At 67.7% G+C, this 44,478-nt stretch carries 49 protein-coding genes and 4 pseudogenes; 35 read left to right on the forward strand and 18 right to left on the reverse strand.

The window, feature by feature from the left end:
• The first annotated feature begins 561 nt into the window (after positions 1-561).
• The 4 genes from N4G66_RS39085 (at position 562) to N4G66_RS39100 (ending at position 3,634) form a co-directional block, all read left to right on the forward strand.
• Positions 562-765, forward strand: coding sequence for a cold-shock protein (locus N4G66_RS39085; RefSeq protein WP_261709056.1), 204 nt, complete (start codon positions 562-564; stop codon positions 763-765).
• Between the two features lie 438 nt (positions 766-1,203).
• Positions 1,204-2,007 carry an alpha/beta fold hydrolase gene (locus N4G66_RS39090; protein WP_261709057.1) on the forward strand — a complete coding sequence of 268 codons (804 nt, stop codon included), beginning with the start codon at positions 1,204-1,206 and terminating at the stop codon, positions 2,005-2,007.
• Entirely contained in the window at positions 2,004-3,284 is a 1,281-nt protein-coding gene (locus N4G66_RS39095; protein WP_261709058.1) for a SpoIIE family protein phosphatase, read from the forward strand. The genes N4G66_RS39090 and N4G66_RS39095 overlap by 4 nt, the downstream gene beginning before the upstream one ends.
• The gene (locus tag N4G66_RS39100; RefSeq protein ID WP_261709059.1) at positions 3,281-3,634 is read left to right on the forward strand and encodes an STAS domain-containing protein; all 354 of its coding nucleotides are present in this window, start codon (positions 3,281-3,283) and stop codon (positions 3,632-3,634) included. Before N4G66_RS39095 ends, N4G66_RS39100 begins: the two co-directional genes overlap by 4 nt.
• Positions 3,635-4,757: 1,123 nt before the next feature.
• Here N4G66_RS39100 and N4G66_RS39105 read toward each other — a convergent pair.
• Entirely contained in the window at positions 4,758-5,162 is a 405-nt protein-coding gene (locus tag N4G66_RS39105) for a DUF1998 domain-containing protein (protein ID WP_261709060.1), read from the reverse strand.
• 706 nt (positions 5,163-5,868) lie between these two features.
• On the opposite strand from N4G66_RS39105, the pseudogene N4G66_RS39110 reads away from it, so the two are divergent.
• Positions 5,869-6,014, forward strand: a pseudogene (locus N4G66_RS39110) (transposase); the annotation flags it as partial.
• A gap of 254 nt (positions 6,015-6,268) precedes the next feature.
• Here the strand turns inward: N4G66_RS39110 and N4G66_RS39115 are convergent.
• Complete coding sequence (locus N4G66_RS39115) at positions 6,269-6,529, reverse strand: hypothetical protein (RefSeq protein ID WP_261709100.1); 261 nt, start codon at positions 6,527-6,529, stop codon at positions 6,269-6,271.
• Between the two features lie 386 nt (positions 6,530-6,915).
• Between N4G66_RS39115 and N4G66_RS39120 the strand changes: the two genes are divergently transcribed.
• The 13 genes and pseudogenes from N4G66_RS39120 to gvpK form a co-directional block, all read left to right on the forward strand.
• Positions 6,916-7,611: a PRC-barrel domain-containing protein gene (locus N4G66_RS39120; protein ID WP_261709061.1), complete on the forward strand. Its 696-nt coding sequence runs from the start codon at positions 6,916-6,918 to the stop codon at positions 7,609-7,611.
• A 171-nt stretch (positions 7,612-7,782) separates the two neighbouring features.
• Positions 7,783-8,271 carry an Asp23/Gls24 family envelope stress response protein gene (locus N4G66_RS39125; RefSeq protein WP_261709062.1) on the forward strand — a complete coding sequence of 163 codons (489 nt, stop codon included), beginning with the start codon at positions 7,783-7,785 and terminating at the stop codon, positions 8,269-8,271.
• An 82-nt stretch (positions 8,272-8,353) separates the two neighbouring features.
• On the forward strand, positions 8,354-8,524 hold the full coding sequence (locus N4G66_RS39130) for a hypothetical protein (protein ID WP_261709101.1): 171 nt from the start codon (positions 8,354-8,356) through the stop codon (positions 8,522-8,524).
• Complete coding sequence (locus N4G66_RS39135) at positions 8,521-8,937, forward strand: Asp23/Gls24 family envelope stress response protein (protein ID WP_261709063.1); 417 nt, start codon at positions 8,521-8,523, stop codon at positions 8,935-8,937. Before N4G66_RS39130 ends, N4G66_RS39135 begins: the two co-directional genes overlap by 4 nt.
• A 49-nt stretch (positions 8,938-8,986) precedes the next feature.
• Positions 8,987-9,685 carry a DUF6286 domain-containing protein gene (locus tag N4G66_RS39140; protein ID WP_261709064.1) on the forward strand — a complete coding sequence of 233 codons (699 nt, stop codon included), beginning with the start codon at positions 8,987-8,989 and terminating at the stop codon, positions 9,683-9,685.
• Positions 9,686-9,714: 29 nt separating this feature from the next.
• The gene (locus N4G66_RS39145) at positions 9,715-10,323 is read left to right on the forward strand and encodes an alkaline shock response membrane anchor protein AmaP (protein WP_261709065.1); all 609 of its coding nucleotides are present in this window, start codon (positions 9,715-9,717) and stop codon (positions 10,321-10,323) included.
• Positions 10,324-10,378: 55 nt separating this feature from the next.
• Positions 10,379-10,510 (forward strand): annotated as a pseudogene (locus N4G66_RS46300) (ribonuclease BN); the annotation flags it as partial.
• 131 nt (positions 10,511-10,641) lie between these two features.
• Positions 10,642-10,962, forward strand: coding sequence for a gas vesicle protein GvpO (locus tag N4G66_RS39155; RefSeq protein WP_261709066.1), 321 nt, complete (start codon positions 10,642-10,644; stop codon positions 10,960-10,962).
• Between the two features lie 40 nt (positions 10,963-11,002).
• A complete protein-coding gene (gvpJ, locus tag N4G66_RS39160; protein ID WP_261709067.1) occupies positions 11,003-11,473 on the forward strand; it encodes a gas vesicle protein GvpJ in 471 nt (156 codons plus the stop codon).
• Positions 11,474-11,854: 381 nt separating this feature from the next.
• On the forward strand, positions 11,855-12,109 hold the full coding sequence (locus N4G66_RS39165; protein ID WP_261709068.1) for a gas vesicle protein GvpG: 255 nt from the start codon (positions 11,855-11,857) through the stop codon (positions 12,107-12,109).
• Positions 12,110-12,116: 7 nt separating this feature from the next.
• Entirely contained in the window at positions 12,117-12,977 is an 861-nt protein-coding gene (locus N4G66_RS39170; RefSeq protein ID WP_261709069.1) for a histone protein, read from the forward strand.
• 6 nt (positions 12,978-12,983) lie between these two features.
• On the forward strand, positions 12,984-14,126 hold the full coding sequence (locus N4G66_RS39175; protein ID WP_261709070.1) for an SRPBCC family protein: 1,143 nt from the start codon (positions 12,984-12,986) through the stop codon (positions 14,124-14,126).
• Between the two features lie 279 nt (positions 14,127-14,405).
• Positions 14,406-14,525, forward strand: a pseudogene (gene gvpK / locus N4G66_RS39180) (gas vesicle protein GvpK); the annotation flags it as partial.
• Between the two features lie 138 nt (positions 14,526-14,663).
• Here gvpK and N4G66_RS39185 read toward each other — a convergent pair.
• On the reverse strand, positions 14,664-14,819 hold the full coding sequence (locus N4G66_RS39185; RefSeq protein WP_261709071.1) for a DUF6131 family protein: 156 nt from the start codon (positions 14,817-14,819) through the stop codon (positions 14,664-14,666).
• 831 nt (positions 14,820-15,650) lie between these two features.
• On the opposite strand from N4G66_RS39185, the gene N4G66_RS39190 reads away from it, so the two are divergent.
• The 4 genes from N4G66_RS39190 (at position 15,651) to N4G66_RS39205 (ending at position 19,950) form a co-directional block, all read left to right on the forward strand.
• Positions 15,651-16,148 (forward strand): SRPBCC family protein, encoded by a 498-nt coding sequence (locus N4G66_RS39190; RefSeq protein ID WP_261709072.1) that lies wholly within the window; start codon positions 15,651-15,653, stop codon positions 16,146-16,148.
• Between the two features lie 119 nt (positions 16,149-16,267).
• Entirely contained in the window at positions 16,268-16,792 is a 525-nt protein-coding gene (locus N4G66_RS39195) for a hypothetical protein (protein ID WP_261709073.1), read from the forward strand.
• Positions 16,793-16,894: 102 nt separating this feature from the next.
• Positions 16,895-18,565: a transaldolase gene (gene tal / locus N4G66_RS39200; protein ID WP_315903745.1), complete on the forward strand. Its 1,671-nt coding sequence runs from the start codon at positions 16,895-16,897 to the stop codon at positions 18,563-18,565.
• Positions 18,566-18,765: 200 nt separating this feature from the next.
• Positions 18,766-19,950, forward strand: coding sequence for a zinc-dependent alcohol dehydrogenase (locus tag N4G66_RS39205; RefSeq protein ID WP_261709074.1), 1,185 nt, complete (start codon positions 18,766-18,768; stop codon positions 19,948-19,950).
• 734 nt (positions 19,951-20,684) lie between these two features.
• On the opposite strand, the gene N4G66_RS39210 is transcribed toward N4G66_RS39205, so the two are convergent.
• From N4G66_RS39210 to N4G66_RS39225, 4 genes are all read right to left on the reverse strand, one after another.
• Positions 20,685-21,038, reverse strand: coding sequence for a PRC-barrel domain-containing protein (locus tag N4G66_RS39210; protein ID WP_261709075.1), 354 nt, complete (start codon positions 21,036-21,038; stop codon positions 20,685-20,687).
• 913 nt (positions 21,039-21,951) lie between these two features.
• Positions 21,952-22,398, reverse strand: a complete 447-nt coding sequence (locus tag N4G66_RS39215) for a DUF6192 family protein (RefSeq protein ID WP_261709076.1) — start codon at positions 22,396-22,398, stop codon at positions 21,952-21,954.
• A 219-nt stretch (positions 22,399-22,617) separates the two neighbouring features.
• The gene (locus N4G66_RS39220) at positions 22,618-22,923 is read right to left on the reverse strand and encodes an ANTAR domain-containing protein (RefSeq protein WP_261709077.1); all 306 of its coding nucleotides are present in this window, start codon (positions 22,921-22,923) and stop codon (positions 22,618-22,620) included.
• Between the two features lie 298 nt (positions 22,924-23,221).
• Positions 23,222-23,605 (reverse strand): ATP-binding protein, encoded by a 384-nt coding sequence (locus N4G66_RS39225; protein WP_261709078.1) that lies wholly within the window; start codon positions 23,603-23,605, stop codon positions 23,222-23,224.
• A gap of 280 nt (positions 23,606-23,885) precedes the next feature.
• Between N4G66_RS39225 and N4G66_RS39230 the strand changes: the two genes are divergently transcribed.
• A complete protein-coding gene (locus N4G66_RS39230) occupies positions 23,886-24,212 on the forward strand; it encodes an STAS domain-containing protein (protein WP_261709079.1) in 327 nt (108 codons plus the stop codon).
• A gap of 489 nt (positions 24,213-24,701) precedes the next feature.
• Here the strand turns inward: N4G66_RS39230 and N4G66_RS39235 are convergent.
• The 4 genes and pseudogenes from N4G66_RS39235 to N4G66_RS39250 form a co-directional block, all read right to left on the reverse strand.
• Positions 24,702-25,160: pseudogene (locus tag N4G66_RS39235) on the reverse strand (sigma-70 family RNA polymerase sigma factor); the annotation flags it as partial.
• A gap of 1,109 nt (positions 25,161-26,269) precedes the next feature.
• Positions 26,270-26,536, reverse strand: coding sequence for a DUF4235 domain-containing protein (locus N4G66_RS39240; protein WP_261709080.1), 267 nt, complete (start codon positions 26,534-26,536; stop codon positions 26,270-26,272).
• Positions 26,537-26,540: 4 nt separating this feature from the next.
• Positions 26,541-26,993: a DUF3618 domain-containing protein gene (locus N4G66_RS39245; RefSeq protein ID WP_261709081.1), complete on the reverse strand. Its 453-nt coding sequence runs from the start codon at positions 26,991-26,993 to the stop codon at positions 26,541-26,543.
• Entirely contained in the window at positions 26,990-27,361 is a 372-nt protein-coding gene (locus N4G66_RS39250; protein WP_261709098.1) for a phage holin family protein, read from the reverse strand. The genes N4G66_RS39245 and N4G66_RS39250 overlap by 4 nt, the downstream gene beginning before the upstream one ends.
• 571 nt (positions 27,362-27,932) lie before the next feature.
• Here N4G66_RS39250 and N4G66_RS39255 point away from each other — a divergent pair.
• The 9 genes from N4G66_RS39255 to N4G66_RS39295 all read left to right on the forward strand — a co-directional run bounded on the left by N4G66_RS39255 (position 27,933) and on the right by N4G66_RS39295 (position 33,668).
• Positions 27,933-28,289: a hypothetical protein gene (locus N4G66_RS39255; protein WP_261709082.1), complete on the forward strand. Its 357-nt coding sequence runs from the start codon at positions 27,933-27,935 to the stop codon at positions 28,287-28,289.
• A 368-nt stretch (positions 28,290-28,657) separates the two neighbouring features.
• Positions 28,658-29,638 (forward strand): acyl-CoA dehydrogenase family protein, encoded by a 981-nt coding sequence (locus N4G66_RS39260; RefSeq protein WP_261709083.1) that lies wholly within the window; start codon positions 28,658-28,660, stop codon positions 29,636-29,638.
• Entirely contained in the window at positions 29,635-30,408 is a 774-nt protein-coding gene (locus N4G66_RS39265) for a PIG-L deacetylase family protein (RefSeq protein WP_261709084.1), read from the forward strand. The genes N4G66_RS39260 and N4G66_RS39265 overlap by 4 nt, the downstream gene beginning before the upstream one ends.
• Positions 30,405-31,019 carry a nodulation S family protein gene (locus N4G66_RS39270; RefSeq protein WP_261709085.1) on the forward strand — a complete coding sequence of 205 codons (615 nt, stop codon included), beginning with the start codon at positions 30,405-30,407 and terminating at the stop codon, positions 31,017-31,019. The genes N4G66_RS39265 and N4G66_RS39270 overlap by 4 nt, the downstream gene beginning before the upstream one ends.
• Positions 31,016-31,204, forward strand: coding sequence for a glycosyltransferase (locus N4G66_RS39275; RefSeq protein WP_261709086.1), 189 nt, complete (start codon positions 31,016-31,018; stop codon positions 31,202-31,204). The genes N4G66_RS39270 and N4G66_RS39275 overlap by 4 nt, the downstream gene beginning before the upstream one ends.
• Positions 31,201-31,767, forward strand: coding sequence for a glycosyltransferase (locus N4G66_RS39280; protein WP_261709087.1), 567 nt, complete (start codon positions 31,201-31,203; stop codon positions 31,765-31,767). The genes N4G66_RS39275 and N4G66_RS39280 overlap by 4 nt, the downstream gene beginning before the upstream one ends.
• A gap of 246 nt (positions 31,768-32,013) precedes the next feature.
• Positions 32,014-32,574 carry a DNA starvation/stationary phase protection protein Dps gene (gene dps, locus N4G66_RS39285; protein WP_261709088.1) on the forward strand — a complete coding sequence of 187 codons (561 nt, stop codon included), beginning with the start codon at positions 32,014-32,016 and terminating at the stop codon, positions 32,572-32,574.
• Between the two features lie 210 nt (positions 32,575-32,784).
• Positions 32,785-33,351 (forward strand): DJ-1/PfpI/YhbO family deglycase/protease, encoded by a 567-nt coding sequence (locus tag N4G66_RS39290; RefSeq protein WP_261709089.1) that lies wholly within the window; start codon positions 32,785-32,787, stop codon positions 33,349-33,351.
• Between the two features lie 62 nt (positions 33,352-33,413).
• On the forward strand, positions 33,414-33,668 hold the full coding sequence (locus tag N4G66_RS39295; RefSeq protein ID WP_261709090.1) for a DUF6479 family protein: 255 nt from the start codon (positions 33,414-33,416) through the stop codon (positions 33,666-33,668).
• Here N4G66_RS39295 and N4G66_RS46100 read toward each other — a convergent pair.
• Positions 33,653-33,880, reverse strand: a complete 228-nt coding sequence (locus N4G66_RS46100; protein WP_391858964.1) for a DUF6300 family protein — start codon at positions 33,878-33,880, stop codon at positions 33,653-33,655. The genes N4G66_RS39295 and N4G66_RS46100 overlap by 16 nt on opposite strands.
• A gap of 487 nt (positions 33,881-34,367) precedes the next feature.
• On the opposite strand from N4G66_RS46100, the gene N4G66_RS39300 reads away from it, so the two are divergent.
• Positions 34,368-36,359 carry an amino acid transporter gene (locus tag N4G66_RS39300; protein ID WP_261709091.1) on the forward strand — a complete coding sequence of 664 codons (1,992 nt, stop codon included), beginning with the start codon at positions 34,368-34,370 and terminating at the stop codon, positions 36,357-36,359.
• A gap of 651 nt (positions 36,360-37,010) precedes the next feature.
• Here N4G66_RS39300 and N4G66_RS39305 read toward each other — a convergent pair.
• Positions 37,011-38,054, reverse strand: coding sequence for a YihY/virulence factor BrkB family protein (locus tag N4G66_RS39305; RefSeq protein ID WP_261709092.1), 1,044 nt, complete (start codon positions 38,052-38,054; stop codon positions 37,011-37,013).
• A gap of 1,274 nt (positions 38,055-39,328) precedes the next feature.
• On the opposite strand from N4G66_RS39305, the gene N4G66_RS46105 reads away from it, so the two are divergent.
• Both N4G66_RS46105 and N4G66_RS39315 read left to right on the forward strand, forming a co-directional pair.
• Positions 39,329-39,643 carry a sigma factor-like helix-turn-helix DNA-binding protein gene (locus N4G66_RS46105; protein WP_391858963.1) on the forward strand — a complete coding sequence of 105 codons (315 nt, stop codon included), beginning with the start codon at positions 39,329-39,331 and terminating at the stop codon, positions 39,641-39,643.
• Complete coding sequence (locus N4G66_RS39315; RefSeq protein WP_261709099.1) at positions 39,640-40,068, forward strand: ANTAR domain-containing protein; 429 nt, start codon at positions 39,640-39,642, stop codon at positions 40,066-40,068. Before N4G66_RS46105 ends, N4G66_RS39315 begins: the two co-directional genes overlap by 4 nt.
• Before the next feature lie 112 nt (positions 40,069-40,180).
• On the opposite strand, the gene N4G66_RS39320 is transcribed toward N4G66_RS39315, so the two are convergent.
• From N4G66_RS39320 to N4G66_RS39340, 5 genes are all read right to left on the reverse strand, one after another.
• Positions 40,181-40,492 carry a hypothetical protein gene (locus N4G66_RS39320; RefSeq protein ID WP_261709093.1) on the reverse strand — a complete coding sequence of 104 codons (312 nt, stop codon included), beginning with the start codon at positions 40,490-40,492 and terminating at the stop codon, positions 40,181-40,183.
• 147 nt (positions 40,493-40,639) lie between these two features.
• On the reverse strand, positions 40,640-40,837 hold the full coding sequence (locus N4G66_RS39325) for a hypothetical protein (RefSeq protein WP_261709094.1): 198 nt from the start codon (positions 40,835-40,837) through the stop codon (positions 40,640-40,642).
• A 652-nt stretch (positions 40,838-41,489) separates the two neighbouring features.
• Positions 41,490-42,203 carry a ParA family protein gene (locus N4G66_RS39330; RefSeq protein WP_261709095.1) on the reverse strand — a complete coding sequence of 238 codons (714 nt, stop codon included), beginning with the start codon at positions 42,201-42,203 and terminating at the stop codon, positions 41,490-41,492.
• A 192-nt stretch (positions 42,204-42,395) separates the two neighbouring features.
• The gene (locus tag N4G66_RS39335) at positions 42,396-42,968 is read right to left on the reverse strand and encodes a helix-turn-helix domain-containing protein (RefSeq protein ID WP_261709096.1); all 573 of its coding nucleotides are present in this window, start codon (positions 42,966-42,968) and stop codon (positions 42,396-42,398) included.
• On the reverse strand, positions 42,965-44,478 hold a 1,514-nt coding region (locus N4G66_RS39340; protein WP_261709097.1), incomplete at its 5' end, for a helix-turn-helix domain-containing protein. The genes N4G66_RS39335 and N4G66_RS39340, both read right to left, overlap by 4 nt.

Below are 44,478 nucleotides of genomic sequence, written 5' to 3' on the forward strand. Positions count from 1 at the left end.
GCCGATGGCTGCGGATCGAGTCCACCTGGCCCTGGGCCACCGCGTTCGCCACCGCCTGGATCCGCCTCTCCGATCTCCCGGCTGCCACCTGGCGGCGCCAAAATACCGCCCCGACGAAGAAAGACCAGGAAGGAGGACGACCAGCAGCGCCCCGGGCCCGTGGAACCCGGCGCACCCGCAGCGTCACGCGAAGGTCCGCCCTCGAAGGACAGAGATCATTACGGGCGCACCGTCGATCGGGCCGAGTTCACGCCACTCGTGAAGAATCGAGGTCAGCTGTGGATTAATAGCTACGACCGCGAGGTGAGGGTTTAGCGCCCCATGCCGAGAGTGTTTTTACCGCAGCGAGCAGAATGGAATTTTGTAACGCACGCCGGCCAGTATGGCATGCTACTGTCGATCTCAGTTGCAGTCTTGGTTCCCAAACTTCAAGCGCCTCCAACGGTACTTTCAGCCGGTGGAAGCGTTTTTGTATTTCCGGTCATTCCGGGAGGGTGTCATCGCGGCGACCCGGTATCCGCGCATTGCGGGTCCCGGCGCACTGCCCAAAGGAGATATGACATGGCGTCTGGCACCGTGAAGTGGTTCAACGCGGCGAAGGGTTTCGGATTCATCGAGCAGGACGGTGGGGGTGCCGACGTGTTCGCCCACTTCTCGAACATCGCCTCCCAGGGCTTCCGTGAATTGCTCGAAGGTCAGAAGGTCACCTTCGACATCGCGCCGAGCCAGAAGGGCCCGACGGCGGAGAACATCGTTCCCGTCTGACGCCGACGCGCACTCTGCAGCGGGGGCCCGCACCTCTCGGGGTGCGCGCACCCCGCTGCGGGCATTTACCGTAGTGCCCGCGTCCTTGGATAATGCCTGCGGGCGATGGGTCCCCGAAGCTGCACCCGCTTGAAGCCCTGGATTTCACGTCCGCATGACGCCACTTTTTTTCATCGCCTGCATACGTACCAGATTCACTGCAGGCCAGATTTCCTTTTGCATTCCATTCGGCTCGTTCTTGTGGTTCCCGCACTGCTCTTGCGTGGCGGGAATTCCTTGATACGTGCCTATCAAGGAAGGTTCGGAATGAACCCTGCACCTACGGATGGCCACTCCTCCCGCAGCCGGACCGGCGCCCCTGCTTTTGGCTCCGGCGCCGGTTCGGGCCGGGGCAGTCGCTTCGGCTTGCTCGCCCCGAGTAATGGGAAACTGGTGGGCATGGATATTCGTCGCAGGAACAACGTCACCGTCATCGGCCGTGCGGACGGGCCGGTGCTCCTGCTGGCGCACGGGTTCGGCTGTGACCAGAACATGTGGCGTCTGGTGGTCCCCATGCTGGCCGTGGACTTCCGGGTGGTGCTGTTCGACTACGTGGGCTCCGGCCGCTCGGACCCTTCGGCCTGGAGTGAGCAGCGCTACAGCTCGTTGGAGGGCTATGCCTCGGATGTGCTGGAGGTCTGTGAGGAGTTGAACCTGCGGGATGTGATCTTCGTGGGGCATTCGGTCAGTGCCATGGTCGGGGTGCTCGCGGCGGCGAAGGCGCCGCAGCGGTTCTCCCATCTGGTGATGGTGGCTCCCTCGCCCCGCTACATCGACGATGACGGGTATCGGGGCGGTTTCAGCGCGGACGACATCGATGAGCTGCTGGAGTCACTGGAGTCGAACTATCTGGGCTGGTCCGCTGCGATGGCCCCGGTGATCATGGGGAACGCGGACCGGCCGGAACTCGGCCAGGAGCTGACCACCTCGTTCTGCGCGACCGACCCGGACATGGCCCGGGTCTTCGCGCGCACGACGTTCCTGTCCGACAGCCGCGCCGACCTCAAGACGGTCGCGGTGCCGACGCTGGTGCTGGAGTGCAGGCAGGACGTGATCGCCCCGCGCGAGGTCGGCGCATACGTCAATGAGGCCATCCCCGGCAGCCGTCTGGTCACGCTGGAGGCGACGGGGCACTGCCCGCAGCTGAGCGCACCGCAGGCCACCGCTCAAGCGATCACCGACTTCATCGGTGCTGCCGGATGATGTGCCGCACAGGCCATGACCCGGGCGAGGAGCCGGACGTGGGTGCCACGGACGCGGTGTTCATCTCGCTGCTGGAGGACAGTGCCGAGGAGCTGTACGAGCAGGCGCCGTGCGGCTACCTGTCGACACTGATGGACGGCACCATCGCGAAGATCAACACCACGTTGCTGGACTGGCTTGGCCTGTCCCGGGCTCAGGTGGTGGGCCGGATGCGGTTCGCCGATCTGCTCACGGTGGGCGGGAAGCTCTACCACGAGACGCACTTCGCCCCGTTGTTGCAGATGAAGGGCGAGGTCAGCGGCATCGCCCTGGACATCAAAGCCGCCGGAAAACAGCGGATGCCGGTGCTGGTCACATCGAAGGTGAAGACCAGCGACGACGGCGAGCCGCTGCTGATCCGCACCACCGTCTTCGACGCCCGCGACCGCCGCGCCTACGAGACTGAGCTGCTGCGCGGCCGCCAGGCGGCGGAGGAAGCGCGTCGGCAGGCGGAGGCCGACCGCGAACGGCTCCAGGAAGCCCTCGCCGTCCTTCAGCAGAACCTGCTGCCCGCCGAACTGCCCAAGGTCCCGGGCCTGGAGGCCGCCTCCTACTACCACACCGCCTCCCCGGACCTGCTCGGCGGAGACTTCTACGACCTGTTCCCCCTCGACGCAGACCGATGGGCGTTCTTCCTTGGCGACGTCTGCGGCAAAGGCCCCCAGGCCGCCGCGGTCACCTCGCTGACCCGCTACACGCTGCGGGCCGCCGCCCTGCACGACCCGGACCCCGTCACCGTGCTGAGCACCCTGAACACCGTGCTGCACGAGCGGTACACCAGCGGCGACACCCGCTACTGCACCGCCATATTCGGCGTCCTCAACCCCGTCGACGACCACGTCAGCGTGCACTTGGCCTCCGGCGGCCATCCCTCCGCACTGATCCAGCACGCGGATGGCACCGCGGACTATCTGCCAACCCCCGGCGGTATGCTCGTCGGCGTCCTGCCCGGCGCACAGTTCGAAACCGCGCGCACCCAGCTCTTTCCCGGCGACACCCTGCTGCTCTACACCGACGGCCTGACCGAGGCCCGCACCGGGCCCGATCGCGAGCTGTACGGCGAGGACGCCCTGCGCGCCTTCACCGCCGCCCAGCCCGCTGCGGGACCTCAGGTCCTGATCACCGCCCTGACCGGGCTCCTCACCGGGTTCGGTGACGGCCTCGACGACGACACGGCGCTGCTCGCCCTCGGCGTGCCCGCCCCGCTGCCCACCCCCGTGAGTGAAGACCTGAGATGAGCCCGCTGACGATCACCTCCCGAGACGCCGCCACCGGTCCCGTACTGGAGATCACCGGTGACCTCGACTACGAGAGCGCCCCAGATCTCCGCAAGAGCCTCGACAGTCTCACCCTGACCAGCGGCCAACTGCTGGTCCTGGATCTGGCCGGCCTGGAATTCTGCGACTCCAGCGGAATCACCACTCTGTTGGCCGCCCGCAACCTGGCCACCGAACTAGGCGGCGGCATGGCCCTGGCCGCGGTCCCCGCCAACACCGCCCGCATCCTGTCCATCATCGGTCTGGACCGGGTCTTCACCATCCACCCAGACACATCAACAGCCACCAACCCCAGTTCCACAGCCCGCTGATCACCAGGACCGCGCCACCAGGGACTGAATCGCGCCCGCAAAAATGGAGCAATCCCCCTCTGCGGGGCCGTTTCGGTCCGGGGCTGCTGTCCACTACGTATCGGCCCGATCACTGCCCATTGCGGAGACCTCTCCGCGCTCCCCTGGGCACAGGCAAAGGAGCCCCATTCGCCCCGAGGGTTCCCACCGAGACGTGAACCCTCCGAGTCCGTACTGTCATTCTCGAGACAGTCTGTGGAATGCCACGGCGCGAGGACACTTCCGGACACACCGGCTCCGGCTGGCCGAGCCGCCTGTCGACTGACCGGCTGCATGACCCGCTTCCGCCGCAGCCGGAAAGGTAGCGGCTCCTCGGTGTCGATAAACCATGCCTGACCTGCTGGTTCTCGCAGGATGGGCTTCGGCGATATCTTCCCGATGGCTCATCATGTGGAGTGTGTTGCCACCCCGGCCTCCCGAGGCGGCTGCTGACTCCCGTGCCCGACCTCGGTACCCCCGGGACTGAAACCGGTGGGTGACCTGTGTCTTCAGCGGATATCCCGAAGCTGTCGGAGTGCTGACAGGACGCTAGGAAGGTATGCGGCAATGGGCTCGGGCCCAGTTGGTCGCGGTGGTCCATGAGGTGCTGGAGGAGGTCGATCGCTTTGTCACGGCGACAGACCTTTGCGTACTGCGCTGCCGGCATCCCGCAGTAGCTCAGGGAAAGCGGGTGCCATTGACCGTTCGGCGTTGGCCACGGCCTGCTCCGCCGCAGGGATGGAGGCGTCAGAGCCCGGCCCGGTCGGCGTGTACGGCGTTTTCTCCCCGGGCAGGAGCGCTGACATGAAGACTCGGGCGCCCGCTATGAGGGGCTGTCGGCGCCGAGCCGCCGCTCGGCGTCCGAGATCGACCGCGTCAGCAAGGGGAGGTGGCGGCGGACCTGCCGACCTGTGTATATGCGTAGGCGGACCCAGTTGGGAGGTGAGTGTCTCCGCGTCTCCCGGCTGGCGCCGTTCGTAGTTCGCGACGGCCCTTTCCCCAAGGGATATGGCGTCGCTGAAGTAGCGTGCGTTGCGGTAGGAGGCGGCGAGTTCCGCCCGCGCGTCCACTCCGCTTCCTGGGAGGCCAACTGCGGCTTGGATGCTTAGTCCTCAGGGTCCTGAGGGGTGCGCTTTGAGCAGATGGGGTCGGAGGAGTAGCGGGCGGCCTTGCGTAGCGCGCCGTCGACGACCCTTTGGAGGCGAGAAGGCTCGCTGAGTTGGACGAGGCCGCCGAGGGTGCCGTCGTTGTCGGAGGCGCTGGTGCAGATGAGAAGGCCGACCGACGGGGCCTGGCCCTCCGCGGCGGGCCAGGCATAGAGGCGTTCGCTGAGACTTGCCGCCGAGTAGCCGCAGGTGAGAGCGAGTTCGCGGATCAGGATGTGGGCGAAGGTGTGGACGAGCCAGTAGCGCGGGGGCTTCAGGCGGGTGTCAGGGGCGACCTGGGCGGCGGTGTCGGAGAAGCGGCGTCTGAAGTTTCTGACCTGTGCCTCGCGGTGGAACTTCCACATGTCGGTGTCCAGTACGCGTTTCTCCCACGGTGCGATTGCGTTCTCGTCGAGGCAGGAATCATCCCGCCGCGCGCCGAGGGGGCGAAGGACTGGCAGTGGGAGGCGGCGCCGAAGGACGGCTTCCACGTGCTGGCGCTCCCCAGCACTCCTCGAACTCCCCAGATTCTCCCCAGGGATGACCCTCGCTGCGGGCAGGGAGAGGTGGTACCCGGTGCGCATGAGGCACCGCTGTAGCGACAGTGCGCCACTGCTGGCCATACCAGCCAGCATGTTCTTCGTCTGCTGGTAGTACGCCATCTGAATGGCTCTGACCAGAGCAAATGTGCTGTGTGGAGAGATACGGGCAGGCGTCGGCCCGGCCATGGTCCGGGATCTTGGGAGGGGGACCCGACCGGCGGTCTCAGTTGCTCTGCTGTTCCGAGGGCGGGGCCGTGAGAGGTGCGAGATTGCGGCTGGTTCTGTGGTGGCGGTGGTGGCGAACACGGTCGGGACCGGTGTGGTATCACTGATGGCGCTTGAGCTCGGCTCCCAGGCGGCCTTTGGCGGTGCCTACGATGGTGAGGTCGCCGGTCAAGACCCGGGTTGTGCGCCGTGTCCTTCGGGCGCCGGTGTCCGCGCCTCGGCCTGCTGGATTGTGGACGGGTAGCTCGCGATCGTGCCTGAATGGCGCCGTTATCCCAGTGACCTGTCCGATGCCCGTTGAGAGTTGGTCGAGTCTGCGCCTGACGGTCCGAGTGCCGCGGCCTGGATATCGGCCGACCACCGGATCGCGATCTGCGTAGTCTGCTGGACGCGGTCCTCTACGTGAACCGGACCGGCATCCCCTGGCGTCATCTGCCGCACGACTACCCGCCACTGCAATCGCCGTGGTGTGCGGGGCGTATGCGGGAGAGGTCGGTGGGCGTGGTGCCGGCGCACGGGTGGCACGACCGGCCGACGCCGTCGCGGGCGACATCGACGCTGACCTCGCCGACCAGGCCTGCCTCGATGTGTGTGACGTCCAGCGTTTCGCTGCCGCCCCATCCTGCTGAGAACGACCAGCCTGTCCAGGGGTGTTCGCGGGTCGCCTTTCTCAGCAGGGGAGCGATGGCGCAGGGTCGCGTCTGTCAGCGTTGCTTCGCTGCGTCCGTAAAGGCAAGGACGCCCAGGGTCGCCAGGACAACCACGACGAGCAGGAACACAAGGGCCACGGATGTGGGTGTGGGGTAGATCCACAGGAAGAGGGCCAGGATCCCGGCTCCGATGACGACGCCCGTGGTCAGGGGTCTGTGCGTGTGCAGCCACTGTCCGGCGGCACCTGGCTTCAGTCCCGCCCGGGCGAGGGCGTGCCCGGCGGTTCGGGTATGTCGGGCGGCAGCTGCGCGCACGGCGGCGGCACCGCGGCAGTTGAATCGACCCCAGACGCCCGGTCTGCAGCCGTAGCGTCCAGGGTGCCGGTGGCGCCCCCAAGACATGCGTAGGCGGGTTCGGCCAGGTGCTGTCCAGGCATCGGCAGCCGACTCAGCGGGTGTGATGGCGATGCGGTCCTCTGTCCGTCTCGGCGTACCAGCGTCCCGGGCAGGGTTGCCCTACTCGGCACCGACATCAGCCGGCAGTACTCGCCTCTGCGACAGGTCTTCTGTGACGCCGTCCGAGAGGGCTGTAGCGGACCTGCGCAAACATGCCCGATAAGGGCGATTGGCCAGCATTGATAGGTTTTCGTGCCGTTCTAAGGGTTACGCGGAAGATGGCCAGAGGGAGGCAGGAGGCCAGGATGATCACCCAAGGACAGATTGCCACCGTGCTGGACCACTCGGTGTACGACGTCGACGGAAACAAGATCGGCGACACCAGGCATGTCTTCCTCGACGATGCGACCGGCGAGCCCGAGTGGGTCAGCGTCAAGACCGGACTCTTCGGCACCAGGGAGTCCTTCGTTCCCACTCGCGAGGCGACCATGGTGAAGGACTATCTCAAGGTTCCTTACACCAAAGCCACCGTCAAAGACGCCCCCAATGTCGACGTCGATGCCGGGGGCTTCCTCTCGGTGGACGAGGAACACCACCTCTACGAGCACTATGGCATCGCGTGGGACGAGGGCCAGGGCTGGCAGCAGGTCGTCGACCAGCCTGACGAGGGAGGACAAGACGCAGCTGGCTCACGGACTGTCGCCGATGCCACCGAAGGCGCCTCGCTCCCCTACGACAACACCACCGCATCGGGCCTCGCCCGCAGCGGCACAGAGAGTCCCGACACCAGCGCCCCGCAGCCCGGTTACGACAAGACCACCGCTTCGGGCATTGCTCGCAGCGGCCAGGAGAATCCCGACATCGAGTCTGCCCGCTCCGACGGTTCCGAAGGCGGTGCCGCGATGGCGCGCTCCCCGGAGCAGGGGCGTGCTGGCCCTCAAAGCCCCGCAGCAGGGCAGGCACGGCTGCGTTTGTACGCGGCTCCCGAAGAGCGGCGATAGAGACGCCCCGTGCTCCAGACGGGGTGAGTCCAGTCCGCACCTGAATTCGTCGACGAGGGCAGATTCGCGTCCTGGACCGGCTTCCTGTGCGGCTCACCGCCGGATGCAACGACATTTACAAGGTTTCGATGGGCACCACGCAGGTGTCCCACACAGATCGAGGCAATTGCGATGACAGACAACATCACCAGCGTCGGCGGGGGCAGCCGGCCCGACGCAGACGTCAGCCCGCTCAAGGGTCGCACCGGGGCCGGAGCTCCGGCCGGGACACGAGGGAAGACCACCATTGCGGACGGTGTGGTGGCCAAGATCGCGGGCACGGCCGCGCGTGAGGTACCGGGCATCCACAGCCTGGGCGCGGGGATGGCCCGCGCCTTCGGCGCTGTGCGGGAACGCGTCCCCGGCGGAGGCGGAGGCGGAGCTACGCGAGGGGTGAAGGTCGAGGTCGGCGAGCGCCAGGCCGCCATCGACCTGGACGTTGTCGTCGAGTACGGCGTTCCCATCGTCGACGTCGCAGGCGAGGTGCGCACCAACGTGATCAGTGCCGTGGAACGGATGACGGGACTGGAGGTCGTCGAGGTGAACATCGCCGTCGACGACGTCCACCTCCCCGACGACGAGGACCAAGAGGCTGAATCGGATGAAGGCCGCGTGAGGTGATCGACCGCCGTGACCCACGGCCATGCCCCGTGCATGGGCGGGTGATCACACAGGCGATCACGCTCGCAAGACGGGTGAGTGCATGATGAACGCAGCAACGACGGGCCTCGCGGCCGGCATGGCCCTGGGCTTCGCCGGCTACTTCGGCGGCTTCTGGGCATTCCTGCTGGTTCTGGTCCTGGGTACAGCGGGGCTGATCGGCGGCCTCGCCTTGCAGGGTGACCTCGACCTCCGTACGCGGAGGCAGCGGTGACTACTACCCGACCCGGATCCCTATCCCTCGGCGATGCGTCTGGTCCACCGGCACAGGTCGCCGGCCTGCCGCCCCCGGCAGTGCGGGGCGCCACCGTCATCCCGGACAGGGTGGTCGCCCGTATCGCCGCCCAGGCCGCACGCACGGCCCAGTCCCGGCGTGCCGCCATACCGCCCGACCGGAGCCGACCGGCGCCACCCAGCGCCTCCGCCGCCATCCGTGCCGGATCGGTGCGCCTGCACCTGTCCATGGACCTGCCCTACCCCACCGACCTCCCCCATGTCTGCGAACGGATCCAGGTCGACGTCGCCGAACGGGTGGCTCAGCTGACCGGCCTGGAGGTGGGAGAGGTCATCCTCACCGTCCGGCGGCTGGTGACCGTCGCCGGCGTGAACCGGGGACGGGTCCGGTGAGCCGCCATGGCCCGGGCCGCCGGGCACGTCACGCAAGAAGGAGGCCGGAATGACACCCGACCCGAGCCCTCCCGCCCACAACTCCGCGCACCGTGCCACGGCGCCGTTGACGAAGGAGCCCGAGAAACCAGGGGAGCCGGCAGAGCCCGGTCTGCCCGAACAACCCACACCTCCATCGAACCTGACGGCCGGTGAGGACGGCGGCGCGCACCGGACACACCGCCCGTGGTCAGCGCGCCGCCTTCCGGCCGCGCTGGTCGCCTCGGTCGTTCTCGTGGCGGCGGGTGCGGCGCTGGTCGACGTGGTCGCCGTACGGGCGGGACGCCCTGCGGCAGCCTGGCGACAGCGTCTGGCCGACGAACTGGCCACCCGCCCCGTGGACGACGTGTGGATGCTGACGGGAGCCGCCGTGGCCGCCGCCGTCGGTCTCTGGTTGATCGTCCTGGCCCTCACTCCCGGCCAGCGTCACTGGCTGCCCCTGCGATCTCCCGCGCCCGGACTGCGAGCCTCTCTGGACCGCGACGGCGCTGCCGCTCTGCTGCGCGACGCCGCGATGCAGGTAGCCGGAGTCGGCAAGGCTCGCATCCGGGTGCGCCGTCACCACGTCAAAGCCCGCGCGGATGTCCGCTTCCGTGACCTCCAGCAGGTCAAAGACGATCTCACCGCCGTCCTCGACGAGGAGCGCGACCGGCTCGCCCTCGCCCGCCCTCCCCGCATCGTCGTTCGGGTGCGGCGACACACCGACTGACAGAGAATCCCAGCACCGGAGCCCACACCATGACGCCGCGCCCCGCACTCAACCGCAGTCTGCTGGCCTTTGCCGGACTGGTACTGCTCGGCGGCGGTCTGCTGATCCTCTTCGCCGGGCTCGACGTCTACCGGCGACACGATCTCGTCCCGCCCGCCGGCTGGCCCCTGACCACCCCGAACGACGTCCTGCTCGGCTCCGCCGACCGGGCCCGCTGGAGCAGCCAGGGATGGTGGTGGTGGCCCGCGGTCATCGCCGTCCTCGCCCTCGTCGCCCTGCTCGCCCTGTGGTGGCTGCTCACCCAACTACGCCGAGGCCACCCAGGGACGCTGCCCGTCGGCGGCACACACCCGCAGGAAGGCGTCGAACTGCGCGACCGGGCGCTGAGCGACGCGATCACCGCCGAAGCGGGCGCCTTGCCGGGGGTTGAGGAGGCGGCCGTACGCATCACTGGCGGCCCCGCCCAGCCCCGCGCTCGCGTCATGCTCACTCTCACACCCCAGGGGGAACCCGGCGTCGTCCTCGATGCCCTCCACGCAGGCCCGCTCCGCACCGCCAGCCGGTCCACCGGCTCCCCTCCTCTACCCACCGAGGTACGCCTACAGGTCGCCCACCACAAACCGCAACGTGCCCAGTAAGAAGGCAACCGACCACACCCGTGTCCGCTCCCTTCCGCTCGGGGCCGGGCTCCGTGGCATTGCGTTGGCGGTCTGGTCGGCGTCCGGGTATATGACGGCGTTCATCCGTGCCGCGAATGCCGTTTGCGACGGGATCGAGGGCCGCCCGGCGTGGAAGATCCCGCCAGTATGCGTCGGCACCTCTGTGAGTGTGAGCCTCGCCCAGCACGGTCCTGGCCCGCCGAGCCGACGCCAGCGCAGACAACCATGATGCCGGGAACGAACGCCAGATTGGCCGCTCAAGATGCGTCGAACCGGATACGGCCCAGACTTGAACTCATGGCAGAAGAGCGTCGGCCGCGCCCCAGGAAGTCCTCGACGACCACCGCTCGACGCACATCCTCCGTGCGTGGAGCGGAACATGCCGCGCGTGCTGCCTGCGGGGCCCTGGAGGGTCTGATCGGTCATCCCACGGAGGGTGTATCCGCGGTGGGGCGTGAGGACGACGGCTGGTGTGTCGTCGTGGACGTCCTTGAACTGCCGCGCATTCCGGACACGACGAGCCTTCTGGCTTCGTACGAGGTGCGGATCGACCAGGACGGCGAACTCATGGGGTACCGCAGGGTCCGCCGTTATCGGCGGGGGTCCGCCGATGAGTGACCAGTGACTGAGGCCTGCCCGACGACCGGAAGGATCCCCCATGCCCGCGACCACCTACTCCGATGAGGTAGTGGCGTGCCCGCCGCGCGCCGGCACGTTGTACGACGTGCTCGAACTCATCCTTGACCGGGGCATGGTGATCGACGTGTTCGTCCGGGTGTCCCTGGTCGGCATCGAGATCCTCAAGATAGATGCGCGCATCGTGGTGGCGAGTGTCGACACGTACCTGCGCTTCGCGGAGGCGTGCAACCGGCTGGACCTGGAGCGTGACTCCGGCAGCACCACCGTTCCCGAGCTGATCGGCGGTGGTGCCGCCAAGTCCATCGGCAAACGCAAGGTTCGCAAGGCCGCAGAAACCGTGGGGGACACCGTTCGCAAAGCGGTCGGGGGCGGCCGTGACGACGACTCCGACGAGCACGACGAGGACGAGGAAGAGCAGCAGGAACGGTCGAGGAAGCGGCGCGCTCCGGCCCGGGGCGGCAGCAGCCGACGACGACCCGTGGAGACGTGAGTCGTGACCGGCGATGGTGTGTACGTCTACGCGATCATCCGGGCGGGAGCGCCGCTGCCGGTGCCCGGATACGAAGCCAGCCTGCGCCTGGGCGAGGCCGTCTCGGCCGCTCTGGAGAGCAGGGCCACCGAAGCCGGGCCGGCAAGTTCTCCGAGCGCTCACCCCCCAGGGCCGCGTGGTGACCTCGGGTCCCGAAGTCTAGTGATGCGTGCTCGACGCGTTGTTCCTCCTCGATCGCGGCGACAGCGACGACTTCCAAAAGGCGGCGAGCAATTCGCCCGCACGAACGGCGACTATGTGGAGCTGCGCCTTCGGGTCCGCTGCCCTGCTACAGCTTCGTCTCCGCCGAAGGCACTCCCGTCCGAACCGCTGGAGTCTGAGATGGGACTGATCACCGGACTGCTCACCCTCCCCATCGCGCCGGTCCGTGGCGTCGTCTGGGTGGCGGAGAAGCTCAATGCCGCCGCCGAGCGGGAGTTGCACGACCCAGGGGTTCTCCGTGCCCAACTGGCCCTGCTGAACCGGGAGCTTGAGGACGGAGACATCGGCCTGGAGGAGTTCGAACGAGAAGAGGAACGGCTGCTCGACCGGCTGCACGCCGCACAGACCTGTTCCACGCCGAGCGATCGAAGGTGACGAGATCATGGATGACAAGGAAAAGGTGGCTCTCGCGGCTGCGGTAGTGGGCGGCTATGCGCTGGGCCGTACCAAGAAGGGCCGACTCGCTCTGTCCATTGCGACCTATCTGGCGGGCCGACGCTTCGGCCTTGAGCCTCGCCAGCTTGCCGCCGAAGGGATGCGCAGACTGGGGGAGATCCCGCAGATCGCCGAGTTGCAGGAGCAGTTGCGAGGGGAAGTGCTGGAGGCGGGCCGCAAGGCGATGACGGCCGCCGCCGACCGGGGCATGAGCACGCTCGCGGGCAGCCTCAGCGAGCGTACGGCCCGGCTCCTGGAGAAGCCGGACGAAGGGGAGGAGGACGAGGAGGAGTACGCGCCGCAGGACGAGGACGCGGAGTACGAGGAGGAGGAAGAGCCAGAGGGCGAGTACGAAGAGGATCAGACCGAGGAGGAAGAGGAAGAGGAACAGCCGGAAGCCGAATACGAGGACGAGGGCGAGGAGGAACCCGAAGAGGGACCAGAAGAGGAAGAGGGACCAGAAGAGGAAGAAGAACCGGAAGCGAAGCCGAGGGAGGGCCGCGGTTCGCGACCCGACCGGTCCCGCAAGGCACCCGCACCTGCGGCACGCAAGAAGGCTGCTCCCTCCGGCGGAGAGAAGCCCCGGGCGGCCAAGAAGACTGCGCCGGCGAAGAAGACGGCGCCCAGCAAGAAGACCGCGGCCAGCAGGACGGCGAAGAAGTCGGCGGCGAAGAAGACAGCTCCGGCCAAGAAGTCCGAGGCGAGGAAGACCGCGGCAAAGAAGACGGCTCCGGCCAAGAAGTCCGCTGCCTCGAAGACGACGTCATCGAAGCGAGCAGCGTCCAAGCGCGCCGGTCGTGGGAGGTAGGCGGCCATGGCCGAGAAGGAAACGGACGGGTCGGCAGAGGGTACGTCGGGTGTGGACAAGCTTCGCGAAGAGCTGTCCAAGTTCGTGTCCGCGCAGGTGGAGAACCTTGCCGAGAAAGCCGGCGACAAACTGACGGACGTCGCCGGGCAGCTCAGTGATTCGGCCGAGAGTGGCTCGCTTCCCGCGATCGGGTCCCGCATCCTCCAGGGCGACTCACCGTTGAAGGCCTTCGTGTCGGAGAAGGCCAAGGGCGTCAAGGACAACGTCGTGGAGAAGGCCAAGAGCGCTTTCGGGGGCGGTAAAGGGAAGCGGAAGGCCAGCGGCGGCAAGGTCATGAACATCATCGAGGTTCTCGATGTCGGAGTGCCGCTCCGGGACACCTATGACTACTGGACGCAGTACGACAAATTCAGCAGCTTCGCCAAGGGTGTTCGCGACGTCTCCAAGGACGATGAGGGTGGGAGCGACTGGAAGGTCAAAGTCGGCCCTTCGTCGCGCAGCTTCAAGGCGACTGTCCAGGAACAGATTCCTGACGACCGCATCGTGTGGACCTCGAAGGGAGCCAAGGGGAGCACCCGAGGCGCGGTCAGCTTCCACGAGCTGGCGCCCACCCTGACCCGAGTCGTCCTCGTGGTGGAGTACTACCCGTCCGGATTTTTCGAGAAGACGGGCAACCTCTGGCGTGTGCAAGGGCGCCGCCTGCGGCTGGACTTCAAGAACTTCCAGCGATACGTGACCCTCACCAATGAAGAACCCGAGGGCTGGCGGGGTGAAATCCGCGACGGAGAAGTCGTCGTGTCCCACGATGACGCCGTCGAAGAGGAAGAGGCCGAGCAGGAGCAGTCGGAGGGCGAAGAGCCCGAGGGTGAGAGCGAAGGCGATGCCGAGGAAGGCACCGACTCCGCAGGCGACGGCGAGGGAGAAGAGGGGGCGGAGGGCGCGTACGAGGACGAAGACGAAGACGAAGACGAAGAGGGCGTATACGAAGACGAAGACGGGGCCGGCGACGGGGCCGAGGACACATACGAGGACGAGGACGAGGAGGGAACGGAGGGCGAAGAGGGGGCCGAAGACAAAGACGAGGCAGAGGCCGAGGAAGAGGAAGAAGCTCCCAAGAAGAAGCGGGGACAGAGGCGACGCCGTGAGTGACGTGGACGTCCGGCAGGGCTCGTACCCCGTCTCCGGCCCTCAGGCCACCAACCTCGCCGACCAAGCGCATTGCGCACCATGCCGAATAGGTGTGGAGGTCTACGCGCCGCCCTGCCCGCTGGACGACGCGGCGCACACGCCGATCCGGCAGGTCACGCCGGCTGAGCGCTCCCGCCGGCTGAGCGCTCCCGCCGGGCGGCTGGAGCCGCGGCCTCGCCTACCTGAACCGCAAGCGGGACGCGCAGGAGCGCCGCGAGCGGATCCAGGACGAGACCCTGAGGACGGCGGCTGATGTTGCTCGGCCAGCGGATGGCGGAACTCTGCGAGCAGCACGGAGTACGTCCGGAAGATCTCAATCTGGACCTCGGCCCGCTGGGAACCCTTTTGCCCAGGAGCTGAAGACGTTGATCCAGCACTGCCGGATCCGCAGCAACCCTGGGCCGCGCCGAAAGACTGCGAGGCATTTCGCCCGGCCGGGGTATCGGCCACGAATCATTGCCGTTGATGGTCAGGCGAATGCACAGACCAGAGCGGTCACTACCAGTAGTGCCGTCGTCCGCCGACCTCGCGTCCCATCGCTCCCAGAACCCACAGCACAATTCCGATCGCGACCAGAATGATCCCGATGGTCCAAAGGATTCCAATGCCCGCGACGAGGCCGACAACGAGCAGAATGACTCCGAGGATGATCATGGTTTCCTCCGATGACGGGACGTCGTCTGCGGGCGTCCCCATCCTTTGTCACGGGTCCCCATACGCCCGTGAGGCAAACGAGGCTTCGGGCGCTCCCCCGAGGGAACGAGTCGTCGCCGGTGTGGTCGTCATGGCCGTGTACGTCCGGCTGATCGCGGAGTGGGTCAAGGGCGGCCGGGATCGGAGACGAGGCGTCGGCTGACACGGTCTGCCTATGCAGCAGGATTCGCTCCTACAGCCTGCTCATAAGCCACGTGGTCGCCCAGCGCACCGCTCACAGTGAGGGCAGTCAAGCCGCCCAACGACCACAGCCTGCCCTTCGTCGAGTGACGGTGGAGCTGCGCGGTCGGGGATGCGGCGTAGAACGCCACCGCGGCCACGTTCGAGATCGCATGGGCCAGTCCGGCCCGGGCCTGCTCGGACGGCAGGTCCGCCCAGTCGGCCCACTCCGCGACCGCTGCCGGGGCGACCCCGGCCAAACCGACAGCCAGCAACCGATGGGTACCTGTACCAGAAGGGATGCACAGGGTGGCCCAGCGGACGGCCGCGCAGCAGTTCGCGCGCCTCACCCAGTGGGAGTGAGCGGATTCCGCGTTGGAGAACTCGGATTGCCGTATCCGCGACTGTCGACCGTGCCATGCGGTCCAGGGTTGTCAGCCACCATGTCGACGCCGTGTCCAGGGGGGAGGGATTCCTGATTTGCGTGGCGGTGTCGAAGGCGGGGGCCATGACCAGGTGCGTCCACGATCCCCAGGGACTGCTGCGCATGATGCCGGGACGGAAGGGTACTCGTCGATATCGACCTATCCATCACTATTTCAGGGGTTTGTCGTGGCAATTCGACACCAAGTGATCGAGCAGCCCCCTGACGCCGTCTGGGCGGTTCTGGAGGATCCCGAGCTCTACGCCCACTGGGTCGTGGGGACCTCCGCGTCCTGGCCACTGGACACTCGGTGGCCGCAGGTCGACGCGGCGCTGGCGTATCGCGTGGACCTGGGTCCATGGACGCTCGAGGGGCGGACGGTGGTCCGCCGGGTGGAACCGCCCCGCTGGCTGGAGCTCGAGGTCGACAGCGGGCGCCTGGGTACGGCGCGCATCGCCATTGAGGTACGTCCATGGGGCGGACAGGCCTTGGTCCTCGTGGACGAGCACCCACTGCGCGGACCGGGTGGAGCTCTGCACGCCGCACCCCTCGATCTCCTGATCCAGCTACGGCACCGGAGCATGCTGCCCCGCCTTGCCCGAACCGTGGAGCGCGTCGCCGCAGCGGCACCGGGCAGCACATCCAGGGCCACGGCTGGAGACCGGGCGACCAGTGGCCGGGCTTGAGAGGCCGAAGCCCACAACATCTCCGGCGCAGGGTCGGCCCGGCGACGGCCAGCTGAGGACACGCTCCTGCCACAAAACCGTCATCGACTTATGTATCCGGGGCGGAGGGAGAAAGCGCCATGAGCAGTCGCAGTCGTATAGCCGTGGACGACAGGTGTGTCAGCGCCCTTTGGGAGCTCAAGGGGAAGCGAGAAGTCAACACGGTGATCTGCCGGCTGAGTGACGCCCTGGATACCTGCGTCGTCGAACGCCAAGGCAATCTGACGCACGACGAGCTCCTGTCGGCCCTGCCCGCGCACGAGCCCAGACTCGTCGTCCACGACCTGGCCTTCGCAACGGCGGACGGAGCACGTCGGAACAGGATTCTGCTGATCTCCTGGCTGCCGCGAGGAATCACTCCCCAGCATGAGGCTGCGAACGGTGACGCCCATGCCGCTCTGCTCGAGAGGCTGGACGGAAGCCCGTTGCCCGTGCGGGCCACGGACTTGGCGGACCTGGACTACCGCCGCCTCGTTTCCCAGGCCCGCACAGGAGAGCTACGCCGGGGCGTCCCGGGAAGCGTGAGCGGATTCACCGTCTCCATGGGACAGACCAGTGCCCTGGCCGATGGTGCGCAGCCCGCGTCATCGAAGCGATCCGTGTGACCTATCGCCGACAGGAAGAGTCCCGCCCGCACCGCCCACTCTCAGGGTCGGCACGCCGGACGGGCGTGCCGACCGGCGTGCCCTACCTTCTGGAGGCCTGGCATGACCTTTTCCACCGTGTCCGATCCGCTCGCCGAACTGTCCGCGGCCGGAGTGTCGGTCTGGCTGGACGACCTGTCCCGTGAGCTGCTGGCCCGGGGTGAGCTGAAGGAGCTGATCGCGGACAAGCATGTCGTAGGGGTCACGACGAATCCCACGATCTTCGCCTCCGCGCTGTCCAGGGGGGACCGTTACAGCGAGCAACTGCGCCGGCTGGCACGTGTGGGAGCGGGCGTGGACGATGCCGTCCTCGCCCTGACCTCCGACGACGTACGGGCAGCCTGCCAGGCGCTCGGCCCGGTCTACCTGCAGACCGGCGGGAGCGACGGGCGGGTCTCCATCGAGGTCGACCCCCGGCTGGCGCGGGACACCGACGCCACGATCGACCAGGCACGGAAGTTGTGGGAGACCGTCGACCGGCCGAACCTTCTCGTCAAGATCCCGGCCACCAGCGAGGGCTTGGCCGCGATCACCCGCGTCATTGCCGAGGGCATCAGCGTCAACGTCACGCTGGTCTTCTCCCTGGAGCGCTATCGCGCGGTGATGGACGCCTACCTGACCGGACTGGAGCGGGCCAAGGCCGCCGGACGGGACCTGGCGGACATCCACTCCGTCGCCTCGTTCTTCGTCTCCCGCGTCGACACTGAGGTCGACCGGCGCCTCGACGCCCTCGATACCCCCGAGGCCCAGGCGCTCAAGGGCAAGGCCGCGATCGCCAACGCCCGGCTCGCGCACCAGGCGTACCAGCAGTTGACCGACGGGTCCCGCTGGCAGGCCCTCGTCGTGGCCGGCGCCCGTCGGCAGCGGCCTCTGTGGGCATCCACCGGGGTCAAGAACCCTGCCTACCCCGACACGATGTACGTCAGCGAACTCGTCATTGCGGGCACCGTGAACACCATGCCCGGCGCCACTCTGGCGGCGTTCGCCGACCACGGCGCTCTGCCCGCCCGCCGGCCAGCCGCCGATGTCTACGCCGACGCGACAGCCCATTTCGAGGCGCTGGAGCGTGTCGGCGTCGACTTCACGGATGTCACCGACACCCTCGAACGCGAAGGGCTCGCCAAGTTCGAGCACAGTTGGACCGAACTCACCATCTCGGTGGACCGAGAAATGCGCGCCGCCGCCTCTGCAACGGGCGAGCCGGGAACCTCGCAAGCGTCCCCGAAGAAGGCCTCGGGCGTCGCCGACCTTCTGGCGATCTACCTCAACGACCACCTCTCCGGCGCGATCGCCGGCCTGGAACTTTTCCGGCGGGCCGCACAGACTCAGCAATACCGGGAACAGGGCACCACGTTGGCCGAATTGGCCCATGAGGTCGAGCAGGACCGTGATTCGCTGACGCAGATCATGGCCGACCTCGCGGTGCCGACCGCCTACACGAAAGTCGCCCTCGGCTGGCTGGCCGAAAAGGCTGGCCGCGCCAAGCCCAACGGCCATCTCTTTTCCCGCTCCCCCCTCAGCGACGTCCTGGAACTGGAATCCATGCTGCTGAGTGTCCAAGGCAAGGCGGCCTGCTGGCGCAGCTTGCGAGCCCTGGCGGAGACTGACGGGCGGCTCTTCCCCGAACACCTGGACGTACTGCTGGAGCGCGCCGACCGCCAGTCCGTCGTACTGGAGCGGCTGCGTTTCGCTGCTGTCGCCTCCGCCTTCCGCTGCACCCAGCCCTCCGAGTGACGGTTGCGGTCCCTCCCGGCTCCCATGTCTCCGGGACAGGAAGGAATGCCCTACCCGTGTGCCCGTTATGCATCAATTGCGCATATGGGGTACTCGGTGGGGCGCGACTCCCGGCTTTGGTCATCGCCACACTGGCGGAGGCTCGCGCTGGATGCGGGACCGTGCTCGGTCCGAGGCGGCGCAGTGACTGAGGAGGATACGTGAAGGCATTGGCGTGGCATGGCAAGAGGGACGTACGAGTGGACACGGTCCCCGATCCCGAGATCCAGGATCCGGCCGACGTGATCATCAGAGTGACGACGACCGGGCTGTGCGGGTCCGACCTGCACCTGTACGAAGTCCTGGGACCGTTCCTCGACGCCGGTGACATCCTGGGCCACGAACCGATGGGGATCGTCGAAGAGGTCGGCTCCGAGGTCCTGAACGTGCGCAAGGGTGACCGGGTAGTGGTCCCGTTCAACATCTCTTGCGGTACGTGCTTCATGTGCAAGCAGGGCCTGCACTCGCAGTGCGAGACCTCCCAGGTCCATAGCCAGGGAAGCGGTGCATCCTTGTTCGGGTACACCAAGCTCTACGGCCAGGTCCCGGGCGGGCAGGCCGAGTACCTGCGCGTACCGTTCGGCAACACCCTGCCCATCGCCGTCCCTCCGGGACCTCCGGACGACCGGTTCGTCTATCTGTCCGATGTCCTGCCGACCGCGTGGCAGGCCGTCGACTATGCGGCCGTCCCTCCCGGTGGCAGCGTCGCGGTGCTGGGCCTGGGACCGATCGGGGACATGTCCACCCGGATCGCCGCCCATCGCGGAGCCGGGACGGTCATCGGGATCGACCTGGTACCCGAGCGGCTGGACCGGGTGAAGGCGCACGGCGTGCACATCCTGGACCTTGAGGAGCGAGGGGGCGGGATCGTGGAAGCCGTCCGTGACCTCACCGACGGACGCGGCCCCGACTCCGTCATCGACGCCGTCGGAATGGAGGCCCACGGCGCCACCGTCGCCCAAGCCGCCCAGCAGATGACCACCCTTCTGCCCAGCAAGCTGGCTGCCAAGTTGATGCAACGCGTGGGCGTGGACCGCCTGTCCGCACTGCACCTGGCCATCGAGCTCGTCCGCCGCGGCGGCACGATCTCCCTGTCCGGCGTCTACGGCGGGATGGCCGACCCCCTGCCTCTGCTGACCATGTTCGACAAACAGATCCAGCTGCGCATGGGCCAGGCCAACGTCTGGCGCTGGGTGGACGACCTCCTGCCCCTGCTCACCGACGCCGACCCTCTTGGCGTCGAATCCTTCGCCACTCACCGCCTGCCACTGGAACAGGCGCCCGACGCCTACGAGATGTTCCAGAAGAAGCAGGACGGCGCGGTGAAGATCCTCTTCAACCCCTGACCGGCTGCCCCGAGTTCACGTCCTGCAGCGGGCAACGACCGCGCACGCAGCGGCTCACGCGTGCCGCTGTGGGCCAGCCGGCCACCGCCGTGCCGCATCGGAGAGTGTGCAGCGACCAAGCAACAGGGTGCTCTGTGCTCTGGACGACCGGGTCGCCGTTGTGACGGGTGCCGCTCGGCGGCGACCATGGGAGCCTCGCCCATGATGAGCACGTGCCGAACTTCCAAGGCCGGCGTCGAGTCGTTTGTGCCGGCGATGCGTGCCGAACTGGCCCCCGCGGTACAGGCGTGAGTGTCGCCTAACTGGATTTGATGGACACCGACATGTTCCGCGACGCAGATCGGCGCGCCCTACTGCGGTCGCACATGCCTGAGCCGGCCAGATCGCGGAACTGGCTGCACCGTCGCCCGGTTGTGAGCCGCCGAGCATGATTCATCGTCATGCCATTTTGGCCTACTTGTCCCGGTAAGTGCGATTCGTCCATACCTGCTGGGTGCCCCGGCTCGTGGCGTTGAGCAACAGTCCGGGGGTGGATGGGCGGAACGTCAAGCGCACGGACCACGCCCAGGTCGTTACTGGCGGCACCGCGCGGAAGACGTTCCAGACCTGTTGGTGGAGTCCGTTGCGGACTCGGCGGGCGACACGGGCCGGGCGAGCCGTTCCGCAACAACTTACGAGAAGTGGGGCCGACCGGAGACGCTCCGGTCGGCCCCACTTGTGGGCTGGTGCTGAGGTCAGAAGCCTCGGTGGGTCTGGTAGTAGCCGCCGACCTGCTCGTGGTAACCGACGTCGCCGACGTGCTTGTCCTTGTCGAACTCGGGGGAGTCCTTGATCTGGTCCTTGGTGAGGGCGACGTAGATCTTGCGTTCGGCCTGGTCGACCGTCTTCACGGTTCCGGCCGGCAGCAGGACGTGCTTGCCGAAGATCCATACGCCGGTGTCGACGACGAGGTAGGCGGAGTTGACGTCGTCCGAGTGCTTGTCGACCTTCCCGATGCTGCCGTCGGTCGCCTCGACCTTGTACCCGGTCAGGTCGGTGCCTGCGATGTGGCCGGTGGTCGGCTGGTAGCCCCAGATGTTGTCACTCATAAAGAACGGCTCCCTTGTCGAGATTCTTTGCAGCCCCGCAGTCGAACTGCGGAGTCGTACAGACGTCATCGAATTCGGTGACGCTTTCTCAGAAAGCCGGGTGCCCTGCCTCCCGGACCCCACACATCCTCATCGGGAAGAGGAATGGATGGCTGGATTTGGCGTGCTGGAGGCATGGTTCCTGGAGGTACGGCCGTTCTCCGGGCAGCCCTCCAAGGAGGTGGATACCGCGGCAGCCGGGAGCAGGCGACCGCTCCTGGGGGCCGCAGGATCTGGTTCATACAGCGCCCCTGCATGTATGCCTGATCCTTCACCCAAGACCCGGTCATCCGCTCCGTCAAGCCCTCGTACGGGAAGAGGGCGAGGGCTCGAGCCCGGGGCGCGCGGCGGCCCTCGGACCGCGTTCATCCGAGGAGCGAAGCCGGGGCTTTGCGCATGAAGGAACGTTCGGTAATCGTGCATCCGCCCGTGAAGCATGAAGGCCGGAAGGTGGAAGTGCACGGGGTGCTGGTGGGTAGAGGGCGCGTCTGCGGGATGTCATTGAGGTGCTGCGGGGTGTGCGCGTTGGGAAGGGCGGGGATGAGGGCGACGCGGCCGGCTTGTCGGCGATCGAGTGGCGTGGCGGCAGCCTTGAAGTGTGGTCAACGTGTGGCTGATCTCCGGCCCAGGGGCGCCCTGCAGGAGGGCCGACGGGGGCTGGGTGAGGGTGCGCCCGCCGGGATTATGCACCGGTTTGCGGGCTGCGCGAGCTGCTGGACCAGTTCCATGCGGATGTCGCGCACAGTGTTCCGGTGCGCGACATTCGATCCTTCTGGGCCACTCTGGCGGTGGCCTGCGGATGCTTGAGGGGTGGTGGTCGTTGCCGCAGCGACGCTGGACCGAAGGCCGGTGGATGGATCGCGGTGTTCTTCTCTTACGGGGGGACGGGGGTCTCCGCCCGGAAATCGCTCCGGCGCCTGGCGTCGTCCAGGGTCCAGTGGGTCTTGCCGTCAGGGAGATTGTCGATCGAGGCGAAGCGCTCCGCGTCGTCGTTGATGCGGGCCAGCAGCTGGTGGACGGTGAACGATTCCGCTTTCCGGCGTCGGTCGGGCGGCCAGCGCGATGCCGTCCAACGGGCCTGCCTGACTGTTGTCACCGGCAGGCCGATATCCTTGGCCAGCCGGGTCAGAGACTGCTCCACCGACCAGGCGGTGTCCGCGACCGGCCCGCTGCGGGGACCTATCGGCGCGATCTCCAGGGCCCGGTCCCCGATCGTGAACTGGGCCTGCGTCAGCTGTTCGGCCGCACTGCGCAACTCGGCAACGATCTGCTCGTAGCGCGGCTGACTGACTGCTCCGACCTTCTCAAACTCCTCGGACATGGTCTCTACCCAAGCGCGGTCTGGGACAAGGCACTTCGGCCGTGAACGGAGCAGACTTTGCATCCGTCACCAAGAGTCACACCAGTAGCCCATGGTCGCAACGAATGATTGCAAATGGCCGACATTTGCGTGGAGTTGGGATTGTGATGCGTTCGGTGAACGCTCCCTGTGACCGGTCCGCGAACGGTCTCTTCCGGCGCTTCCAGCTGCTGGCACGCCTTATGCCTTGCTTTGCGGGAGCTGTGTGTACTGCGCGAGCTGCCGCTCCAACTCCGTGCGGACGTCGGTGCAAAGTTTCCCCGTGCGGGCCCAGTCGATGATCAGTTCCGACACGTGACGGATTTTGATGTTCGTCCGCTGGGAGACCTCGCGCAGGACGTCCCATCCCTCTTCTGGTGTCAGCTGCCCTATGGCGAGGACGACTCCGATGGCCTGATCGACCACGGCGTGCGAGCGCATCGCTTCGTGAAGCTGGGCATTCTCGCCCTGCAGCTCCTCCACGAGTCCCTCGACACGTTCCTTCACGCGTTCCTCCAGCGAGTCCTGAGCAGCTGGATCCGATTCGTCGGTGGGCTACCGCCGCGCCTTCGCAGTTGCTCCCTGACCAGTCACCAGTTCTTGGCATTCTCTGCCCCGAACGTGCCGGAACCACCCCTGCGCAGGACCGTTCAGAGACCCAGATCACCGTGTCAGAGCAGCGGGAACGACCAGAAGACAGCCGGCGTCAGGGCCTGGCCCGTGTCCGGGCGCGCGCGGGCGCGTGCTGAGCTGCATGCTGCGGTGTGCCTGTTTTTTGAACGGCAGGGGTGAGAACCCGGTTCGGCTATGCGGCGGCGGTGCTGAGGAGGACGTCGGCGGTGATGCGCTTGCCGACGGGCGTCTGCTCCACGGTGACGGTGCGGGCGAGGGCTGTGACGATCTCCAGGCCGTGCTGGCCGATGCGTTCGGGATCCGGGTTCTTGGCGGCTGGCAGGACGGGGTTGCTGTCCCAGATTTCGACCCGCAGGACGGGGCCGGTGATCCGCAGGTGCAGAAGGGCCGGTCCGGGGGCGTACTTGCGGGCGTTCGTGACGAGTTCGCTGACGATCAGCTGGACGATCTCCACCGCGGCGCTTGCCACCGGGACGCCGTAGTCGTCGCGTACCTTCGTCAGGAAGGCGGCTGCGAGGTGGCGGGCTTGAGCGATGCGGGAGGCGTCGCTGTCCAAGGCAAACGAGGCTTCCAGCGGTGGGGCAGTGTCGGGCCGTTCACCGGCGCCGTTCCTAGGTGGTTCGTCCATTTCCGCCCGCTTCCGTCGCCCTGCCGGTTACCCCCACGGGCACTGCGTATGCCAGGTCGGCACGTTACCTGTGGCACAGCCAGGTGGATGCGGCACCCGTAGGATGTGGTGCTTCGGGGGTTCCGTATGGAGGCGCTGGCCTGTTACCGCAGAGGTTTTTGAAAAACACGTGGCAGACATGCATGAGACAGCTGAACAGTCCGGCCGCTTGTCGATCACCCGGAGCATCACCGCGGACATCCGTGTCCTGATCCTGAGCGGCGAGATCGACGCAGACAACGTCGGCCTCCTGGCCGAGGCCCTTCAGATAGACGGCAACGGCCCGGTCCAGCTGGTCCTCGACTTCAGCGCGGTCACTTTCATGGATTCCAGCGCCATCAGCGCCCTGGCCGTCGCGCGCCGCGACGCCACGTCGGCTGGCGGCTGGATCCGGATGGCGGCCCTGACAGCGCCGGTGCAGCGAGTCGTCGAAATCGTATGCCTCGACACGATCATCCCTTGCTACCCCACGCTCTCCCAGGCCCTCCTTCCTTGAGCTGGGGGCATCGTGCACCGACAGGACACGGAGCGACTGCTGTCCGTGCATTCCGTGCGGATGCCCCCAGGCCGGCATGACGGCGGCGCAGTACGCCCGAAAGTCGCCCCGCGTCGTGCGAGAGGGCGTTGAAGGCGTCGGGCTGAAGAGACGGCGAGCGCCTGGGCTGATGCTGGGGTGGACGGTGAACATGCCAGTCGTGCCGGTAGGTCCAGGTGCCGCTGGAACGAAGGGCTGATCGGGCCTCCAAGGGGGACGTCGTGAGCGCTGCGGGCGTTGATCAGCAGGGCCCAGCCGCAATCAGCCTCCGAGGGCCGCAGGGGAGCGCCCTCGGCGGCCATCGAGCCTCCGGAGGGAGGCCCTCTCTTGGTCGCCACCATCGCCGGCGGCCTGTCAGCCGTCGGCGCCGTGGCCTGGCCCAGATGCCTCGGCGGCGTGTCCCACCCAGCGAGGGTAGGACACGCCGCCGGTCTGTGCGGGGAGCCGGGTTCAGTCGGTGGTGAGCATGCCTTGGCGGAGTTTGGTGAGGGTGCGGTTGAGGAGGCGGGAGACGTGCATCTGGGAGATGGCGAGGTGTTCGCCGATCTGGGCCTGGGTGCATTCGTCGACGAAGCGCATGTGGATGATGCGCCGTTCGCGGTTGTCGAGTTCGGCGATCATGGGGGCGAGGGCGTTGAAGTCCTCGACGAGTTCGAGGGCGTTGTCGTCGGTGCCGATGAAGTCGGCCGGCGCGGCTTCACCGTCGTCGCTGGAGCTGATGGTCGCGTCAAGGGAGGCTGAGCTGTAGCCGTTGGAGGCAAGGCGTGCTTCGTTGACTTCGTCCTCGCTGAGGCACATCAGCTGGGAGAGTTCCTTGACGGTGGGGGTGCGGCCGAGCCGGCTGCGGAGCTCCTCGGTGGCCTTGGCGAGATGGATCTGCGCTTCCTGCAGCCGCCTGGGGACATGGACGACCGCAGGTGCGTGTACCAGGCTTTCCGACGCTCCGTCCGCGCTCGGCCAGCCGGCCACCGGGCTGGTCCTCTCCCCGCACTACCCTCAAGCGCAGGCGATTTCTAAGCACGGTGCCCGACCTGTGTGCGCTCGTTCGACCACGAGGGCGGCTACATGGGTGCTGTCCGACCAGCCGCGGATCGAAACCCTTCACGGGACGGAACTCGGTCGACGGAGGGCAGGACTGTTCGCAGCCGACGCAGCAAGCCCGGCGTCGCCGCCGTTGGGCTCCCGGGTGGGGAGCCCGAGTCAGCCCGCGTACTTGCCGTGCTGGTTGACCTACCTGGTCGGCGGCCGTTCGCATCCTCCCTCAGCGGCTTCCGTCTCCGGCAGGCGAATCATCCGGGTTGACGCCGGTGTAGGCGGAGGAGTCCTTTGTGCCGCTGGGGCGGCGGGATTCTCCGCGGCGTCCGGTGTCGTGCATGCCTTCGGACTTTCCTCGGTCTTCGCCACTCGCGGTCAAGCTGTCTGAGGGTGTGCCCACTCCCGATGCCTCTTTCTCTTCCTTCTTAGGCACCTTGCGGGGCCTGTCGGGCTCAGGGGCGTACTTGTCGGGGTGGAAGCTGCGGTGGGCGCTGGGGTTCGGTTGCTGTGACTCGTCGTCCACGGACGGGCCCCAGCGCAGCTGACGCTCTCCCTCGGATTTGCGTGGTCCTGCTTCATCTGCAGGCTGCCTCGATGTCTTCGCCATTGCGGGACCTCTCGTCGTTGCACGTTGTGTGGTGGCTCTCCTCGCGATGCGGACTGAGCGCCGCATGCGCGGACAGCACAAGCGCCGAGTGTCCCGTCACGTGTGCGCAAAACGTGACATAGCGGCCCCGCCGGTCCTCCATGCCGTGCCGGTTTGCGGGGACGGGGCGTACTGCTGGAGCAGCTGGTCCAGATCCCGGCCGATGTCGGTCGGAACAGAGATCATCGGCACCGGGTTCGGCAACGTGACGGGCCTCGATGTCGGTCCGCTGGCAGGCCACTCTGTTGCCGGTCCGGAAGATGGCGTCGGTCTTGCTTGGGTTGCAGTGCTGGCGTGGGGGCCGGACTCCGCGTCCTGCCGGCCCCCACGCTGTTTGTCAGCCGGGCCAGGTTCCGGTCAGGCTGCGCGTAGTGGCGGCGCCGGCGCGGTCGACGGCGGCCTTGACCGCAGCGAAGATGGCGCCCTGGAGCGTCGCCGCCAGGAGAACCTCGCTCCACGTGCGGTCCTCGTCGGTGGCGTCGGGGGCGTCTTTGTCGTGACCGAGTACCTTCCATGCCTGTTTGAAAGCGGCCCCGGCGATCAGGCCGCTGACAGCGCCCAAGGCGAGCCCGACCGGTTTGTAGGCGATCTTCGAGGCTTTCATCTGCTCAGCCCTTCTTGCGGCGGCCGGCCAGCCACAGCACGGTGACGCCCGCGGCAGCAGCGACCAGCAGCACGGTTCGGTTGTCCCGCGCCAGCTGCGCGGACTGTGCCGCCTTCTGCCGCAGGGGTGCGGGCGCCTTCTCCTGCCACACCCGTCCGGCCCGAGCTGCCGTGGCGCGGACCTGCCCCGCCGTCTGGGCGGCTTTGTCCTTGACCGAGTCGGGCAGCTTGTCCTGGACCTGGGAGGTGGCCTTCGAGGCCTGGGTCTTGAGCTCCTCGGCCTTGACGGCGGCCTGCTCCTTCAGCTCGGCGGCTTTCTGCTGGGCACGGGTTTTGACGTCGGTCTTGTCCGCGAGGGCCTGGACGGTCTGCCCGAGCTCATGGCGGGTCTGCTCGACCTGCTCGCGGAGCTGTTCGGGGATGGGGGCGCTCTGCGGGTCGGCGGGCGTGTGGGTCATCGGTGTGCGCTCCTCTTGATCTCGGCCACGTCGGCCTTGACGTTCTCAATCGTGCTCTGGGGTGTCGGTGGGGCGGCCTTACCGGCCTGCTTCTTGCCGCTGAGGGCCAGGACCGCAGCGATCACACCGAGAGCGGCGGTGACGATCAGGGCCGCGGCCCACACCGGCAGCAGCAGCGCCATCGCTGCGATCACGCTGGCCACCAGTGCCTGGAGCGTCAGGAAGCCGACCAGTGAGGCACCGCCGAACAGCGACCCGCTCTTGCCGTAGCGCTTGCCCTTTTCCCTCATCTCCGCCTGCGCCAGCTTCATCTCGCCGCGCACCAGCTCGGTCAGCTGCTGCGAGGCCTGCTGCACCAGCTCGCCCACCGGCTCGTGTCCCACGTCGTGCGTATCTCGGCCCGGCCCGATGCCGTGCGGTTGGGTACTCGACACGCGATCACCTCCTGTTCTGTTTCGTTCCTGTCAGTCGGGTCGCGCCGCGGTGCCCCGGCCGTCGGATGAGTTGGCGAGTACCCCAAACCGTGGAGTTCAGGAGAAAAGCGATCTGCCGCGAACAGGTATGAGCTGCGGGGTTGGTGCGTGGCTGCTACAGCCGATGCCGCAGCAGCGGAAAAATGGCGGGTGAGCCAGGCGCTGGAGAGGCCGATCAGGGCGTCGGCCAGTGGCAACGTGGGGTGACGGCGGCGGTCAAGGCCACGACAGCCGGGGTGTGGCCGGAGGGGAAGGAGGAGGAGTCGGGCCGGTCCTCGGCCTCATCGTGCTCAATCCACTTCTTGGACGGGCGGGGCTGGTCGACCAACTGCTTGCACACACCGTTGGAGCCCCACTCCGCGACTGCGAGTGCTCCCGATCCGGAGCTGCGGACCTTTGTCCGCGCCGTTCGCCGAGCGCGTCCATCAGCCGCCGCAGCGCAGCGGCAGAGCGCCGCTACCTGCGCGTGCGCCCCGGTGAAGTCGGCACCACCAAGGAACAGCGGGTACAGGCCACCCGCGACCAGTGCGCCGCGGACCGTTCCCTAACGTCCTGGGCCTACAACCACGCCGCCACGCTGCGCCAGCTCGCCGGGACCATTACCGCCCTGCCGGATCTTCCCAGCACTGCTACGAACGCACTCGCGGCTATCCGCGCCGCACTCGGGCACAGCGACCCGGCCCAGCTTCATGGCCCCCTGTCCGAGGCAGGTCCTCACCCGCGCCCGGCTCATCCCGACCTCGCGGACCGCGTCACCGACATCGGCGGCCACACCCACGGGCTGCGCGAGAACGAGCACCGTCAGAGTTCCAACGGGCCGTGACAAGAGTTGCGGGAATCGACAGGTCGGGCGGCATCGCATGTTCGACTGCGCGATACCGACTGGCACCCAAGCCTGACTGGCGAGGTAGCCACGAGGTCGCAGGTAGCGGACCACCGAGGCACTCTTAGAGCGTTCGCCATTGACGTCGAACCCGGGCGCGTCCGAGGCGAAGGAACCATCACCGGTGACGTGAGCGACACCGGCGCCACAGCGATGTGGTGCCAATCGCCGGGTAAGGGCCTGCGCAGCCAGGTCCGAGCTGTACGCCGCAGTTGCTGAATCAGCCGTGTTGCGTGCTTTGAGGATGAGCCTGCGGATACTCAGACGCCTGCTGGCGCCCTCGACGACGATGTATGCAGGAGGTCCGTGTGACTGACCACCTCCTTACCCCGGAGCGGCGTACTGCGGACCTGTTCGCCGACTTCGTCAAGCGCGACGCCCCTGGCGTGCCGCTGCCGGGCCGGTCGACGGCGCGCCGTCTTGCTGCCCTCACCGCTCTGGGACGGCAAGACCTGTCCCTGGCGCGGCTCGCCGAGGGGCACCTGGACGCTGCGGCTATCCTGCACGAACTGGACCATCCCCTGCCCGCTGCAGGGGAGCGGTGGGGAGTCTGGGCCGCACGCCCACCGGGCCCTGGCGTGCACGCGACACGCACGGACCAGGGATGGAGGGTCACCGGCGTCAAGCCCTACTGCTCCGGTGCCCGCACCTGTACCCATGCGCTGGTCACCGCAGACGCCGATGACGGCTACCGTATGTTCGCCGTCGCACTCGAGCACCCGGGCGCGGCGCCGGTGGAGGGGACGTGGCCGGCGATCGGTATGGCCGGCAGCGACAGCCTGGACATGTCGTTCACGGACGTGCCTGCGCGAGCCGTCGGTGGGGTGGAGGGCTATTTGACGCGGCCCGGTTTCCAGCACGGGGGAATCGGCGTGGCGGCATGCTGGCTCGGCGGCGCCCACGCCGTTGCTGCGCCGCTGTACGAGCGAGCTGTGGCAGGGCGGTTGAACGAGCACGCAGCAGCTCACCTCGGAGCGGTCGACCTTCTGTTGCACACGGCCGACGCCGTGCTGCACCAAGCGGGCCAGGACATCGACGCCGACCCCCTCGACGAACGCGAGGAAGCACGGGTGCGCAGCCTGCGCGTGCGGGCCCTGGCCGACAAGGTGTGCACCGAGGTCGTGGAGCATGTAGGGCGTGCCACGGGTGCCGGGCCGTTGTGTCACGACGAACGGCACGCCCGCGCCGTGGCAGATTTGACGGTCTACGTGCGCCAGCACCATGCCGAGGCGAATCTGGCCGAACTCGGCCGCCTGGCGACCACGGGCCCGGCAGAGGCGGCACGATGAGCACGCCACAGACCGCTGGCGCTGCGAGGCAGGCCGCCGCCGCAGCGATTGACGCGCAGGGCACCGACGAGGCCGAGTGGCAGCAGGCGCTACTGCCAGACCACCTGCCACACCTGGTCCTCCCGACAGGTCCCGTCGTCGTGGTGGCTGCCCACCCCGACGACGAGGTCTTGGGATTCGGCGGCACCATCGCCGCCCTTCTCCATGCCGGTGCGGCGGTCCACACGGTGTGCTTGAGCGACGGGGAAGCCTCCCACGGTTCCGCGACGCCGTTGGCCCAGGCGCAGCTGGCTGCCCGGCGCCGCACCGAACTGACCGCAGCGCTGGGCGAGCTCGGCGATCTGCCTGCCCCCGTGCATGCCGGTCTGCCCGATACGGCCCTCAATGAACACGAGCACCACGCGCAAGCCGTGATCGGCGAACTTCTCGATACCGTCGGGGCCGCCGTGTGCATGGCGCCGTGGGAGGGCGACCTGCACAGCGACCATGAGGCCGCCGGTCGAGCCGCCAAGCGCGCCGGCCGCAACCGCTCCACGCCGGTGTGGTCCTACCCGGTGTGGATGTGGCACTGGGCCCGACCAAGCGACCCCCGCGTGCCATGGCACCGGGCCTCTGTTCTCCCTCTGTCTGAAGCCGCGATCGACCGCAAGAAGGCAGCCCTGGCACGGTTCACCAGCCAACTGGAGCCACGCGGCTTCGGCACCGCGCCGGTGCTGCCGGCGCAGGAGATCGCCCACCACACCCGCACCTTCGAGACGGTGATCCGGTGAACACCCCCGCAAGCTACTTCGACAGCCAGTACGCCCACGCCGCCGACCCCTGGCACCTCGGAGAGCGGTGGTACGACCGCCGCAAGTACACCCTGACCGTCGCGGCTCTGCCCCGCCCCCGCTACCTGCAGGCCTTCGAGCCCGGCTGCTCGATAGGCGTGTTGACCGAACTCCTTGCCGCCCGATGCGACCACCTGCTCTCCGCCGACCGCGTCGCGTCGGCCGTCGAAGCCACGGCTCGGCGCACCACCGGCTTGGACCATGTCGCGGTGCGACGGATGAGGGTGCCCGACCAGTGGCCTGAGGACTCGTTCGACCTGGTCGTGCTGTCGGAACTCCTCTACTACTTCGACACCAGCACCCGTACACGGCTGCTCCACCAGAGCGTGGAGAGTTTAAGGGAGGCCGGCCATCTGGTCACGGTGCACTGGAACCACCCGGTGGCCGAGCACACCTGCACGGGCCGCGACGTCGCCGACCACCTCGACACCCTGACGGGCCTGAGCCGACTGGCCCGCTACGACGATCCCGACTTCACCCTCACCGTCCACGAACACAGCACACGTCCGGGCCCGGTGCTCTCTCCTGCCCGCGCGGAGGGTCTCGCGTGACGCCCTCAGCTGTGGCCGTCGTCGTCCCCGCGCACAACGAAGAACACCGTATCGCTGCCTGTCTGCGGAGTCTGCATGCGGCCGCCGCGCAAGCGGCGCCGACGCCCGTCGTGATCGTGGTGGCAGCGGACGCCTGCACGGACGCCACAGCGACTCTGGCAACCCGCGGGGAGCCCACGTCGTGAAGACCCGTAGCCGCAGTGTCGGAGCTGCGCGGGCTGCGGGCATCGAGCACGCGCTGGAGCTGCTGGCAGACGCGGGCCCGGATGTGTGGCTGGCCATGACGGATGCCGACACCACCGTGCCCGCAGCATGGCTCACCCACCAGGCCACCTGGGCGCGGCGAGGCTACGACGCCGTCCTGGGCACCATCCGCCTCGCACCGACCGCGGCCAACGCCCTCCTCGTGGCCCGGCACGACGCTGGCTACTTCCGCGCCCGTCGGCTCAGCGGTGCACAGAGGGAGTGGGAGCACCCGCACGTTCACGGGGCGAACCTGGGTGTGTCCGCTGCGGCCTACCTGCGGGTGGGCGGCTTCGCCCCCCTGCCCACCGGCGAAGACCGTGACCTCGCAGTGCGGCTGTCCGCGGCGGGCCATCGCATCGCCCGCACCGACCAGCACCCCGTGCGGACCGCCGCCCGCCTGCGCGGGCGGGCCCCCGGTGACCTTGCGGACCTCCTCGCCTGCCGCACTGTGTCCGCCCGTCACAGCGGTCCCACACCACTGGACCTCGTGCGACTGGCTTGACGCCGGGTATCAGGAGACGCGCGGTTCGGTGAGGCCGGCGGCGGCCAGTGTGTCCTCCCGAAGCGGGCTGATGAGGTGATACGGCCTTCAGATGGCGCTCCCGGCGATAGAGCCGCGCTGAGAACCGGCAGGCTCACGCACGTTCCGCTGGCTGGCTCGGAGGGACTGCGGTGGTTGTGTCCTCCCATCACGGGTACCAGGAGGGGGCAAACCATATGAGATCAGGCGAGATCAGGAGAGATAGCTATGGCTTCCCAAGCCGCCCCCCGCTACACCGTCCCGGGCCTCACGGTGCAGGACGCCGGCTCGCTCATCGAGGTGCTTCAGCAGCGCCTGCACGCCCTCAATGATCTCCACCTGACGCTCAAGCATGTGCACTGGAATGTGGTGGGCCCGCACTTCATCTCCGTGCACGAAATGCTCGACCCGCAGGTCGACCGTGTCCGCGACATGGCCGATGACGTCGCCGAGCGTCTGGCTGCCCTGGGGGGCGTCGCCCACGGCACTCCGGGCGCGCTGGTCGAAGAGCGCTCCTGGAAGGACTACAGCGTGGGCCGTGCCGACGCCATCGCCCATCTTGGCGCGCTCGACCTCGTGTACACCGGAGTGATCGAAGATCTGCGCGCCGCGATCAAGACAGTGGGGGAGACCGACCCGGCCACCGAGGACCTGCTGATCGAGCAACTGCGTGACCTGGAGCAGTTCCAGTGGTTCGTACGGGCGCACTTGGAGACCGCGGGCGGGGCCCTCGCCACGGCCGGCGCCACCACCGAGAAGCAAGCCGCCAAGCAGGCCATTGACCGGTGACATCGACAGCAGGGGCGGTGTGGATGGGTAGCGACCGGATCAGCTCGTCACGGCCCTCGCACGAGCGCCTCCCCACGCGCGATCGCGCTCCGCGGACACCCATACAGGCGCAGGCCGGGTTCCAGGAGCGTCAGGACGCCATGAGCGATGTGGCGCGCGACAACTGAGCCACGCCACGCGGACTTCGGGACAAGGGAAAGGCGCACGATCATGTCCGACAAGCCGCTCAACGGTCACCGGGTGTTGGTACTCGTCACCAACTACGGAGTCGAGCAGGACGAGTTGCTGGTACCGGTCCGCCGACTACGGGAGGACGGCGCGGACGTCACCATCGCGGCCGTGACCCCAGACCCCATCCAGACACTGGTGGGCGACCGGGACCCCGGCGAGACGGTGGAGCCCACCACCACGCTCGAGACACTCGATCCCGGCGCACACCAGCTGCTGCTGATCCCTGGCGGCACCATCAACGCCGACCAACTCCGCCTGCAGCCCAAGGTTCTCGAGACGATCAGGGCGTTTGCGGCGTCGGGTCGCCCGATCGCTGCGATCTGCCACGGACCCTGGGCACTGGTGGAAGCCGACGTCTTGAACGGCAAGACGCTGACCTCCTATCCCTCAGTGCGTACCGACGCCCGCAACGCAGGTGCCAAGGCCTGGGTTGACGAAGCTGTCGTGAGCGACAGTGCCAACGGCTACACCCTGGTCACATCCCGGACGCCGAAGGATCTCGACGACTTCCTTGGCGCCGTCAACAAAGCCCTGGTCGGTTCCTGAGGGCAGGGGCGTTGAAGTGTCGTCATAGGGTGATTTACGCTGATTCGGGGTACACGGCACTCATGATCGACGAAGCGCAAACCATGCTGGCCGTTTCCTCCGTCGGCGTTCTTTGGCTAACGGCGGCGGGCGTCGCTGTGGTCGCCGTCCTCATCGCAGCGTTCGTCGTCGGAGGTCGGCGCGCCGCCCAGCGCAAGGTGTCCACCTCCGCGCCCGGGGTCGAACAGGCCCGCCGAAACTTGGCTGACCCCGCACAGCGCGGCGAAGGATGGAGCACTCCCGACGACGACCCCGAGCAGGGTCACCCCCGCCGCTGACCATCTTCTGCCCAGTACCGGCCGTGCCGTGCGCGGCCATGCCTTCCTTCGTCCACCCCATGAGGAGCTGGGCGCCTTCTCGGAGCTGCTGAGGTCGCGGCTACGTCGGCGGTGAAGAAGCGGATGAGTGCGGCGGCCGCGGGCTTGTCCGCGTCGCAATCCCTGCACAGCTCCGGCAGGATCGGCAGCCCGCCAGTGTCCTTCTTCAGTATTTCGCCGTGGCGAGGAGGCGGTCACCGACGCAGCGTGAGCAGAGTCGCAGCTCCTGGTCGCCCACGAAGAAGCGCGAAGGCTGGCCGGTTCAAGTGGACGGGGTCCTTGTGAGTTCGGCGGGTAGCCTACTTGCTCTGTTTCTGTTGAGTCCGTTGATCCTTCTTCCGCGTGCCGAAGCCGTGACTGGCCTTGGAGACGGTCTCGGTGCCCTTGACGGACTGCGCCCCCTGCCGGCGATCACCCGCCAACCATCGTTGACGGGTCTCCCTGCGCCCAACCCTTCGGCCATCACGCTGTTTCCACCGGCGCTGGTACAACCCGACCGGGCGGGTAGGCGCCTGGGTACGGGGAACAAGGGCGCCATCACCACGGCCAGCAACGCCGCCCCGGTGGTCGTGACACCTCCGGTGGGCCGCATACTCGTTGCTCGCCTGTCCGTGCCGTGAACTGGGACGGGTGCACCGAGGGCACGAACTGGAGGGACTGATGGGGGACATGAAGGTCGCGAACGAACCGGTCATACCGGCAGAGGTGGAAAGTCCGGCTCTACGGGCCCAGCCGACCGGACGCTTTGCGCTATGGCTGCTGCATCACCGGGTGCAACCGGTCGGACCAGCGGCAGGCGAGGGACCCGCCGAGCAGCACGCCTGGTGGAAGGTGATGTGCCTGACCGGGGTCGACTACTTCTCCAGCCTGGCCTACGTCCCGGCGATCGCCGCCCTCGCGGCAGGAGCGGTCTCGCCCCTGGCGACGCTGTTGATCGTGGCGCTGACCTTGGTGGGGATGCTGCCGATGTACCGGCGGGTGACTCATGAGAGTCCCAACGGAGCGGGGTCAGTGGCGATGCTGGAGGATCTGCTCCCGTTCTGGCGGGGCAAGCTGTTCGTCCTGGTCCTGCTCGGATTTGTCGCCACGTCGTGGATCATCACGATCACGCTGTCGACGGCGGACGCTTCCGTGCATGTAGTGGAGAACCCCTACTTCCCGCATGCGCTGCACGGCCACGAGGTTGCCCTCACCGTGGCGCTGCTGCTGGTGCTCGGTGGGGTGTTCCTGCTCGGGTTCAGCGAAGCGGTCAAGGTGGCCATCCCCCTGGTCGCGGCCTTCCTGGTGCTGAACGCGGCTGTCATCGGCGTCGGTCTGGTGGACGTCTTCACCACGCCGGGCGCGTTCTCGGCCTGGACGGACGCCCTCGGCGACGGCGGAGGCGGTCTCGGAGATCTGGCAGGGCCCGCACTCCTCGCGTTTCCCCTGCTGGTGCTGGGCCTTTCCGGTTTCGAGACGGGTGTGAGCATGATGCCTCTCATCTCCGCGGAAGGCAGCGATCTCGAGGAGCAGAAGCAGGCACGGATCCGCAACACCCGGCGGCTGTTGACCACCGCCGCGCTCGTCATGAGCGTCTACCTGATGGCCGCGAGTTTCGTGACCACGGTCCTCATCCCGCACAAGGAGTTCGAGTCCGGCGGCGAGGCGAACGGCCGGGCGCTGGCCTGGCTGGCGCACGAGAAGGTCGGCGAAGTGTTCGGCACCGCCTACGACATCAGCACCATACTGATCCTGTGGTTCGCGGGCGCGTCCGCGATGGCAGGGCTGATCAACATCGTGCCCAGATATCTGCCCGACTACGGCATGGCCCCGGAATGGGGACGCGCGGTACGCCCCGTCGTGATCGTCTACACCGCTCTCTGCGTCATCATCACCATCGCGTTCGGTGCCGATGTCAACGCCCAGGCCGGCGCCTACGCCACCGGCATCCTGGCCATGATGGTCTCCGGAGCGTTCGCCGTCACGGTTTCGGTCGTCCGCAGTCGCCGACGCTTCGCCGGTACAGGATTCGCGCTCCTCACCGCCGTCTTGTTCTACGCGCTGATGGCCAACATCGTCGACAAGCCCGACGGCATCGCCATCTCGGGCATGTTCATCGCCGGCATCATCGCGGTGTCGCTGATCTCCCGGGTCTCACGCACCACTGAACTGCGCGCCGACCGGATCGTGTTCGACGACGAAGCCCGCCGGTTCATCACCGACACGCTCGCACACGACAACGCCATCAACATCATCGCCAACCGGCGACAGTCCGGCGACAGCGCCGAGTACGCCCACAAGGAGCGGGAGCAGCGCGGTACCAATCCGGTGCCCGGCCCGGCCGACGTGCTGTTCCTGGAAATCGATGTGGTCGATCCGTCCGACTTCAGCGAAACCCTCTCCGTTCACGGGGTCGAGGTGGACGGCTACCGCGTCCTGCGGGCCGAGGCCCCGGCCGCTCCGAACGCGATTGCGGCGATCCTGCTCGCTCTGCGCAACGCCACCGGTGTCCAGCCGCACTGCTACTTCGCGTGGGCCGAAGGAAGTCCCTTGCGGCACATGTTCCGCTACTTCCTCCTGGGCCGCGGCGACACCGCCCCAGTCACCCGTGAAATCATCCGCAGCAACGAACCCGACCCTGACCGCCGCCCAGGCATCCACGTCGGCGGATGAGCTCGGGGCCGTACTTCGTGATTCGAGCTGGCCAGACCGGTTCCCGCTCTCGCGCCGGAGAGCCTCAGCCCGCTGTTCCTTGTGAGTGGGCCTGCAGATCACGGTGCCAGGAGGGCATGTGCTCGGCTACCAGGGCAGCGTGATCGAAGCCGATACAGGGGATGAGCCCACGGCGTCGCTGTCCTCGGGCGCGTGCGCGACTGGTCGGCAGTTCTTTCGGCCGTAAGGCCAACTCCACACGGATGGAGAACCAGTTCGCGTCGCCTGCCTACTGCGCCTCCGACGTGGGCTGCCGCCGCTGACCCACCCGCCGTCCGGCAGAGCCAGCCGACGGCCACCGTCTCGATGCTGTAGAACCGGCGCTGTTCGCCAACGTGCGAGGGGTGGCGAACGCCGCCGGTTCGCTGTGGGCGGGTGTGGTTTGTTGGAGGTGAGCATGCCTTCGCGCAGTTTGGTGACGGTGCGGTTGAGCAGGCGGGAGATGCACAGTCGGGAGGCGCCGAGGTTCGCCGATCTGGGCCTGGGCAAGTTCGTCGATGAAGCGCATGGGGATGATGCGCCGCTCGCGTTCGTCGAGTTCGGCGATCATGGAGCGCTCATGAGATGCGGATATCCCAGATGATTCGATACGCATCGCCCAGCATCCAACAGTCATTCTTCGCCTTCGTCGAGGCGGCGCAGGTCTTCCTCGTCCCATGTCCGGGTGTCGCGCGGCTGGGTGTAGGGCTCGGTCTCGGGCGGCATGCCGCCGGCGATGGCCCGCTGGCGTACCGCCTCGGCGTCGAACTCCAGGCCGAGGAGGATGGCCAGGTTGCTGATCCACAGCCACACCAGGAAGACGACGACGCCGGCCATCGTGCCGTAGGTCTTGTTGTACGAGGCGAAGTTGGCCACGTAGAACGCGAATCCGGCGGAGGCGATCATCCAGATCACCAGGGCCAGGAAACTGCCCGGAGTGATCCACTTGAAGCCCTTCACCTTCGCGTTCGGGCTCGCCCAGTACAGGATCGCGATCATCACCGTGACCAGCGCGACCAGGACCGGCCACTTGGCGATCGACCACACCGTCAGCGCGGTGTCCCCGACCCCCAGCGCCGTGCCCACCTGGCGGGCCACGCCACCGGTGAAGACCACGATCAGCGCACTGACCACGGCCAAAACCATCAGTACGACCGTCACACCGACACGCACCGGCAGGATCTTCCACACCGGACGTCCCTCCGGCATGTCGTAGATGGCGTTCGCGGCACGGATGAACGCCGCGACATAGCCGGAGGCCGACCACACCGCCACCACCAGAGCGACGATCGCGACGATGGAGCCTAGGCCTGCGTTGCCCTGCAACTGCTCCACGGCGCGGGTGATGATGTCGCGGGCCGAGCCGGGGGTGAGCTGCTTGAGATTGTCCAGGACCTTGTCCGTGGTCGACTTTCCGGTGATGCCCAGCAGGGAGACCAGGACCAGCAGGGCGGGGAACAAGGAGAGCACGCCGTAGTACGTCAGTGCCGCCGCCCGGTCGGTCAGCTCGTCCTTCTTGAACTCCCGCAGGCTCCCGGTGAGCACCTTGCCCCACGCCCGCCGGGGCAGCTGCGTCGGCGTGTCCGGCGCTCGCTCCTCCACCTCGGGTCCGGGTCCGGCCTCCTCAGGTGTCGGCACATCGACATCTTTTTGTTCTTTCCATCCTGATTTCGCCATGTCCTGCCGAGTACCCCAGCTCATGGCGTTGAACGACGATCCGAAGCGCCAAAAGCAGAGGCCACCCCCAGGTCATCGCAGTAGACACTGGGCGAAGGTGGCAGCAGGATCGGGCAGGTAGGAGAGAACGCGTGCTGGGACAGAACGCTGCCCCCCCGTATCGGATCTGTGGGGAACCTGCGGACTGCCGGGCAGCGGTCAGCCCGGCTGCATCGATGCGCTCGCTCCGCCCGAGGATGTCGATGTCCGGCACTGTCCGCCTGATGGATCGATATCAGGGGGAGTGAGCGCTGCTGTGCTCTGGTTGACCAGCGTCATCCGTTCAGGCGCCGCCTGCAACGCCGCATCCATGCCATCTCACTACCGCACGCAGTCGACAGCAATGGCCTTCTACAGACCACCCCACCCGCGCCAACCCACACTGCCCACCACGATCACTGCAGACCGTTTCGGTGAGAGTCGAAATGAGACCTTGCTGGAGTAATGAGTGGCCAGGGCCTGCTGCTCGGGGTGGTGAGGTCGTCGGCTCGGGTCGGGGAGGGCGACCAGTCGTCGACGACGGACAGACGGCACACCTTTGCGGTGTTTGCAGGTGAGAGCCGGGGGTACTCGGGGGTTCGTGCGTCGGATCGGAGACGCAGGCTGTGGAGCGCTTGTTGCGACTTTCCTCGGCGGGCCAGGCGTGACCGCGCGGCGAACCTCCGGCCATCCGTTCGTGCCGGTTCCGAAGTGGTACCGGCACGAACCTGAGCAAACCGTTCAAGGGTGATTTAGCATGGTGTCCGACATGACGGCCCGCCGATATCGCCGACAAAGTCCCACCCACCCCGCGTCTGGCGAGGCCCCGATCGTTTCGAGGCGTCATTCCCAAACCAGCCCGGTCGGTGCTGCCGCGCTCTTCGCGCGGCTATGGACCTGGGCGAGGGACTCGAGCGTGAGGCGGTGCGCTCTGAGCTGTTGTGTAGGCGGCTGCCCATGGCGCACCGGATCGCCAGCCGCTTCCGCGACCGCGGCGAGGATGTCGACGAACTCGGGCAGGTAGCTGTGCTCGGCCTGGTCAAGTCCATCGACCCAGCCCCCATCAGGGTGCCTTCGGAAAGTTGTGCGATCCCGACTGTCAGCGGAGGGGTGAAGCGGCACTCCCGGGACCGGACGTGGGCTGTTCGGGTGCCCCGCCGGATAGAAGAGCTGCGCCACCAAGCACGTGTCGCATGCTGCAAGCTCACTGAGCACCCCGACACCGCACCCGCCCGCACCGGCTCACGGAGGAAGAAGTGACGGCGGGTTTGGAGGCGTTGGAGAGCTACGACACTCTCTCGCTGGACGTCGAACTGACCGTAGGCGACGACGGGTACCGCATCGGCGACACCCTGGGCAGGCCCGCCTCCTCGTTCGACGTCGTCGACCGCGAGCCGGCCACGAAGCCGCGGCAACTACCCGACCGGGAGCGGGCCACTTTCTACCTGCGCCTCTTCGAGGGCATGACGCAGAGCCGCATAACTGACCGATTCGGTATCTCGCATAGCAAGTGTCCCGGCTCATCACGCGCAGTTGCGCTCGTGCACGCAAAAGAGGCGCTGGAACAGTGACCCAGCGACCTAGACCGAAACGGGGGCGACCGTTGGCGAGTGAGCCGCTGGCCCCAAGCCAGGACCGACAGCGGCCTCACCCTGGTGATACCGATCGCTCGCTGGCCGCTACCGCGACTTGGGGCGCCGAGGATTCTGCAGCTGCCGATGAGGCGGCGGCGGTACAGAAGCAAGCGGGTCGGCCGCGGCACGCGTGGGCCGTCCACGCAGTCATCGATCAGGCTACGGGTGTCGTCATGGCGCTCGGGCGCCTGCGAGCGGATCAAGCCCGGACCGTCCTGACAGAAGTTTCCCAGCGCACCAACGTCACTCTGTACCGCATCGCCGAACTCCTCACCGCCTGGGCACACACCAGCGAACTCAACCTCGGTATCCGTATTGCCCTGGAGGAAGCCATCCGGCAACAGCACCGCACCCGTCGCTGACGGCTCGTAGCCGTCGTCGGCACGGGTTTGGTCGCGGATGCATCGCTCGGCCCCAAGCAAACCCTGTCGTTTCGTCACTCAGCCTGTAAGAAGAGTTGGTCTAGCCGACTGATCAGGTCGTTTCGGCGTTTGGACTGGTGAGTTCGGGTGGGTAGCCCTTGGCGCGCAGGAAGGCGTCCACGGCGAGAGCGACGATGTCGCCGTGCTGGATACCGGTGTCGGCGTTGTAGCGGCGGATGCGGTGCTGGAGCTGGAGGGCTTCGGGGACGGCGTAGTTCAGCTGGCTCCGGCTGGTGTGGCGGGTGTTGAGGATGATCTGGGTGTTGGGGTGGGGGACGAAGGGGTCGTCCGCGGAGTCGGACTGGGCTTCGAGGGCGTCGGCCAGGTTCCGTAGCAGGCGGACTTGGTGGGAGTGGTCGGGCACTGGTTGCTCCTGTCGGTTCGACTAGTCGAATGGTGATCCGCCTAGTCGACTATTGGCCTATTGAAATAGTCGGCAGGGGGCGGCCGGGAACGTGCTCTCGCGTTCCCGGCCACCTCTTGCCTTACGTGGGGTTGCGGTGCCGGGCCGTCAGAAGCCGCGGGCGGTGAGCCACTCGTCCAGCGCGACGGAGACGATGTCGCCCATGGGCAGGTGATCGAGTTCGTTGTCCAGCGCGAAGCGCTTGATCCGCTTCTTCAGCTTCAGCGCAGCGGGGACTGACGAGTCGAGGCTCTCGCGCGCGATGATGCGCTGGTTGAGAACGACGGCCGTCTCGGGAATCTCCATGGGACGGCCGGGACCGTGGGCCCACGGTGTCCCCTCGCCGGGCGCCGTCGGCGATCGCACGTCCTGTTCGTGGTAAGCCCCCGGAACATCGGTCCTGACCGGGAACGCTGTACCGCCTGCGGCCGGCTGAGCTGCCGGGCGAATTGCCACCTCGGCAGCCGAGGCCGCGGACGTGATGGGGACGGCCCGTGCTGCGAAACGGGTTCGGCCAGCGGCGGGGACTGGACCGCAGGTGCCGCGGACTCGGGAGCCGGGACCATAGGCGGCACCTGCCGCTCCATCGGCACCCCAGCGGCTTCCATACCCGCCTCGGAGGCGACGACGGCCGGGCGAGCCGGCTGACTGACGGCCGGCTCCTGCACGCCGCCGCTGGGCACGACCTCAACGGGCGGCGGGACGGAACCCTGCACCACCTCGGGCACCGTTTCGGTCCGGTCTTGTGCCGATCCTGCGACGGGAACCGTGGCAGGATCGGGCTGAACCTGCGGCGCGCTGGCAGCGGGACTGCCTTCGCCCTGGTCGGCGGCCTCTTCAGCAGCGAACTGCTCGGGCGTGAGCTCGGCGGTCGGCGGAGGGGGCGGCGGGGCCGACTTCTTGGCTCCGCCCAGGGTGCGACCACCTGCTCGGCGGGCGGGAGGCTTCATACGTTCGGTCATGCCGTCAGCTCCTTCATCAGCTCGGCGTACTCACTCAGCTCGGTCGGGATCTCGCCGAAGGCCTCCATGTAGTGCACCCACGAGTGGATGACGGTCTCGGCGAGCGGAAACGGCTCGTCCCGGTCCGGGCCGATGCCCTCGCTCTCACTGGGCTCCAGGAGCTTGTCCTTCGCTCGGCTGGGCAGGCTGGTGCGGTCGTCGGCCTTGACCATCACCACGTGGGCGGTGACGTTGCGCTGGTTGCGGGCGGCGGCGCGTTCGGCCTCGTCGAAGGTGGCCACCAGCTTGCGGCGCTCGATCTTGGTGGGGGCGACGGGCACGAGCAGCAGGTTCGCCTCGGTGACAGCCTCGTGGAACAGCTTCGCGCTGCCGCCGCCGGCGTCGACCACGATCGCACCGAACTCGGCGCGCTTCTCTCGGATGTACTCGGCGATGTCGTCGAACGGGTACCGCTCGACCACCAGGTTGGCCGGGATCTCGAAGCCTGCGGCCTTGGCGACTTTGAACCAGTCGTAGGCGGACTGGCTGGTGGCGTCCGCGTCCAGCAGCAGGGTGGGCAGTCCGAGGACGACGGCGTAGTAGAGGGCGATGAACCAGGCGGAGGTGGTCTTGCCGGTGCCGCCCTTGAGCATGCCGACGACGATGACGAACGCGTCCCAGACATGCTCTGTGGCCACGGCCAGGTTCTTGTGACGGGTGTTCTCGTTCACGTGTGCTTGATCTCCTGAAAACTGGAAGGTGCGTTGTCTCTGCGCGGGTTGTCGACGACGTCGACACCTGATGGGGCATGGCTGCATGCGGATGAGGGGGTGCCCTCGCTGCGCAACTGCAGCCCGGATGGCGGAAGGGCGGGGTGACGATCCGACCGGCACTGCCGAAGACGCCATTGCGGGTTGGGGCACTCATGACCGCTTCCTCGCCTGGCCAGCGGGACCGTGGCGGTGCTGGGCCCGCATGCGGGTGCCCGCCTGGTGCAAGAGCCGGTAGACCGTGCCGGCGGAGTAGTTGCACTCCTGGGCGAGTTTCGGGACCGTGGCCCCGGCTTCGTACTGCGCCCGCAGGGACAGCGCGAGCGCCTGCCGCTCAGCGGCCTGCGCTGCCGAGCGCATCCGCAGCGTCTGCTGCGTGGTGCGCACGGTGCCGCCGGCCTCGATCAGCAGACTTCGGGCACCACGCCTCGTCTCTCCCGCAGTTGCTGCGAGTTCGGCGAGAGTCGCGCCGTGCTCGTCGTACAGCGCACGAAGATGGGTCGCGAGACGTTGGCGCATTTGGGGGTCCTTGCGCAGCCGACGGGTTTGCCAGGAGGTGCGCATCGCGGTTCCGGCGTCGTGCAGCCGGTTGAGGACGGTGCCGTACGACAGGCCGCTGGCGGCGACGAGTTCGTCGACCGTGGCGCCGGACTCGTACTGCTCGCGAAGCGCTTGGGCGGTGACCTCATCGCTGTGACTGGCCGGGGTTGGAGGGGTTGGGTTCATGCTGCGGACTCCCATTCGCTGAGGGCTTCGGCATGGGCAGCGGCCAGCTCGTCGTAACTGCGCTGGTCGGCAGGGGTGATGAGGATCAGCCGTCCATCGGTGGCGATCCGCCAGTCGGGAGTGGCGCGGCCGGTGACCGGATCGAGGACGTGCCCGTAGGAGGTGTGCCACGCGGACGAGACTTCGTCGGGGCGTGGCGTGGGGACCAGGACCTGGCGGCCGTCGCGGACGATCACCACGGCTCTGCTGCGGTGCTCTGCAAGCCGGTTCAACGCCTCCCGGTACGCCGCGCGTTGGGCCGCGTGCAGGGCCTTGCGCTGGGTGGCGAGACCCGTGGTGCCGTATTGCTCTGCCACGGTGTCCCAGCCGTGTGCTGGCTCCAGGGCCGGGCAGGTATCAGCCTCGGGAAGGCTGTTACCGAGGCCCTCCAGAGCCCGGGGCGCGAGAGCCCAGGTCTCCCCGGTGTGGTGCACGAGACCGTGCTCGGCGAGGCGTCGCAGGGTCCGGTAGGTGGTCGCGCGGGAGACCGAGGACGTACCGACGAGCTCACCAACTGTCTGATCGGGTCGCTGGTGCAGAGCGCTGATGATCATGAGGGCGGCGCTGCCGAGGCCGTGGTGGGCGAAGGCGTCGTGGCCCATCAGACGGCCGAGGACGGTGGAGTCGATGTCGGCCGTCGTGGCCGTCTCAGGGGTGGTCCACTCCTCAAGTGCCGGGTCGGGGGGGGACTGAGTGGTCCGGAAACGAGACAGCGAAGTGGGGGCTCCGTGACTGGGGGTGCTGCCGTTGTCGAGGTACCAGGTCGAGCCCTCCCGGCCGTGGCCCACCCGCAGCCGGCGCAGCCAGCCCCCCGGTTTGAGGACCGTCTCGTAGACGACGCGCAGCGTCGTCCGGGAGATCCCGGCTTGCTCCGCGGTCTGCCGCTCACTGGCGTGATGCAGCGGACCGCCCGCGATCTCGGCGAAGTTCAGGTGTGCCCGCAGCACCCGCAGCGCGGTCCGTCCCCGCTCCCCGCGCCAGGGCGTGGTCTCGATGCGGTCGCGTAGCGCGGCGAGAATTTCGTACGCGTCGTGTCGCGACTCCAACGCCCTGGTGGTGCTGACCGCTTCAGAGGCGCTGTCCCAGACCCGGCGGATGTAGTCCAGAGCGCGCGACTGCCCGGAGCGCAAGGCGATGTGCCGGGCGTGCCGTCCGCCCTCGTGCTCAGGGTGCAGCAGCAGTTGGGTCAGCTGGTCGCCGGTGCCGCCGGCGCGGGCTACGTGGCAGGCGATGGCCGCGGTGATCCGGTGCCCGTGTTCGGCTGCGCCCTGGCGATCGGCGCGCAGGACAACGGCCCGGCCGCTGGAGTCGAGCCTGGTGTAACTGCCGCTCGCGTAGCGGCCGGTGAGGTCGCCGAGCAGGATCAGATCGGCCGCAGCCGAGGACAGTCGGGAAAGGCCCAGGGGACCGCGGAGGTGGGTGAGCTGTCGTTGGGGGAGTGGCTGGTGGGTGCTGTCTGACACGGTGGGGT

Source organism: Streptomyces rhizosphaerihabitans (assembly GCF_025399795.1).
In the GTDB taxonomy this organism is placed as follows: Bacteria; Actinomycetota; Actinomycetes; order Streptomycetales; family Streptomycetaceae; genus Streptomyces; species Streptomyces rhizosphaerihabitans.

Bases quoted from the DNA above. Each gene is read 5' to 3' on its own strand.
- N4G66_RS39085 (WP_261709056.1), top strand. From the start codon at position 562: ATGGCGTCTGGCACCGTGAAGTGGTTCAACGCGGCGAAGGGTTTCGGA.
- N4G66_RS39090 (WP_261709057.1), top strand. From the start codon at position 1,204: ATGGATATTCGTCGCAGGAACAACGTCACCGTCATCGGCCGTGCGGAC.
- N4G66_RS39095 (WP_261709058.1), top strand. From the start codon at position 2,004: ATGATGTGCCGCACAGGCCATGACCCGGGCGAGGAGCCGGACGTGGGT.
- N4G66_RS39100 (WP_261709059.1), top strand. From the start codon at position 3,281: ATGAGCCCGCTGACGATCACCTCCCGAGACGCCGCCACCGGTCCCGTA.
- N4G66_RS39105 (WP_261709060.1), bottom strand. From the start codon at position 5,162: ATGTGGAAGTTCCACCGCGAGGCACAGGTCAGAAACTTCAGACGCCGC.
- N4G66_RS39120 (WP_261709061.1), top strand. From the start codon at position 6,916: ATGATCACCCAAGGACAGATTGCCACCGTGCTGGACCACTCGGTGTAC.
- N4G66_RS39125 (WP_261709062.1), top strand. From the start codon at position 7,783: ATGACAGACAACATCACCAGCGTCGGCGGGGGCAGCCGGCCCGACGCA.
- N4G66_RS39130 (WP_261709101.1), top strand. From the start codon at position 8,354: ATGATGAACGCAGCAACGACGGGCCTCGCGGCCGGCATGGCCCTGGGC.
- N4G66_RS39140 (WP_261709064.1), top strand. From the start codon at position 8,987: ATGACACCCGACCCGAGCCCTCCCGCCCACAACTCCGCGCACCGTGCC.
- N4G66_RS39145 (WP_261709065.1), top strand. From the start codon at position 9,715: ATGACGCCGCGCCCCGCACTCAACCGCAGTCTGCTGGCCTTTGCCGGA.
- N4G66_RS39155 (WP_261709066.1), top strand. From the start codon at position 10,642: ATGGCAGAAGAGCGTCGGCCGCGCCCCAGGAAGTCCTCGACGACCACC.
- gvpJ (WP_261709067.1), top strand. From the start codon at position 11,003: ATGCCCGCGACCACCTACTCCGATGAGGTAGTGGCGTGCCCGCCGCGC.
- N4G66_RS39165 (WP_261709068.1), top strand. From the start codon at position 11,855: ATGGGACTGATCACCGGACTGCTCACCCTCCCCATCGCGCCGGTCCGT.
- N4G66_RS39170 (WP_261709069.1), top strand. From the start codon at position 12,117: ATGGATGACAAGGAAAAGGTGGCTCTCGCGGCTGCGGTAGTGGGCGGC.
- N4G66_RS39175 (WP_261709070.1), top strand. From the start codon at position 12,984: ATGGCCGAGAAGGAAACGGACGGGTCGGCAGAGGGTACGTCGGGTGTG.
- N4G66_RS39185 (WP_261709071.1), bottom strand. From the start codon at position 14,819: ATGATCATCCTCGGAGTCATTCTGCTCGTTGTCGGCCTCGTCGCGGGC.
- N4G66_RS39195 (WP_261709073.1), top strand. From the start codon at position 16,268: ATGAGCAGTCGCAGTCGTATAGCCGTGGACGACAGGTGTGTCAGCGCC.
- tal (WP_315903745.1), top strand. From the start codon at position 16,895: ATGACCTTTTCCACCGTGTCCGATCCGCTCGCCGAACTGTCCGCGGCC.
- N4G66_RS39210 (WP_261709075.1), bottom strand. From the start codon at position 21,038: ATGAGTGACAACATCTGGGGCTACCAGCCGACCACCGGCCACATCGCA.
- N4G66_RS39215 (WP_261709076.1), bottom strand. From the start codon at position 22,398: ATGTCCGAGGAGTTTGAGAAGGTCGGAGCAGTCAGTCAGCCGCGCTAC.
- N4G66_RS39240 (WP_261709080.1), bottom strand. From the start codon at position 26,536: ATGAAAGCCTCGAAGATCGCCTACAAACCGGTCGGGCTCGCCTTGGGC.
- N4G66_RS39245 (WP_261709081.1), bottom strand. From the start codon at position 26,993: ATGACCCACACGCCCGCCGACCCGCAGAGCGCCCCCATCCCCGAACAG.
- N4G66_RS39265 (WP_261709084.1), top strand. From the start codon at position 29,635: ATGAGCACGCCACAGACCGCTGGCGCTGCGAGGCAGGCCGCCGCCGCA.
- dps (WP_261709088.1), top strand. From the start codon at position 32,014: ATGGCTTCCCAAGCCGCCCCCCGCTACACCGTCCCGGGCCTCACGGTG.
- N4G66_RS39290 (WP_261709089.1), top strand. From the start codon at position 32,785: ATGTCCGACAAGCCGCTCAACGGTCACCGGGTGTTGGTACTCGTCACC.
- N4G66_RS39295 (WP_261709090.1), top strand. From the start codon at position 33,414: ATGATCGACGAAGCGCAAACCATGCTGGCCGTTTCCTCCGTCGGCGTT.
- N4G66_RS39300 (WP_261709091.1), top strand. From the start codon at position 34,368: ATGGGGGACATGAAGGTCGCGAACGAACCGGTCATACCGGCAGAGGTG.
- N4G66_RS39305 (WP_261709092.1), bottom strand. From the start codon at position 38,054: ATGGCGAAATCAGGATGGAAAGAACAAAAAGATGTCGATGTGCCGACA.
- N4G66_RS39325 (WP_261709094.1), bottom strand. From the start codon at position 40,837: ATGGAGATTCCCGAGACGGCCGTCGTTCTCAACCAGCGCATCATCGCG.
- N4G66_RS39335 (WP_261709096.1), bottom strand. From the start codon at position 42,968: ATGAACCCAACCCCTCCAACCCCGGCCAGTCACAGCGATGAGGTCACC.